The 56,554-nt window shown below is 67.8% G+C and carries 51 protein-coding genes, 1 tRNA gene and 3 pseudogenes (1 of these 55 cut by a window edge); 34 read left to right on the plus strand and 21 right to left on the minus strand.

Translation table 11 applies throughout. From position 1 onward, the window contains the following. A pseudogene (locus ACLQ3J_RS07725) lies at positions 1-1,011 on the minus strand (glucose-6-phosphate isomerase); the annotation flags it as partial. A gap of 78 nt (positions 1,012-1,089) precedes the next feature. Between ACLQ3J_RS07725 and ACLQ3J_RS07730 the strand changes: the two are divergent. Further along, positions 1,090-2,541 carry an NAD-dependent succinate-semialdehyde dehydrogenase gene (locus tag ACLQ3J_RS07730; RefSeq protein WP_169621430.1) on the plus strand — a complete coding sequence of 484 codons (1,452 nt, stop codon included), beginning with the start codon at positions 1,090-1,092 and terminating at the stop codon, positions 2,539-2,541. Between the two features lie 81 nt (positions 2,542-2,622). On the opposite strand, the gene ACLQ3J_RS07735 is transcribed toward ACLQ3J_RS07730, so the two are convergent. Further along, entirely contained in the window at positions 2,623-2,925 is a 303-nt protein-coding gene (locus ACLQ3J_RS07735; protein WP_169621431.1) for a chorismate mutase, read from the minus strand. A gap of 134 nt (positions 2,926-3,059) precedes the next feature. Between ACLQ3J_RS07735 and pcrA the strand changes: the two genes are divergently transcribed. Beyond that, positions 3,060-5,423, plus strand: a complete 2,364-nt coding sequence (pcrA, locus tag ACLQ3J_RS07740) for a DNA helicase PcrA (RefSeq protein ID WP_296549576.1) — start codon at positions 3,060-3,062, stop codon at positions 5,421-5,423. A gap of 81 nt (positions 5,424-5,504) precedes the next feature. Here pcrA and ACLQ3J_RS07745 read toward each other — a convergent pair whose 3' ends face one another. Continuing rightward, positions 5,505-6,467 carry a M23 family metallopeptidase gene (locus tag ACLQ3J_RS07745; protein WP_169621433.1) on the minus strand — a complete coding sequence of 321 codons (963 nt, stop codon included), beginning with the start codon at positions 6,465-6,467 and terminating at the stop codon, positions 5,505-5,507. 464 nt (positions 6,468-6,931) lie between these two features. Between ACLQ3J_RS07745 and sucC the strand changes: the two genes are divergently transcribed. Together sucC and sucD are read left to right on the plus strand one after the other, a co-directional pair. Then, a complete protein-coding gene (sucC, locus tag ACLQ3J_RS07750) occupies positions 6,932-8,101 on the plus strand; it encodes an ADP-forming succinate--CoA ligase subunit beta (RefSeq protein ID WP_296549575.1) in 1,170 nt (389 codons plus the stop codon). A 16-nt stretch (positions 8,102-8,117) separates the two neighbouring features. Then, positions 8,118-9,020, plus strand: a complete 903-nt coding sequence (sucD, locus tag ACLQ3J_RS07755; protein ID WP_169621435.1) for a succinate--CoA ligase subunit alpha — start codon at positions 8,118-8,120, stop codon at positions 9,018-9,020. Positions 9,021-9,107: 87 nt separating this feature from the next. Here the strand turns inward: sucD and ACLQ3J_RS07760 are convergent, their stop codons facing one another. Then, complete coding sequence (locus ACLQ3J_RS07760; RefSeq protein ID WP_425902768.1) at positions 9,108-9,731, minus strand: IMPACT family protein; 624 nt, start codon at positions 9,729-9,731, stop codon at positions 9,108-9,110. Positions 9,732-9,807: 76 nt separating this feature from the next. Between ACLQ3J_RS07760 and ACLQ3J_RS07765 the strand changes: the two genes are divergently transcribed. The 4 genes from ACLQ3J_RS07765 to purH are packed head-to-tail and all read left to right on the plus strand — an operon-like array spanning position 9,808 to position 14,882. Further along, positions 9,808-11,070, plus strand: a complete 1,263-nt coding sequence (locus ACLQ3J_RS07765) for a DUF5336 domain-containing protein (protein ID WP_169621437.1) — start codon at positions 9,808-9,810, stop codon at positions 11,068-11,070. Between the two features lie 49 nt (positions 11,071-11,119). Beyond that, complete coding sequence (locus ACLQ3J_RS07770; protein ID WP_425902770.1) at positions 11,120-12,634, plus strand: DUF6350 family protein; 1,515 nt, start codon at positions 11,120-11,122, stop codon at positions 12,632-12,634. Between the two features lie 54 nt (positions 12,635-12,688). Then, on the plus strand, positions 12,689-13,336 hold the full coding sequence (purN, locus tag ACLQ3J_RS07775; protein ID WP_425903144.1) for a phosphoribosylglycinamide formyltransferase: 648 nt from the start codon (positions 12,689-12,691) through the stop codon (positions 13,334-13,336). Beyond that, complete coding sequence (purH, locus tag ACLQ3J_RS07780; protein WP_169621440.1) at positions 13,323-14,882, plus strand: bifunctional phosphoribosylaminoimidazolecarboxamide formyltransferase/IMP cyclohydrolase; 1,560 nt, start codon at positions 13,323-13,325, stop codon at positions 14,880-14,882. The genes purN and purH overlap by 14 nt, the downstream gene beginning before the upstream one ends. 42 nt (positions 14,883-14,924) lie before the next feature. Here the strand turns inward: purH and ACLQ3J_RS07785 are convergent, their stop codons facing one another. From ACLQ3J_RS07785 to ACLQ3J_RS07800, 4 genes are all read right to left on the minus strand, one after another. Beyond that, the gene (locus ACLQ3J_RS07785) at positions 14,925-15,164 is read right to left on the minus strand and encodes a hypothetical protein (protein ID WP_169652566.1); all 240 of its coding nucleotides are present in this window, start codon (positions 15,162-15,164) and stop codon (positions 14,925-14,927) included. 280 nt (positions 15,165-15,444) lie between these two features. Further along, positions 15,445-16,407 carry an alpha/beta hydrolase gene (locus tag ACLQ3J_RS07790; RefSeq protein ID WP_296549574.1) on the minus strand — a complete coding sequence of 321 codons (963 nt, stop codon included), beginning with the start codon at positions 16,405-16,407 and terminating at the stop codon, positions 15,445-15,447. Positions 16,408-16,508: 101 nt separating this feature from the next. Continuing rightward, positions 16,509-16,895, minus strand: a complete 387-nt coding sequence (locus ACLQ3J_RS07795; protein ID WP_425902772.1) for a hypothetical protein — start codon at positions 16,893-16,895, stop codon at positions 16,509-16,511. Then, positions 16,879-17,265 carry an ANTAR domain-containing protein gene (locus tag ACLQ3J_RS07800; protein ID WP_425902774.1) on the minus strand — a complete coding sequence of 129 codons (387 nt, stop codon included), beginning with the start codon at positions 17,263-17,265 and terminating at the stop codon, positions 16,879-16,881. The genes ACLQ3J_RS07795 and ACLQ3J_RS07800 overlap by 17 nt, the downstream gene beginning before the upstream one ends. Before the next feature lie 588 nt (positions 17,266-17,853). On the opposite strand from ACLQ3J_RS07800, the gene ACLQ3J_RS07805 reads away from it, so the two are divergent. Both ACLQ3J_RS07805 and ACLQ3J_RS07810 read left to right on the plus strand, forming a co-directional pair. Beyond that, positions 17,854-19,239 carry an ATP-binding protein gene (locus tag ACLQ3J_RS07805; protein WP_425902775.1) on the plus strand — a complete coding sequence of 462 codons (1,386 nt, stop codon included), beginning with the start codon at positions 17,854-17,856 and terminating at the stop codon, positions 19,237-19,239. Continuing rightward, positions 19,239-21,173 carry a vWA domain-containing protein gene (locus ACLQ3J_RS07810; protein ID WP_169652564.1) on the plus strand — a complete coding sequence of 645 codons (1,935 nt, stop codon included), beginning with the start codon at positions 19,239-19,241 and terminating at the stop codon, positions 21,171-21,173. The genes ACLQ3J_RS07805 and ACLQ3J_RS07810 overlap by 1 nt, the downstream gene beginning before the upstream one ends. A 13-nt stretch (positions 21,174-21,186) precedes the next feature. On the opposite strand, the gene ACLQ3J_RS07815 is transcribed toward ACLQ3J_RS07810, so the two are convergent. Both ACLQ3J_RS07815 and ACLQ3J_RS07820 read right to left on the minus strand, forming a co-directional pair. Continuing rightward, positions 21,187-22,374: an MFS transporter gene (locus tag ACLQ3J_RS07815; protein ID WP_425902777.1), complete on the minus strand. Its 1,188-nt coding sequence runs from the start codon at positions 22,372-22,374 to the stop codon at positions 21,187-21,189. 158 nt (positions 22,375-22,532) lie between these two features. After that, positions 22,533-22,934 (minus strand): hypothetical protein, encoded by a 402-nt coding sequence (locus tag ACLQ3J_RS07820; protein ID WP_425902778.1) that lies wholly within the window; start codon positions 22,932-22,934, stop codon positions 22,533-22,535. Between the two features lie 61 nt (positions 22,935-22,995). Between ACLQ3J_RS07820 and ACLQ3J_RS07825 the strand changes: the two genes are divergently transcribed. Beyond that, positions 22,996-24,720, plus strand: coding sequence for an ABC transporter transmembrane domain-containing protein (locus tag ACLQ3J_RS07825; RefSeq protein WP_169652562.1), 1,725 nt, complete (start codon positions 22,996-22,998; stop codon positions 24,718-24,720). Continuing rightward, positions 24,717-26,501, plus strand: coding sequence for an ABC transporter ATP-binding protein (locus ACLQ3J_RS07830; RefSeq protein ID WP_425902780.1), 1,785 nt, complete (start codon positions 24,717-24,719; stop codon positions 26,499-26,501). Before ACLQ3J_RS07825 ends, ACLQ3J_RS07830 begins: the two co-directional genes overlap by 4 nt. Positions 26,502-26,511: 10 nt before the next feature. On the opposite strand, the gene ACLQ3J_RS07835 is transcribed toward ACLQ3J_RS07830, so the two are convergent. The 3 genes and pseudogenes from ACLQ3J_RS07835 to ACLQ3J_RS07845 form a co-directional block, all read right to left on the minus strand. Beyond that, on the minus strand, positions 26,512-27,438 hold the full coding sequence (locus ACLQ3J_RS07835; RefSeq protein ID WP_169621698.1) for an AEC family transporter: 927 nt from the start codon (positions 27,436-27,438) through the stop codon (positions 26,512-26,514). A 544-nt stretch (positions 27,439-27,982) separates the two neighbouring features. Further along, positions 27,983-28,240: a 30S ribosomal protein S18 gene (gene rpsR / locus ACLQ3J_RS07840; RefSeq protein ID WP_072699716.1), complete on the minus strand. Its 258-nt coding sequence runs from the start codon at positions 28,238-28,240 to the stop codon at positions 27,983-27,985. Further along, positions 28,198-28,405 (minus strand): annotated as a pseudogene (locus ACLQ3J_RS07845) (hypothetical protein); the annotation flags it as partial. The gene rpsR and the pseudogene ACLQ3J_RS07845, both read right to left, overlap by 43 nt. 72 nt (positions 28,406-28,477) lie before the next feature. Between ACLQ3J_RS07845 and ACLQ3J_RS07850 the strand changes: the two are divergent. The 7 genes from ACLQ3J_RS07850 (at position 28,478) to ACLQ3J_RS07880 (ending at position 34,872) form a co-directional block, all read left to right on the plus strand. Beyond that, on the plus strand, positions 28,478-29,167 hold the full coding sequence (locus tag ACLQ3J_RS07850; RefSeq protein WP_169621450.1) for a response regulator transcription factor: 690 nt from the start codon (positions 28,478-28,480) through the stop codon (positions 29,165-29,167). A gap of 8 nt (positions 29,168-29,175) precedes the next feature. Further along, the gene (locus ACLQ3J_RS07855) at positions 29,176-30,576 is read left to right on the plus strand and encodes a HAMP domain-containing sensor histidine kinase (RefSeq protein ID WP_296549578.1); all 1,401 of its coding nucleotides are present in this window, start codon (positions 29,176-29,178) and stop codon (positions 30,574-30,576) included. A gap of 159 nt (positions 30,577-30,735) precedes the next feature. Further along, positions 30,736-32,007, plus strand: coding sequence for a trypsin-like peptidase domain-containing protein (locus tag ACLQ3J_RS07860; protein WP_296549577.1), 1,272 nt, complete (start codon positions 30,736-30,738; stop codon positions 32,005-32,007). A gap of 85 nt (positions 32,008-32,092) precedes the next feature. After that, positions 32,093-32,590, plus strand: a complete 498-nt coding sequence (locus ACLQ3J_RS07865; protein WP_206037042.1) for a MogA/MoaB family molybdenum cofactor biosynthesis protein — start codon at positions 32,093-32,095, stop codon at positions 32,588-32,590. A 4-nt stretch (positions 32,591-32,594) separates the two neighbouring features. Further along, entirely contained in the window at positions 32,595-32,828 is a 234-nt protein-coding gene (locus ACLQ3J_RS07870; RefSeq protein ID WP_346765158.1) for a hypothetical protein, read from the plus strand. 578 nt (positions 32,829-33,406) lie between these two features. Then, the gene (locus tag ACLQ3J_RS07875; protein ID WP_425903146.1) at positions 33,407-34,180 is read left to right on the plus strand and encodes an MspA family porin; all 774 of its coding nucleotides are present in this window, start codon (positions 33,407-33,409) and stop codon (positions 34,178-34,180) included. 53 nt (positions 34,181-34,233) lie between these two features. Further along, on the plus strand, positions 34,234-34,872 hold the full coding sequence (locus tag ACLQ3J_RS07880) for an MspA family porin (RefSeq protein ID WP_169652559.1): 639 nt from the start codon (positions 34,234-34,236) through the stop codon (positions 34,870-34,872). An 86-nt stretch (positions 34,873-34,958) separates the two neighbouring features. On the opposite strand, the gene mscL (ACLQ3J_RS07885) is transcribed toward ACLQ3J_RS07880, so the two are convergent. From mscL (ACLQ3J_RS07885) to ACLQ3J_RS07900, 4 genes are all read right to left on the minus strand, one after another. Further along, entirely contained in the window at positions 34,959-35,393 is a 435-nt protein-coding gene (mscL, locus tag ACLQ3J_RS07885; protein ID WP_296549568.1) for a large conductance mechanosensitive channel protein MscL, read from the minus strand. A 165-nt stretch (positions 35,394-35,558) separates the two neighbouring features. Next, the gene (locus ACLQ3J_RS07890; protein WP_425902781.1) at positions 35,559-36,281 is read right to left on the minus strand and encodes an SAF domain-containing protein; all 723 of its coding nucleotides are present in this window, start codon (positions 36,279-36,281) and stop codon (positions 35,559-35,561) included. A gap of 95 nt (positions 36,282-36,376) precedes the next feature. Next, on the minus strand, positions 36,377-36,697 hold the full coding sequence (locus tag ACLQ3J_RS07895; protein WP_169652556.1) for an FmdB family zinc ribbon protein: 321 nt from the start codon (positions 36,695-36,697) through the stop codon (positions 36,377-36,379). An 84-nt stretch (positions 36,698-36,781) separates the two neighbouring features. Further along, positions 36,782-37,384 (minus strand): 5-formyltetrahydrofolate cyclo-ligase, encoded by a 603-nt coding sequence (locus ACLQ3J_RS07900; protein ID WP_169652555.1) that lies wholly within the window; start codon positions 37,382-37,384, stop codon positions 36,782-36,784. A 60-nt stretch (positions 37,385-37,444) separates the two neighbouring features. Here ACLQ3J_RS07900 and ACLQ3J_RS07905 point away from each other — a divergent pair, with 60 nt between their 5' ends. The 5 genes from ACLQ3J_RS07905 (at position 37,445) to ACLQ3J_RS07925 (ending at position 41,629) form a co-directional block, all read left to right on the plus strand. Then, on the plus strand, positions 37,445-38,356 hold the full coding sequence (locus tag ACLQ3J_RS07905) for a UTP--glucose-1-phosphate uridylyltransferase (protein WP_169621459.1): 912 nt from the start codon (positions 37,445-37,447) through the stop codon (positions 38,354-38,356). Between the two features lie 33 nt (positions 38,357-38,389). After that, on the plus strand, positions 38,390-39,655 hold the full coding sequence (glp, locus tag ACLQ3J_RS07910; RefSeq protein WP_169652554.1) for a molybdotransferase-like divisome protein Glp: 1,266 nt from the start codon (positions 38,390-38,392) through the stop codon (positions 39,653-39,655). After that, positions 39,655-40,290, plus strand: coding sequence for a GNAT family N-acetyltransferase (locus ACLQ3J_RS07915; RefSeq protein ID WP_169621461.1), 636 nt, complete (start codon positions 39,655-39,657; stop codon positions 40,288-40,290). The genes glp and ACLQ3J_RS07915 overlap by 1 nt, the downstream gene beginning before the upstream one ends. A 235-nt stretch (positions 40,291-40,525) precedes the next feature. After that, positions 40,526-41,398: a divisome protein SepX/GlpR gene (glpR, locus tag ACLQ3J_RS07920; protein WP_169652553.1), complete on the plus strand. Its 873-nt coding sequence runs from the start codon at positions 40,526-40,528 to the stop codon at positions 41,396-41,398. Between the two features lie 155 nt (positions 41,399-41,553). Continuing rightward, positions 41,554-41,629, plus strand: a tRNA-Ala gene (locus ACLQ3J_RS07925). Positions 41,630-41,733: 104 nt separating this feature from the next. Here the strand turns inward: ACLQ3J_RS07925 and ACLQ3J_RS07930 are convergent. Then, positions 41,734-42,126: pseudogene (locus ACLQ3J_RS07930) on the minus strand (dihydrofolate reductase family protein); the annotation flags it as partial. Positions 42,127-42,276: 150 nt separating this feature from the next. On the opposite strand from ACLQ3J_RS07930, the gene ACLQ3J_RS07935 reads away from it, so the two are divergent. Continuing rightward, positions 42,277-42,420, plus strand: coding sequence for a hypothetical protein (locus ACLQ3J_RS07935; protein ID WP_169621429.1), 144 nt, complete (start codon positions 42,277-42,279; stop codon positions 42,418-42,420). A 46-nt stretch (positions 42,421-42,466) separates the two neighbouring features. Continuing rightward, a complete protein-coding gene (locus ACLQ3J_RS07940) occupies positions 42,467-43,342 on the plus strand; it encodes an SDR family oxidoreductase (protein ID WP_169621463.1) in 876 nt (291 codons plus the stop codon). On the opposite strand, the gene ACLQ3J_RS07945 is transcribed toward ACLQ3J_RS07940, so the two are convergent. Then, entirely contained in the window at positions 43,302-43,787 is a 486-nt protein-coding gene (locus ACLQ3J_RS07945) for an FABP family protein (RefSeq protein WP_169621464.1), read from the minus strand. The genes ACLQ3J_RS07940 and ACLQ3J_RS07945 overlap by 41 nt on opposite strands. Before the next feature lie 86 nt (positions 43,788-43,873). On the opposite strand from ACLQ3J_RS07945, the gene arcA reads away from it, so the two are divergent. Continuing rightward, entirely contained in the window at positions 43,874-45,088 is a 1,215-nt protein-coding gene (gene arcA / locus ACLQ3J_RS07950) for an arginine deiminase (protein WP_425902783.1), read from the plus strand. Positions 45,089-45,115: 27 nt separating this feature from the next. Here the strand turns inward: arcA and arsC are convergent, their stop codons facing one another. After that, the gene (gene arsC / locus ACLQ3J_RS07955; protein WP_169621466.1) at positions 45,116-45,463 is read right to left on the minus strand and encodes an arsenate reductase (glutaredoxin); all 348 of its coding nucleotides are present in this window, start codon (positions 45,461-45,463) and stop codon (positions 45,116-45,118) included. A gap of 123 nt (positions 45,464-45,586) precedes the next feature. Here arsC and mscL (ACLQ3J_RS07960) point away from each other — a divergent pair, with 123 nt between their 5' ends. The 4 genes from mscL (ACLQ3J_RS07960) to ACLQ3J_RS07975 all read left to right on the plus strand — a co-directional run bounded on the left by mscL (ACLQ3J_RS07960) (position 45,587) and on the right by ACLQ3J_RS07975 (position 49,154). Continuing rightward, positions 45,587-46,054 (plus strand): large conductance mechanosensitive channel protein MscL, encoded by a 468-nt coding sequence (mscL, locus tag ACLQ3J_RS07960; RefSeq protein WP_169621467.1) that lies wholly within the window; start codon positions 45,587-45,589, stop codon positions 46,052-46,054. A 48-nt stretch (positions 46,055-46,102) separates the two neighbouring features. Then, positions 46,103-46,465, plus strand: coding sequence for a GntR family transcriptional regulator (locus ACLQ3J_RS07965; protein WP_169621468.1), 363 nt, complete (start codon positions 46,103-46,105; stop codon positions 46,463-46,465). Positions 46,466-46,595: 130 nt separating this feature from the next. Beyond that, complete coding sequence (locus ACLQ3J_RS07970) at positions 46,596-48,200, plus strand: BCCT family transporter (protein WP_169621469.1); 1,605 nt, start codon at positions 46,596-46,598, stop codon at positions 48,198-48,200. Between the two features lie 144 nt (positions 48,201-48,344). After that, a complete protein-coding gene (locus tag ACLQ3J_RS07975; protein WP_206037043.1) occupies positions 48,345-49,154 on the plus strand; it encodes a T3SS (YopN, CesT) and YbjN peptide-binding chaperone 1 in 810 nt (269 codons plus the stop codon). A gap of 6 nt (positions 49,155-49,160) precedes the next feature. Here the strand turns inward: ACLQ3J_RS07975 and ACLQ3J_RS07980 are convergent, their stop codons facing one another. Next, positions 49,161-50,714, minus strand: coding sequence for a dolichyl-phosphate-mannose--protein mannosyltransferase (locus tag ACLQ3J_RS07980; protein WP_296550996.1), 1,554 nt, complete (start codon positions 50,712-50,714; stop codon positions 49,161-49,163). Between the two features lie 23 nt (positions 50,715-50,737). On the opposite strand from ACLQ3J_RS07980, the gene rsmI reads away from it, so the two are divergent. The 3 genes from rsmI to ACLQ3J_RS07995 all read left to right on the plus strand — a co-directional run. Further along, positions 50,738-51,604, plus strand: a complete 867-nt coding sequence (gene rsmI, locus ACLQ3J_RS07985; protein WP_296550997.1) for a 16S rRNA (cytidine(1402)-2'-O)-methyltransferase — start codon at positions 50,738-50,740, stop codon at positions 51,602-51,604. Positions 51,605-51,667: 63 nt separating this feature from the next. After that, positions 51,668-53,068, plus strand: coding sequence for an alanine/glycine:cation symporter family protein (locus tag ACLQ3J_RS07990; protein WP_169621472.1), 1,401 nt, complete (start codon positions 51,668-51,670; stop codon positions 53,066-53,068). A 262-nt stretch (positions 53,069-53,330) separates the two neighbouring features. After that, positions 53,331-56,554, plus strand: partial view of a WD40 repeat domain-containing protein gene (locus tag ACLQ3J_RS07995; protein WP_296550998.1) — the 5' portion only. The gene runs 748 nt beyond the window's last position; only the first 3,224 of its 3,972 coding nucleotides appear in the window; it begins with the start codon at positions 53,331-53,333; its stop codon lies off the right edge, out of view.

The following is a 56,554-nucleotide window of genomic DNA, read 5'->3' on the forward strand; positions in this document are numbered from 1 at the left end:
ATCATTCGCATACGGCAACACCACCCGCGACTGCGCCCCCAGCACCGACGTGTACCACACCCCCAACAACCCCAACAACACCGGAACATTGCGCTCGAGCGGCACCGACCGGAAATGCTCATCGATCACCCGAAACCCCGCCAGCAACTCCCCGAACCGCTCCCGCCCGACCGCACACATCACCGCCAACCCGATCGCCGAATCCACCGAATACCGGCCCCCCACCCACTCCCAGAACCCGAACATGTTCACCGGATCGATCCCGAACTCCGCCACCCGCTCCGCATGCGTCGACACCGCCACGAAATGCGCCGCCACCGCCTCCTCACCCAGCGCCGCCACCACCCACCGCCGCGCCGCCGTCGCATTACACAACGTCTCGAGCGTGGAGAACGTCTTCGACGCCACCACGAACAACGTCGACGCCGGATCCAGCCCCGCCAGCACCCCGGTCAGATCCGCCGGATCCACATTCGACACGAACCGCACCTGCGGACCGTCGTGATAGTGCCGCAACGCCCGCGTCACCATCACCGGCCCCAGATCCGACCCCCCGATCCCGATGTTGACCACCGTGGTGATCTTCTCCCCGGTCGCCCCCCGCCACCGGCCGTAACGCACCCGATCGGTGAACTCCCCCATCGCGTCGAGCACCTCGTGGACATCGGCGACGACCTCACGCCCGTCGACAACCAACCGCGCCGACCGCGGCAACCGCAACGCGGTGTGCAGCACCGCCCGGTCCTCGGTGACATTGACGTGCTCGCCGGTGAACATCGCCTCGCGGGCCGCCTCGAGCCCGACCGCCCGGGCCAGATCGAGCAGCAACTCGATGGTGCGGGCGGTGACCCGGTGTTTGCTGTAGTCGACCACCAGATCCCCGGCGGCAGCGGTCATCGCGTCGGCGCGGCCGGGATCGGCGGCAAACATCTCCCGCAGATGCATCCCCTCGACCTCCGCGCGATGATCGACCAACTTCTGCCACGGGGTGGATCGGGTCACGTCGCTCATGCGATCGACAGTAGTGTCCACCTCCCCGAACCGCCGGGTTTGCACCCTCCGCGGCGCGGGACGCGCATGATGGGATTCATGGACACATCAGAACTGATCCGGTCCGTGCCCACCGACCTCTTTCTCGGTGGCGAGTGGGTGCCTGCCGGAAATCGAGCGACCTTTCCCGTCCACAACCCCGCCACGGGTGACGTTCTGGCCGAGGTGGCCGACGCCACTCCCGACGACGCCATGCGCGCCCTGGATGCTGCGGTGACCGCAGGCCGCGACTGGGCCGCGACGCCTCCGCGTGAGCGAGCAGAACTTCTTCGCGCGGTGTGGGCGAAGATCAGCGAACGCGCCGACGACGTCGCGCTGCTCATGACCCTCGAAATGGGTAAAGCATTGCCCGAGAGCAGGTCCGAAGTCGCGTACGGCACCGAGTTCCTGCGATGGTTCTCCGAGGAAGCAGTGCGGATCGCCGGCCGCTACACCCCCGCCCCGGCGGGCAACGGCCGCATTCTCGTCACGAAGCAACCGGTCGGCCCGTGCCTTGCGATCACGCCGTGGAACTTCCCTCTCGCGATGGGTACCCGCAAGATCGCCCCCGCGCTGGCCGCGGGGTGCACGATGCTCGTCAAGCCTGCGTCGGAGACGCCGCTGACCCTGCTGATGCTTGCCCAGTTCTTCGCCGAAGCCGGTCTGCCCGCAGGCGTGTTGTCGGTGCTGCCGACGTCCCACGCCGGGGATGTGACCGGCCCCCTGCTCGAGGATCCGCGGCTGCGCAAACTCACCTTCACCGGATCGACGGCGGTAGGACGGTCGCTCGCGCAGACCGCCGGCCGGTCGCTCCTGCGCACCTCCCTGGAACTCGGCGGAAACGCACCGTTCGTCGTGTTCGACGACGCCGACCTCGACGAAGCGGTCGAGGGTGCGGTTGCGGCCAAACTGCGGAACGGCGGTGAGGCGTGCACGGCCGCGAACAGGTTCCACGTCGCGAACTCCGTCCGGGAGGAATTCGTCACCAAGCTCACCGAACGCATGGCGTCGTACAAGCAAGGGCCGGGGACCGATCCCGACACGACCCTCGGGCCGCTGATCAACGAGAACCAGAAGAAGACGGTGATCGAACTGGTCGAAGACGCGGTTGCGGGAGGCGCGACGGTGCGACTCGGCGGGGAGACCCCGGAGGGCCCGGGCTGGTTCTATCCGGCCACGGTGCTCGACGACGTGCCGCGTACTGCTCGCATCCTGCGGGAAGAGGTCTTCGGGCCGGTCGCCGCCGTCACCGGTTTCGACACGGAGGACGAGGCCGTCGCCGCAGCCAACGACACCGAGTACGGGCTGGCGGCGTACATCTTCACGCACGATCTGGATCGGGCGCTCCGGGTGTCGGATGCACTGGAATCGGGCATCGTCGGCGTCAACCGGGGAGTGGTGTCGGATGTCGCCGCACCGTTCGGCGGGATCAAGGCGTCCGGCATCGGCCGCGAAGGCGGGACCGAAGGTATCGAGGAATACCTCGAGACGAAATACATCGCGCTCCGGTAACGGGAGGGAGCCCCGGCCGCTACGCCCACGGGCCGGCAGTGTTCAGGCCGGCGCAGTGTTCAGGCCGGCACTGCCCGTGGGCTAGTGGCCGAGGCGACCGCGGCCGAGGCGCAGCAGCAGCATCGCGAGGGTGTGGCCTTCCTGGCCCAGTTCGCTGAAACGCTCGAGCACCTTCATCTCGCGGCTGTGCACGAGCCTCGTGCCGCCGGACGCCATCCGGGTCCGGCCGATGATGCGCGAGACCTCGGTGCGGCGCTTGACGGCCGCGAGGATCTCGGCGTCGAGGCGATCGATCTCCTTGCGGAGTTCGTCGATCTCGGCCTCGGTGGTGGGCACTGCGTCGGCGGTTTCGCCGGAAAGAGCAGCGTCGGTGTTGGCGTTCAATGTCATCTCCTCGCGTCAGCGCTGGCCGTCCGACCGGTGAAGGGCGCATGACATAACGTCCAGTTTGCCACCGTGTCAATCCGCGGCCAAGTCGGGGATTCGCTGTCGTACGCGTCCGGTAGTTTGGTAGAACGATGAACACTCCCGTTGCTCCCGCCCACACGACCCCCGATTCGGACGCTCTCCTCGAGGGACTCAATCCACAACAGCGGGAAGCGGTCACGCACGAAGGTGGGCCGCTGCTCATCGTGGCGGGTGCGGGCTCGGGCAAGACGGCAGTGCTCACGCGGCGGATCGCCTACCTGCTGGGCGAGCGAGGCGTCGCACCCGGTCAGGTGCTCGCCATCACGTTCACCAACAAAGCAGCCGCAGAGATGCGCGAGCGCGTAGCCGCTCTGGTCGGGCCACGTGCCCTGTCGATGTGGGTGTCGACCTTCCACTCGAGCTGCGTCCGGATTCTGCGGGCCCAGGCGAGCCTCCTGCCCGGCATGAACTCCAACTTCACGATCTACGACGCCGACGATTCGCGCCGGCTGCTGACGATGATCGCGAAAGACCTCGAACTAGACATCAAGAAGTACTCTCCGCGGCTGCTCTCCACCCAGATCTCGAATCTGAAGAACGAGCTGATCGGCCCGGAAGAGGCGGCGGCCGCCGTCGGTGCCGACGCCAGCGATCTGGAACGGATCGTCGCGCGGGTGTACGCGCTGTATCAGCAGCGCCTCCGTGCCGCGAACGCTTTCGACTTCGACGACCTGATCGGCGAGACCGTCGCGTTGCTGCAGGCTCACCCGGACATCGCCGAGTACTACCGCCGGCGCTTCCGGCACGTGCTGGTCGACGAGTACCAGGACACGAACCACGCCCAGTACGTGCTGGTCCGCACCCTGGTGGGCGACCCCGACGACGACTCCACCGTCGAGCCGAGCGAACTGTGCGTGGTCGGCGACGCCGACCAGTCGATCTACGCCTTCCGCGGCGCGACCATCCGCAACATCGAGGAGTTCGAGCGCGACTATCCCCAGGCGCGCACGATCCTGCTCGAGCAGAACTACCGGTCCACCCAGAACATCTTGTCCGCGGCGAACGCGGTGATCTCCCGCAACACCGGTCGTCGCGAGAAGCGGTTGTGGACCGATTCCGGGGAGGGCGATCTCGTGGTCGGGTACGTGGCCGACAACGAGCACGACGAGGCGCGGTTCGTCGCGGCGGAGATCGACCGTCTCGTCGACGAGGGCATCAAGTTCTCCGATATCGCGGTGTTCTACCGCACCAACAACGCGTCCAGGGCCTTCGAGGACGTGTTCATCCGTCACGGCGTGCCGTACAAGGTCGTCGGCGGGGTCCGGTTCTACGAGCGCAAGGAAGTGCGCGACATCGTCGCGTACCTCAAGGTCCTCGAGAACCCCGAGGACACCGTGAGCCTGCGCCGGATCCTCAACACGCCTCGACGCGGCATCGGCGACCGGGCCGAGGCCTGCGTGGCGGTGCATGCCGAGCGTCTCGGCATCGGGTTCGGTCAGGCGCTGCGGGATGCGGCCGAGGGCAAAGTTGCCCTGCTGAACACTCGTGCGCAGAAGGCGATCGCCGGATTCGTGGGGATTCTCGACGAACTGCGGGCGATGCTGGTGGTCTCCGACGCCGACGGCAACGACACGGTCGACATCGGCGACGTGGTCGAGGCGATTCTCGAACGCACCGGGTACAGCGCCGAACTCGCCGCCAGCGACGATCCGCAGGACGGCGCCCGGCTCGACAACCTCAACGAACTCGTCAGTGTCGCACGGGAATTCAGCGCCGACGTGCGCAATGCCGCGGGTATCGAAGATGTGGGACGTGAAGACGGCGACCCGGATCCCGGTTCGCTGGCGGCGTTCCTGGAGAAGGTCTCACTCGTCGCCGACGCCGACCAGATCCCCGAAAACCAGGACGGTGTCGTCACGTTGATGACGCTGCACACCGCCAAGGGACTCGAGTTCCCCGTCGTGTTCGTGACGGGCTGGGAAGACGGGCAGTTCCCGCACATGCGTGCGCTCGGTGATCCTGCCGAGTTGTCCGAAGAGCGGCGTCTGGCTTACGTCGGCATCACGCGAGCGCGCCGTCGTCTGTACGTCAGCCGCGCAGTGCTGCGCTCGTCGTGGGGACAACCCGTCACGAATCCGGAATCTCGTTTCCTGCAGGAGATTCCGCAGCACCTCGTCGAATGGAAGCGGACAGATCCGGGGCCGGGGCGCGGACATGCCATCGGCTCGGGCACGGGATCGCGGTTCGGTGCGAGGGAGGAGCGTTCGTCCTCGCCGAGTTTCGGGGCGCCGCGCGGGCGAAACAATCACCTCGTGCTCGCCGTCGGCGACCGCGTCAGCCACGACAAGTACGGGCTGGGCACGGTTCTGGAGACGAAGGGCAGTGGGCCTACCGCGACGGTCGTCATCGACTTCGGAAGTGCCGGTAAGGTCCGGCTGATGCTGGTCGGCGGCGTGCCGATGATCAAGCTCTAGGCGCCCGCACCGCGGTTGCCCGCGCGGGCTGTCGCGAGGCGACCGGTATCGCGGCGGAAGGGCGCGCGATGTGGGAGTTCGTCAGACGCGGTTGCTGCCGGGGGCGATGCCCCGGGTGGCGAGCCACGGCACCGGGTCGATCTTGTCGACGCCGTTGAGGTGCACCTCGAAGTGGAGGTGCGGACCGGTGGAGAATCCGCGGTTACCCATGGTGGCGATCTGGTCGCCGGCCAGGACCTGCTGTCCCACGCTGACCATGGACTGATCGATGTGCCCGTACACGGTGACCGTGCCGTCGGCATGGAGCAACCGGATCCACATACCGAAACCCGACGCGGGACCGGAATCGATGACTTCACCGTCGGCGACCGCGAGGATCGGGGTGCCGATCGGGCCGGCGATGTCGATGCCGGCATGGAGAGTGCCCCAGCGAGCACCGAAGTTCGAGGTGAACGCGCCCGCAGCGGGAAGGACGAACAGGGGCCGTCGGGCCGCTGCCTCGCGTGCCGCTCGCTCCTCGCTGAAGCGTTCGCCCTTGGCGAGGAGGTTGGAGAACTGCGACAGGTCGTTGGGGTCGGCGATGTTGAGCACCTGGGGCGCCTGCGAGGGTGCCGCACCGGTGCTGTCGGAAGTGAACTGCGCTGCCTGCGGCACCGCGGTGGCCGTGATGACCGAGGAGTCGCTGGTGTCTGCGGCGAGTGCGACCTGGCTGTGGTCGGCGTTCTGGCCGGGGCCACCGTTGGTCGCTGCCTGACCCGCTGCGACGACTGCGCCGGCGGCGACGGCGAACACCGCGGCACGGCCCTTGAGCGCGGTCGGGGGAGTGGGCACCCGGTGCGCTCCGCTGCGGCGAACAGGAGAGACGGTGTCGGAAGATTCGGCGGAATCCGAGGTGGGAGCGTCGACGTAGTAGGTCGGCTCGGAGGCGAGGCCCGTCGTGCGGAAATCTATGGTCGCTGTGGTCCAAGCGTTCCAGTCGTCCGGTGCCGTTTCGGGCCGGCGGGCGTGGCTTTCGGCAATCGGGCTGCCTGGGCGCATCGCCATCCTCCGTTTCGTGACCTCATCGTTACTTGACCAGAGCGACGGTAACGAAACGATCGCAAGCAGGGCAACCTATAACGCAAACCAAAGCGCTTATGTGAGCGGCATCACAGTTATGTGCTGGGAAAAGCGGGGAATGGGCCGAATGTCACGCAATGAAACATCCAATGACTTTTGCATTGCGAAACAGTCTCGGAGCAATCGGGCCCGACTGCCGGGTGGCCTCGGGGGAGCCGGTCGCGGCCCCGTGAGCGGCGCCTGTCATCCTGGGGATGGTGGTCCTCTTGGTTGCGGCGTTCTCACATTCCGGGAGGAAACCCGTGAGCTAACCCTCGGCGTCCAGGATCCGTGACATGCGCCACATGACCGGAGCGCGGACGTTTCGCAGGGCGTCCATGTAACTAGAGTCCGAACCGGCCCGCTCAATACCCCCGAGCGGGCGTGAACGCAGACGAGACGGTGAGCAGATGGATCTCTTCGAATACCAGGCGAAGGAACTTTTCGCCAAGCATGACGTGCCGACGTCGGCTGGACGTGTTACAGACACGGTCGCCGGAGCCCGCGAGATCGCCGAGGAAATCGGCAAGCCCGTGATGGTCAAGGCACAGGTCAAGGTCGGCGGCCGTGGCAAGGCCGGCGGCGTGAAGTACTCCGCCGACGTCGACGCCGCCGTGGCCAACGCCGAGGCCATCCTGGGCCTCGACATCAAGGGCCACGTCGTGAAGAAGCTGCTGGTCGCAGAGGCGAGTGACATCGCCGAGGAGTACTACATCTCCTTCCTGCTGGACCGCACCAACCGCACCTACCTGGCGATGTGCTCCGTGGAGGGTGGCGTCGAGATCGAGGTCACCGCCGAGGAGAACCCGGACGCCCTCGCGAAGATCCCGGTGGACGCAGTCAAGGGCGTCGACCTGGCCTTCGCCCGCGAGATCGCCGAGGCCGGCAAGCTGCCCGCAGAGGTGCTCGATGCCGCCGCCAACACCATCCAGAAGCTGTGGGAGGTGTTCATCAAGGAGGACGCGCTCCTCGTCGAGGTGAACCCCCTCGTCCGCACCCCGGACGACCAGATTCTGGCTCTCGACGGCAAGGTGACGCTGGACGAGAACGCCGCGTTCCGTCAGCCCGGCCACGAGGCATTCGAGGATCGGGACGCCACCGATCCGCTCGAGCTCAAGGCCAAGGAGAACGACCTCAACTACGTCAAGCTCGACGGCGAGGTCGGCATCATCGGTAACGGCGCAGGACTCGTGATGTCCACTCTCGACGTCGTCGCCTACGCAGGTGAGAAGCACGGCGGAGTCAAGCCCGCCAACTTCCTCGATATCGGTGGCGGCGCTTCGGCTGCCGTCATGGCCGCCGGCCTGGACGTGATCCTCAACGACGAGCAGGTCAAGAGCGTGTTCGTCAACGTCTTCGGTGGCATCACCGCATGTGACGCCGTGGCAAACGGCATCGTCGGCGCGCTCGAGACGCTGGGCGACGAGGCCAACAAGCCGCTGGTCGTCCGCCTCGACGGCAACAACGTCGAGGAGGGTCGCCGCATCCTCTCCGAGGCCAACCACCCGCTGGTCACGGTCGTCGCCACCATGGACGAGGCTGCCGACAAGGCTGCCGAGCTCGCCTTCGCAGCGAAGTAAAGGGACACACAGAACAATGGCAATCTTCCTTACCAAGGATTCCAAGGTCATCGTCCAGGGCATCACCGGCGGCGAGGGCACCAAGCACACCGCCCTCATGCTCAAGGCCGGCACCCAGGTTGTCGGCGGCGTCAACGCCCGCAAGGCCGGCACCACGGTCTCGCACACCGACAAGGACGGCAACGCTGTCGAACTGCCGGTCTACGGCACCGTCGCCGAGGCCATGAAGGAGACCGGCGCGGACGTCTCCATCGCGTTCGTTCCGCCGGCCTTCGCGAAGGACGCCATCGTCGAGGCCATCGACGCCGAGATCCCGCTGCTGGTCGTCATCACCGAGGGCATCCCGGTGCAGGACTCCGCGTACGCGTGGGCCTACAACGTCGACAAGGGCGAGAAGACCCGGATCATCGGCCCCAACTGCCCCGGCATCATCACCCCCGGCGAGGCGCTGGTCGGCATCACCCCGGCGAATATCGCCGGCAAGGGCCCGGTCGGTCTCGTGTCGAAGTCGGGCACCCTGACCTACCAGATGATGTTCGAACTCCGTGAGTACGGTTTCTCGACCGCCATCGGCATCGGCGGCGACCCGGTCATCGGCACCACCCACATCGATGCGATCGCTGCGTTCGAGAAGGATCCCGAGACCAAGGTCATCGTGATGATCGGCGAGATCGGCGGCGACGCCGAGGAGCGCGCAGCCGATTACATCAAGGCCAATGTGACCAAGCCGGTCGTCGGCTACGTCGCGGGCTTCACCGCACCCGAGGGCAAGACCATGGGCCACGCCGGCGCCATCGTCTCCGGTTCCTCGGGCACCGCCCAGGCCAAGAAGGACGCCCTCGAGGCTGCCGGCGTCAAGGTCGGCAAGACGCCGTCCGAGACCGCCGCTCTCGCGCGCGAAATCCTGCAGTCGCTGTAATTTCGCACCGTTCGACCTCTGCCCGTGTGTGTTCCCGACGGAACACACACGGGCAGTGCATTTTCGGGGGCAGTGTGTTTTCGGTGCCTATTCGTCGATCCACTGGTGTCCCACCGGCGTCAGGTCACCCGAACCGGACGTGACCGACGCGACCGTCGCCGTGAGAACGGCCGGGTCGGATGTCGCGACGGTCAGCACCGCACGCTCGCCGTACGCGACGCCGAGCACGCTGACTCCGCGCTGCCTCAGCTCGGCTTCCACGCGACCCGCGTCGGCATGGTCGACCCCGAGTTCGAACAACTCCCGGCGGACCCGCGTGACCACGCGCGCCGAGTCGAGCGCGGTCGTGACCGCTCCCGAGTACGCGCGCACGAGTCCGCCCGCACCCAGCTTGATGCCGCCGAACCACCGCGTCACCACCACGGCGACGTTCACGAGATCGCGGTGATGCAGGACCTGCAACATCGGGATGCCCGCGGTTCCGCCCGGTTCGCCGTCGTCGCTCGACCGCTCGGCCCGCGTCGCATGCTCGTCGCCGACGACGAAGGCCCAGCAGTGGTGGCGTGCATCGGGATACAGTCGCCGCTGTTCCTCGACGAAGGCCAGCGCCGACTCCGGCGATTCGACACGCCGGAGCGCGGCGAGAAACCGCGAACGTTTGACCTCGGTTTCCACGACGACATCCGGGCCCGGGGCAAAAGTGTGCGGCATGGCCCCATTCTCGCGGGTCGTGCCTAGGCTGGTACGCAGGAGACGGACGACAGCCGAACCGACAGCAGGAGGACCGATGAATTTCCCCGCAGGGCAATCCACCCCGAGCAAGGTGGTGCCGCTGCTGCTGCCACTTGTGGTCGCCGCGCTCGGTGTCGTGAACTTTCTACTCGGTCTCGCGCCGTATGTGAGCATCACGTTCGGTTCCCGCGTCGCACTGTCGTCGTTCGATTTCGGATTCGCCGTCGTGCCCCTCGCTTTCCTGTTGCTCGGTGGCGTCAGCGCAGCGCTCTCGTTGCTGCCCGGCCAGGACCTGCGGGCAGTGGCAGTGGTCGCGTCGGGAGTCGGCTTCGTGACCTCGCTCTTCCAGTTGTTCCATCTGCCGGAAGACACGGGAATCGCCTGGGGCGGAGTCACGATCCTCGTCTTCGGCTTCGTGCAGGCCGCGCTCGCCGTCGTCACTCTGCTGTTCGGACTGGGCATTCTGGTGCCCGGACGCTCGGCACGGCAGAGCGGTGGCGCACAAGGCTATCCGCAGGGTTCGCCGCAGCAGGGTTCGGCGCAGCAGGGTGTCGGACAGTTCGGTGCCCAGCAGTACCCGGGACAGCAGTTCGGTGCCCAGCAGTACGGCGGGCAGCAGTACACAGGCCAGCAGCAGTACGGCGGCCAGTACGGCGGCCAGCAGCAGTACGGCGGGCAGGCCGCCGGAGCTCAGCAGTATCCCGGTCAGCAGTTCGGTGCTCAGCAGTTCCCGGGTCAGCAGTTCGATGCCCAGCAGTACGGGGGCCAGCAGTACGGCGGTCAGTACGGGGGCCAGCAGTACGGTGGGGCGCAGCAGTACCCGGGCCAGCCCGCCTCCGGCCGGCAGTCCGAGCAGTCCGGTAGCCAGCACTCCGGTAGCCAGCAGTACCCCGGTGGGTCGTCTTCCTCCGCGTCGCCGTCGCCGGAGTCGCAGTACCCCGCCGGACAGCAGCCGGGCGACCAGCCTTTTGCGGGCGCACAGCAGCACGGTGGGCAGTTCGGCCAGCAGCACTCGGGCGAACACGGGGGCACCGACCAGGAACGCACACAGCGCTTCACTCCCGCTCAGTACGGCGGGCCCGACCAGGCCACCCAGTCGCATTCCGGGGTGAACACCGGCGGCGAGTACGACCGGTCCGAGTCGGAGCACACGGACGCGCAGCAGTCGCCGGGCCGCCCGGAGCAGGAGGATGCGTCGTCGGCGCCCGAGTCCGATGCCGAGCGCGCCGTCGTGAACCGCGCCGAAGACAACGAGGGTTCCGCTCCCGGCGAGCCCGCCCCCACCCAGGCGTTCCGCTCACCGGGTGACCAACGGTGATCGGCGCGCCTGACACCCTCCGCGACACGTCGGTGACACCCTCGACTCGATGACTTCCACGCTCGGCCGGTCGACCCGGCACACTCCACCCGAGGACGGCCACCTCGATCCGGAGCGGTTCCGAATCCTGGTCGGTACCGCGGCACGTCTTCCCGCGGTGACGCTCGCGGTGGTCGCCACGATCGTGGTGACCACCATGGTGCTCGCGAACAGCGACCTGGCGGGGATCTACGCCGCCATCGCGGGTACCTGGCTCGCGCTGCACCAGGTGACCCTCACGATCGACGGCACCTCGCTCGGTGTGCTTCCCCTGTTGCCCACAGCGGTCCTGGTGTGGTTGTCGGCGCGAGGGGCCGCCTCGGCGGCAGACGCCGTCATGGACTACACCGGGTACCAACTCGAAGGCCCCGACGCCGCACGCATCACCGCGGCAACACTGGCCGGCCCGCTGACCGTCACGGTCGTCGCGCTCGTCGTGATGCAGGACGCGGCGGGTGTTCTTCCTGTCGCGTCGCCGAACCCCGCTGCGGCTCTGGCGTGGGTGACGGGCCTGTACCTGCTCGCCGCGTTGCTCGGAATCGGCTCACGTCTGTGGCGGCCGCTGGTCCTCCGGTACGCGGTGCCGGAATGGCTCGTGCTGTCGGTCCGCCCCGCGGCGAGGGCGGTGCTCGGCATGTTCGCGGTCGGCGGCGTCCTCGTCGTCGCGGGACTGCTGTGGTCGTGGACCACACTGGGCGACCTGCTGGCACGCGGTGAAACCTGGACGGGCGTCCTCGGTCTCACCGTCCTGTCGATCCTGTACCTGCCGAATCTGGTGATCGGTGCGTCCGCGGTGCTGGCCGGGAGCACCGCACAGTTCGGGCAGGTGCGGTTGAGCTTGTTCGAGGCGTCGGGGGGCGATCTGCCTGCTCTCCCGATCCTCGCGGCGATCCCGGCGGGACCGGCGCACGCACTGTGGCCGGTACTGCTTGCTGTGCCGGCCACAGTCGGTGCTCTGCTCGGCCGGTTTGCCGCGCAGCGCACGCTCCAGGCGCAGGCCGACGGGGCGCCGGTGGGAAGCCTCGACGCTGCTCGGACGGTTCTGGCCGCGGCAGGGTTCGCCGGGCTGGTCACCGCAGGCATCACCTGGGCGGCAGGTGGCCCACTGGGAATCTTCGGGGTCGTCGGGGCCAGATGGTGGCTCGCCGGCGTGCTCCTGTTCGCGTGGGCAGGACTGCTCGGGCTCATAGTCGCCCAGTTGCTCATGTGGCGCGAGGGTCGCCTGGCCGCCGCAGTCCTGCGCGAGGACTACCACGAGCAGACAGACGACGAGCAGTTGGACGATGACCCGATCGACGACGAGCTGAGGGAGGATGACGAGGCAGCGGAGCGCAGCGACGCGGCCGAGGATTCCGATCACGACGCGGACCCGGACTCCGACTCCCGCACCGACGAGACGTCGGAGGGCGTGTCTGCGGAGGACGAGTCCGGGGAGGACGAAAGCCGAGAAGCCGTGGCGGACGCCGAGTCGGAGGCGGAGTCGGACACGGAGGGCAAGGGCAAGGGCAAGAAGGGCGCCGACTAGGCTTTGACACGGCCGGTTCGTCGGCCGACCCCCTCGAGTTCCAGGAGTAGTGCCCTGACTGCCTCGCGTGACCAGTTGCCGCCCACCGCACCGGCGCGGCTCGTCGTACTCGCGTCCGGGACGGGAAGCCTGTTGGCATCACTGCTCGAGCAGGCGCGTGACGACGACTACCCCGCACGCATCGTCGCTGTCGGTATCGACCGCGAGTGCCCGGCCGAAGAGCACTCGGCGGCAGCCGGTATCCCCGTGTTCCGGGTGTCCCTGCGCGAGCATCCGGACAGGGCTGCCTGGGATCGCGCACTCACCGAGGCCGTCGCCGAATTCGAGCCCGATCTCGTGGTCACCGCCGGATTCATGAAGATCCTGGGACCGGCGTTCCTCGACCGTTTCGGTGGACGCATCATCAATACCCACCCGGCATTGCTGCCGTCGTTCCCCGGCGCACACGCAGTGCCCGATGCGCTCGCGTACGGCGTGAAGGTCACCGGTTCGACGGTGCACCTCGTCGACGGCGGAGTCGACACCGGCCCGGTGCTCGCGCAGGAGGCGGTGCCCGTCCTCGAGGACGACGACGTGGCGAGCCTGCACGAACGAATCAAAGTTGTGGAGCGACGGCTGTTGGCAGAGGTGGTCGCCGCCGTCGCGACCCGTGGAGTTGTTTCCGATGGACGAAAGGCCGTGATCCCCGGTGACCGAACGTAAGACTGTGCGCCGCGCGCTGGTCAGCGTGTACGACAAGAGCGGACTCGTCGAACTGGCGACAGGACTCCACGACGCGGGGGTCGAGCTGGTCTCGACCGGCTCCACCGCGGCGACGATCGCCGGAGCGGGCCTGCCCGTGACGAAGGTGGAGGAACTCACCGGCTTCCCGGAGTGCCTCGAGGGTCGCGTGAAGACGCTGCACCCGCGTGTCCACGCCGGCATCCTCGCGGACACCCGCAAGCAGGACCACCTCGACCAGATCGCCGATCTGGGCATCGAGGCATTCGAACTGGTCGTGGTCAACCTCTACCCGTTCACGGAGACGGTTGCCTCCGGCGCCGGCCCCGACGAGTGCGTCGAGCAGATCGACATCGGCGGACCGTCCATGGTGCGCGCCGCTGCGAAGAACCACCCGTCGGTGGCTGTGGTCGTGGATCCCGCCGCATACGGCGATGTCCTCGAATCCGTTGCGGCCGGTGGTTTCACCCTCGAGCAGCGCAAGCGCCTTGCCGCGCAAGCGTTCCAGCACACCGCGGCCTACGACGTCGCGGTGGCGACCTGGATGAACAGTGGCTACGCGGCTCCGGACGACGATGCGAAGTTCCCCGCCTGGACCGGCGCCACGTGGACCCGTGCGAATGTGCTGCGCTACGGCGAGAACCCGCACCAGGCGGCTGCCCTCTACGTGGACGGGTCGGGCGAGCCGGGACTCGCTCAGGCCGAGCAGTTCCACGGCAAGGAAATGTCCTACAACAACTATCAGGACGCCGACGCCGCATGGCGCGCCGCGCACGATCATCGCGAGCCGTGCGTCGCGATCATCAAGCACGCCAACCCCTGTGGGATCGCGATCGCCGATGACATCGCGACCGCTCACCGCAATGCCCACGAATGCGACCCGGTGTCGGCATTCGGTGGTGTGATCGCCGCGAACCGTGAGGTGAGCGTGAAGATGGCCGAGCAGGTCGCCGAGATCTTCACCGAGGTCGTCATCGCGCCGTCGTATGCGGACGGTGCGGTAGAGGTGCTCTCCCGCAAGAAGAACATCCGCATCCTGCGGGCCGACTCGCCGTCGTCCTCGCAGATCGAGATGCGCCAGATTTCCGGCGGGCTCCTGCTTCAGGAACGCGACGCGCTCGATGCCGAGGGCGATGCACCGGCCAACTGGCAGCTCGCGTGCGGCGAGGCCGCCGACGAAGCCACCCTGCGCGATCTCGAGTTCGCGTGGCGGACGGTGCGCGCCGTCAAGTCCAATGCGATTCTCCTGGTCTCGGGTGGCGCGACCGTCGGAGTCGGCATGGGGCAGGTCAACCGCGTCGATTCGTCACGTCTGGCTGTGGCACGCGCGGGCGACCGGGTCGTCGGTTCCGTCGCCGCCTCGGACGCGTTCTTCCCGTTCGCGGACGGCCTCCAAGTGCTCACCGAGGCCGGAGTGAAGGCCGTCGTTCAGCCCGGCGGATCGGTGCGCGACAACGAGGTCATCGAGGCAGCGCGTGAAGCCGGGATCACCCTGTACCTGACGGGTGCCCGCCACTTCGCCCACTGACAGATACCGGACGGCGCCGTCCACGGCGCACGTGCCTGCAGGTCAGGCAGCGTGCGAGTGGGCGGCGTCGTCGTGTGCGGACTCGGTTCCGCGCGATCCGCGGCCCTCGGAGATGACGAGGCGCGCGGCACCCCGGTCGAGCAGTTCACGGATCAGATCTGCTGCGGCGGCGCCGCTTTCGGTGCCACCGACGCGGCTGAGATCGATCGTGATGGCGTGGCCGGTCAGGTCGCCGGGCAGGTCCGACGGGACGGATCCGCCGGGTTCGATGCGAAGTTTCATGATGTTGTTTCTCCTGTCGGGGAATGAAGCTGTGGGGATAAGAAAGGGCACCCGGGGCGATGTGCCCGGGTGCCCGAGAAGGGAGTCGTCGTGTGACTTCTATTCTCGGGGTGGCCTTGCGGCGAAGTGGGAATGAAGGTGCGCAAAAGGTACGGAACAGCCGATGACGTGCATGTGCTTGAATCGCATCGAACCGTACCTTTCTCGGGCGTACCAGCGGGTTAACGGGAAACCATACACCAATAACGTGAAAGCGACATTTGTTATTTCGCGGACCCGGTCACAGACTCTTCAGCCACGCCTCGAAACCGGACGTGAACTCCTCCGAGAAGGGCAGGTCGGCGATGTAGTCGGCGCCCGTGGACTGCTGGTCCCCGATGTCCTTGAGGACGTGGTTGGTGCGGGTCATGCGCAGCGATGTCAGGCGGGTGTGGACGAGCGCGTCGTCGAGAGCGTCCACGTCCTCGATACGCACCTGGATGTCCTTGGTCGATGCGCTCGAGAGCACCGGCAGGTCGCCGTCGACCTGGGCGGCGAGCATCCGAGGATCGAGCGCGTCCTCCTCCGCGAGAGCCTTGGCGTTCGCGGGAACGAGCCCGGCGTTGCGGAGGGGTTCGGGCAGGTGGTCGCTGAGGGTACCGTCGGCCCGCAGCGATTCGACCGCTCCGGTCAGCGCCAGCCGGAGTTCGTCGGCAATCTGCACGGGGAGCTTCTGGGCGACGACCACCGCGTCGAGCTGGGCGTCGATCTGGGCGGTCAGCAGGTCGAGCAGGCGTACCGCGAGGGGTTCGACCAGACCGATACCCCTGATCCGCGGGTTGTCCTGCGCCAGCGCCAGGGCGATCAGCGCACCTTCGCTGTGTCCGACGACGTAGAGACGGTTCGCGTCGACACCGCGCCGGCCTGCGAGGAAATCGAGACCTGCGGACGCGGCGTCGATGAACGTGGAGAACCCGAGATCGGCGACGTCCTCGACGTCGTACGGTCCGAGGCCGGTCACGCCGCTGCCGAGCTTGTCGTAGCGCAGGCTGGCGAAGCCGTGCCGTTCGAGGACGTCGGCGAGGTGGCGCAGCGTGCCGATCGGCCCCGGAAGCAGGGCGCTGTCACCGTTGCGGTCGGTAGGACCGCTGCCGGCGAGCAGAAGCACTCCGGGCACCACACCCCTCCTCATCGACACGGGTACCCGGACGCTGCCGTGCAGGGTCACGTCGCCGCTGGAAAAGGTGATCTCGGTGTCCGACATACACCGTGTCTATCAGAAGAGCCCCCGACGTTCCGTATTCAGGCACCTCATGGGTGCGTACCTGCGGAGTGCCGCCGAACGGAGGTCTCGCCCCGGCTGCGTCAGGGTGCGTCGTCGTCGACGTCCGGCCCCCTGCTGTCACCGTCCTCGGCATCGGCCGCCGTGCCGTCGATACGGCCGGATGCTGTGTCGTTGTCCGCGGACTCCGGGGCGGGCAGTTCCTCCGCGTAGGGCGCGCGCGGTGGAGCGATCTCCGCGAGACGCTCGTTGACGGCATGCGCGAGCAGGTCGTGCTGCAGAACCGACAACGGCACCATTCCGTCGAGGTATGCCTCGATCTCGACCTTGCCGGCATCCCCGCCGAGCGCGAAGTAGCGCAACCACAACTCGTCGAGAGTCAGCCCGGTCGCGGCGAGCGCCTCGAGGAACCGGCGATGGGCCTCGCCGGACGGAAACAGACGCATCACCTGCTCACCCCGCTTCGTCACCGGCCGCCTCGACGAGCGTCTCTGCCAGGGTTGCCAGGGTGGTTCCCGACAGGCTGGACTGCTCGATCAGCCACCGCATGGCCTGATCGGGGTCCAGTTGTTCGCGCAGCATCACGATGCCCTTGGCCGTGGCGATCAGATCCCGGGTGTGCAGCGCGCGCTTGAGGTTGTCGCTGAGCCGTTCGGCACTGCGGAAGGTGTGCACGTTGGCGACCAGAATGGCGGCCTGGGCCGCGAACCGCCGCAGCAGGCCGACCTCGGTCTCGTCGTAGGCCCCGGCGCGGTCGGAATACACCTTGATCGCCCCCCACGACCGGTCCGCGGTGACCAGCGGCGCGCTGAGCACCGACCGGATACCGGTCGAGTCCACCCGTGCCGACCACAGCGGCCACCGGGGATCGGCGCCGACATCGTGCGACGCGCACGATCACCCCGTCGTGCCATGCGGTGAGACACGGTCCCTGGCCGAGTTCGTATTGCAACGCGTCGGCGCGTTCGACCATCCGATCGGTCGCGGCGGAGGTGACCTCGTCCCCGTTGATACCGCGGACACTGACCCCGGATCCGATCGATCCGGGCAGGGTGTCCACGGCCAGGGAGGTGATCAATTGCAGTGCTGTGGCGACGGTCTGTTCGGACAGCAGCACTCCGGACATCCGGGCGTACACAGCCGTCAGCTCGTCCGGTGTCGAGTCCGGAAACGCATCCACGCGGCCCCCTTTCGTCTGTGGGATTACCCATCATCGCGGAGACGAACCGAGGTGTCAGGCCTGCCCCGGTGGCGATGCCTTTTCGCCAGCCTAGACCGCGGCCACCGCGGGCGAATCGGCCTTCCGGCGACGCACAGCGGGCACGTTTCTCGACGATCCACCGGATCCGGCGGCCCAGGTCGTCCGGGAAGAAGAGGTTCCTCGGCTTGCAGGTGCCGAAACCGCCGCACGGTCGTACCTTGGATGAGGTGACGTCTCCCACACCGCGCCCGTCCACCCTCGGAGAGCTGCGCGCCTCCGGCCACGTACATCGTCCCGTCAAGGACGAGATGAGGCAGAACCTCGTCGCCGCGCTGCGCGACGGCACCGATCCCTGGCCCGGCATCGTCGGATTCGACGAGACCGTGGTCCCCCAACTCGAGCGGGCACTGCTCGCCGGTCACGATGTCGTCCTTCTCGGCGAACGAGGCCAGGGCAAGACGCGCCTGCTGCGTACCCTCGCGTTGCTGCTCGACGAGTGGACCCCTGTGATCGCGGGATCCGAACTCGGTGAGCACCCCTACGAACCCATTACGCCCGTCTCGCTCCGCCGCGCGGCCGAACTCGGCGACGATCTGCCGGTCGCGTGGCGACACCGCAGCGAGCGCTACGCCGAGAAGCTGGCAACTCCCGATACCTCCGTCGCCGACCTCGTCGGGGACGTGGACCCGGTGAAGGTGGCGGAAGGACGCAGCCTCGGTGATCCCGAGACGATCCACTTCGGGCTGGTCCCACGCGCCCACCGCGGAATCGTCGCGATCAACGAGCTTCCCGATCTCGCCGAGCGCATCCAGGTGTCGTTGCTCAACGTCATGGAGGAGCGCGACATCCAGGTGCGTGGCTACACACTCCGGCTCCCGCTCGACGTGCTGCTCGTCGCGAGCGCGAACCCGGAGGACTACACCAACCGCGGCCGGATCATCACTCCGCTCAAGGACCGGTTCGGTGCCGAGATCCGCACCCATTACCCCATGGAACTCGACGACGAGGTCGCGGTGATCGAGCAGGAAGCCGACCTGCAGGCCCGCGTTCCCGACTTCCTCGTCGAGATTCTCGCGCGCTTCACGCGGTTGCTGCGCGAGTCGACGTCGGTCGACCAGCGCTCCGGTGTCTCCGCGCGCTTCGCCGTGGCCGGCGCCGAAACCGTCGCGGCCGCTGCCGTGCACCGCGGCGCGGTGCTCGGTGAGGACGACCCCGTGGCGCGGCCCGTCGACCTGGCCACTGTCGTCGAGGTACTGCGCGGGAAGGTGGAGTTCGAATCAGGGGAGGAAGGACGGGAATTCGAGATCCTCGACCACCTGCTGCGTCGTGCGACCGCGGACACGGCGCGCACGCGGCTGGCCGGGATCGATCTCGCCCCACTCGTCGCCGCGGTCGAGCAGGGTGAGCCGGTGATCACCGGCGAGCGCGTCACTGCGAAATCGTTGCTCGACGCGCTGCCCGAACTGCCGGTCCTCGACACGGTCGCCGAACGACTCGGCGCTTCCGACAGCGGCTCTCGCGCCGCCGCAATCGAACTCGCACTCGAGGGCCTGTATCTGGCGCGGCGCATCGCAAAGGACGCCGGCCCGCGCGGCGCGGCGGTGTACTCCTGATGGACCGTTCCGCGAGGTACGGCCCGTACCACGGGGGCGACCCGCTCGCGCCACCCGTGGATCTGCGCGACGCGCTCTCCGCGATCGGCGACGACGTCCTCGGCGGGGCGTCGCCGCAACGCGCCCTGCGCGAACTGCTGCGGCGCGGCAGCAGCAGCATGCGCGGACTCGACAAGCTTGCCGCGCAGGCCAACCGGCGCAAGAGGGAACTGCTCGACCGCACCGATCTCGACGGCACTCTGAGAGAGGTGCGCGAACTCCTCGACCGGGCGGTGCTCGAGGAACGGAAGGAACTCGCGCGCGCCCTCGACGACGACGCCCGGTTCGCCGAGATGCGGATCGAGGAACTGCCGGCGTCGACAGCGCAGGCCGTTCAGGAACTCGCCGACTACGACTGGCGCAGCGACAAGGCGCGGCAGGACTACGAGAAGATCCGGGATCTGCTGGGCCGGGAAATGCTCGACCAGCGGTTCGCCGGAATGAAGCAGGCACTGGAAGGTGCCACCGAGGAAGACCGGCAGCGCATTTCCGAGATGCTCGAGGACCTCAACAACCTCCTCGACAAGCATGCGCGCGGGGAGGACACCCCCGAGGATTTCGAACAGTTCATGGCCGAGCACGGCGAGTTCTTTCCCGACGATCCCCAGAACGTGGAGGAACTGCTCGATTCGCTCGCGCAGCGGGCAGCCGCCGCGCAGCGGCTACGGAACTCGCTGACGCCGGAACAGCGGGAGGAACTCGACGCACTCGCGCAGCAGGCGTTCGGGTCGCCGTCGTTGACGAATCAGCTCGACCGGCTCGACGGACATCTCCGTGCCGCGCGGCCCGGTGAGGACTGGGCGGGATCCGAACGTACGCGTGGCGACGAGGGGATGGGACTCGGTGAGGCGACCTCGGCGCTCCAGGAGATCGCGGAACTCGACCGGCTCGCGGAGCAGTTGTCCCAGCAGTACGCCGGGGCTTCTCTCGACGACATCGATCTCGACGAACTCGAGCGCCACCTCGGTCCGCAGGCCGTGGCCGACGCTCGCACACTCGCCGATCTCGAGAAGGAACTGCAGAAAGAGGGATTCTTCGACCGCGGCGCGGACGGCAAGTGGCGGCTCTCGCCCAAGGCGATGCGTCAGCTCGGGCAGACCGCGCTGCGGGACGTGATGAACCGGATATCGTCCCGCACGGGTCAGCGTGAATCGCGCCGCGCCGGGGCGATGGGGGAGCCCACCGGTGCGACGAAGGCCTGGGAGTTCGGCGACACCGAGCCGTGGGACGTCGTGCGCACCCTCACCAACGCGACGCTGCGCAGCCCCGGCGTGCCGGTCCGGATGTCGGTGAGCGACGTCGAGGTGGTCGATACCGAGCAGCGGGCACAGGCGGCGGTCGCATTGCTCGTGGACACGTCGTTCTCGATGGTTATGGACGGACGCTGGGTGCCGATGAAGCGCACCGCTCTGGCACTGAACCACCTGGTGTCCACACGGTTCCGGGGCGACGCGCTGCAGTTGATCGCGTTCGGGCGGCATGCGCGCGTGGTCACCGCACCGGAACTGGCGGGCCTCGACGGTGTGTACGAGCAGGGGACCAATCTTCATCACGCGCTGATGCTCGCGGGCCGGCACCTGCGTCGTCATCCGAACGCGCAGCCCGTCGTGCTGGTCGTGACCGACGGCGAGCCCACCGCCCACCTCGAACCCGAGGGGTACGCGGCGTTCGATTATCCGCCGAGCGCCAGGACTCTGGGCCTGACCGTGCGCGAACTCGACCATCTCGGCAAGATCGGCGCCCAGGTGACGATCTTCCGGCTCGGCGACGATCCCGGGCTGGCCCGGATCGTCGACCGGATGGCCCGCCGGGTGGGGGGACGGGTCGTGGCACCCGACCTCGACGGCCTCGGCGCCGCGGTGGTGGGCGACTACGTGCGGATGCGCCGCCGCTGACGTGGCCGGCGGGTCAGGTTCGCAGGGCCCGCCACGTCGAGGTGGCCGCGGCGGACAGCAGTGCTGCGGTCACCCAGAAGACCGACGCCACCCCTGCGATTCCGGCTATCCCGCCGGCGGCGACGGGGACGAGCACTTGGCCGAGGCGGTTGCCGGTGAGCCGGACCGCCAGCGCGGAGGCTCGGTCGGAGGGGGCGACCAGTTCGACGACCCAGGTCATCGTGAGTGGTTGACCGACTCCCCAGAACGCGCCGCAGACCGCGAGCATCGCGGCGATGAGCCACGGGTTCGGCAGGAACGGTATGAGCGCGACCGGCACGACGGTGCCCGCAGTGGCGGAGATGAGCAACCGGCGCCGGCCGACGTGCCGCAACGCCCACGGCAACAGCGCGCGGGACAGGATCGACGTGAGCGTCCTCGCGGTGAGCAGCGCCGACACGAGCAGCACCCCGAACCCGAACTGCTCCCCGAGCAGCGGCAGGTACACCACCACGAGGTCGACGGCGGCGAGGACGATCAGACTCGACAGCATCGCCGGTTTCATGCCGAGAGTGGAGAGCATCGAGAGCACCGACTGGGGTGCACCGTCGTCGGCGGTGCGCCCCGAACCGGGCGGCTCCCGCAGGCCGAGCACGAACGGCAATGCCACCGCGCAGATCGCCGTCATCACCAGTAGCGCGCCCGTGGTCTCCACATAGCCGTCGTCCGCGCTGTGGCCGGCGGCGATGATTCCCGCGACCGGCACACCCACGGCCTGGCCGACGGAGACTCCGAGTGTGATGCCGGCGAATCCTCGGTCGAGCCGGTCGGGCGGCGACAGGATCGAGACGAATGCCTGGCCGGACACCGTGACGAGCAACTGCCCCAAGCCGAGGACGATGTTGCCCGCGCCGAGCACCAGCAGACCCGAACTCGCCGCGATGAGCCCGACACCGAGCGTGGACACCACGATCCCGACCCGCAGAATCATCGTGGCGTGACCGCGGTCGACGGCACGACCCATCCGGACCGCCGCGATCAACGGCACGATCGCGTAGAGGGCGGTGACCAGGCCGATCGTCGTCGCGTCGCCGCCGAGCGCGAGGATGCGGTACGAGACGAGCACACGAACCGACTGGAAGGCCGCGTGCAACAGCGCGGTCGCGGTGCACAGGTACAGCAGCCAATGGCGAGGTACGCCGATCCGGGAAGCGTGGGACATCGGTCAGATGCCTGCCGCCGCGGGAGACGGGGTGAGCGACATCGCCATGCCGCTACGGTATGCGGCCCGGCACCGCGCCTCGTATACGGCTCGGGCCGGCTGAGGCCGGCGTGCGGAAGGTGTTCGGGAAGTGTGCATCACGTCGTCGGGATACGTGGTCAGTGCGGCTCACCCGCCGTGACGACTCGCTCTCCGAGCGGCGACTCCAGCGGAACCTCGAGCGTCCCGAACACGGCGATCATGATGCACATGCGGTCCTGAGCCTCGGGCAGGGTGCCGCCGAGCACCGTGACACCCACTGCGTCGGTGGTCTCCGTGATCGTGGCGTGCACGCCGTAGCATTCCGGCGTTCCCGTCTCGAAGTGCAGGGCGATGCGGTCGTCTCCGGCACGTGACCATCCCTGGACCTGCACCGGATGCGGGTCGACGATGTCGGGTCGCGCGGTGAACTCCGTCGCCCCTTGCGGCACAGCAATTTCCGGCAGTGGTTCAATGTCATGGCTGCCGGATCCGCAGGCGACGGCGAGAACGCTACAAGCGAGCAGGACGATCAGACGCATGCGGTCACCCTAAGCCCGCACCCGTGGCGGGTCCTCGCCGCGACCGACTCCCCGGAGGACCATGAGGCTGCCAGTCCTGTTCGACCCGCCGGCGCAGGCCATGCCCACGCCCGAGATCCGGGTGGACGCGCAGACCACGCCCCGGCAGTTCACGGTGCGGACGATCTTCGCCGCCCGGAAATGGACCGTCCCGGCCGCGGTCCTCGTCTCGGTGCATCAGATCTGCGAGACCCTCGTGCCCGTCGTGATGGGGCAGGCCATCGACCGCGCCGTTGCCACCCGCGACGCCGGCGCTCTGGTCGCGTGGCTGCTCGTGCTCGCGGCAGTGTTCGTGGTCCTGTCGTTCTCCGCCCGCTTCGGCGGCAGGATCGGGCAGGCCGGAATGCTCGCGGTCCAGCACCGCCTGCGGACCCGGGTCACCGATCGCATCCTCGATGTCCGCGGTGTGGGCGGGCCGCCGCAGGCGCCCGGCGTGACGCTCAACATCGCGACGTCCGACGTCGAGCAACTCGCCCGCGGGATCGCCGTCGCGGTGTATCCCGTGGGTCACCTCGCCGCGGTCCTCTTCGGTGGGGTCGTCCTGCTCAGCACCTCCTGGATGCTGGGCGTCGCGATCCTGACCGGGGCACCGCTGATCCTCTGGTTGCTCGACAAGGGTTCCGGTCCGCTGCGCCGGCGCAGCCTCGAAGAACAGAAGGTCGCGGGTACGGCAGCGGGGACGGCCACCGACCTGGTCTCCGGTATCCGCGTGGTCAAAGGAATCGGAGCCGACGGCGAGGCGTCCCGCCGCTACCTGTCGGCCAGCAGGCGCGCGCTCGACGGTGTGCTGCGCTCGGCACGGGCCGAAGGGGCCTATGTCGCGACCATGGAACTCGTCTCCGGGATGCTCGTCGCCGGGGTCGCGATCGCGGCCGGTGCGATGGCTGTCACCGGTTCGCTGACCGTCGGCCAGCTCATCACCGTCGTCGGTGTCACCCAGGTGATCATGGGTCCACTCGCGGCGCTCGGCACCAGCATGGGCGCCGCGTGGGCATCGGCGGTCGCATCGGCCGAGCGTGTGCTCGGCATCCTCCAGGCTCCGGCCGCCGTCGTTGTGGGTGATCGCGACACCGACGGCCGCGCCACCGTCGAATTCGACTGCCTCACCGCCGGACACGTGCGCGCCCTGACCGCCACGGTCCCGGAAGGAGCATTCGTGGTGGTCCGGGCCGATGCCGACGCCACCGCGGACCTCGTCGCCGTGCTGTCGCGAGTGCACCTCCCCGAACAGGGCCGGGTGCTGGTCGGGGGTGTGGACCTGGCCGAACTCGGAGCAGGCGCCGCGCGGCGCAGCCTGCGTGTCGTGCCCCACGCGTCGCACCTGTTCGAAGGCACAATCCTCGAGAACATCGCCGCGGGGATCCCGCCGGACGCGGCCGATGCCGATGCACGCGTGACCCGGGCGGTGTTCGCCGCGGCGTGTGACGACGTCGCGCGGGTGCTGCCCGCGGGTCTCGACACTCCGGTCGGGGAGGCCGGCAGGCTGCTCTCCGGCGGGCAGCGACAGCGGGTCGCCCTGGCACGGGCGCTCGCGTCCCCGGTCGACGTGCTGGTGCTCGTCGATCCGACGACTGCCGTCGACTCCGTCACCGAGGCGACGATCGCCGAACGCCTGCCGGAAGCGCGGCGCGGTCACACCACGATCGTGTTCACCCGATCACCGGCGTTCACCGCCGTCGCCGACGAGATCCTGAGCCTGCCGGCCCGGTCCGCGATGCCGTCGGTTCCGAAGCAGGAGCAGCCATGACCGCAACCACCTCCCGCGCCGGCGAACGTTTCCGCACGTCCGACGCCCGTGGCACGGTACGCATCGCCCGCGCGTCGTTCGCCGGGAAAGGCCGCGAGACCTGTGCTGTCCTCGTGGTTCTGGTCCTCGGGGCGGCGGCCGGGCTCGTCACCCCGTGGGCGATGGGACGTTCGGTCGACGTGGTGCTCGAGGGCGGCGACCTCGGCGACATCGCGTGGCTCGCAGCCGCCATGGTCGCGGGGACCGTCGCCGCCGCGGCTCTCGGCGGATTCGGACTCGTCCTGACCTCCCGGTTGTTCGAAACCGGGCTGGCCCGGTTGCGGGAACGCATGCTCACCGCTGCGATGCGCTTGCCGCTCTCACGCATCGAGTCGGCGGGCAGCGGCGACCTGGTCTCGCGTGCCACGGACGACGTCTCCCAGGTCGGCTCGGCCATCCGTACCGCCGCACCTGCCATCTCGGGTGCGCTGTTCACCGTGGTGCTGACAATGTTCGGCCTCGCCGCACTCGACTGGCGGTTCCTCCTCGTTCTGATCGTCGTGCTGCCCGTCCACTACATCGGTGCCCGGATGTACACGCGCGACGCGCCACCGGTGTACCGGGAGTCGCGGGTGGCCATGGGGGAGCGTGCGCACCACGTGCTCGGCGGCATCCGTGGGCTGGCGACCGTGCACGCGTTCGACCTCGGGCCTCGTCTCGCGGGACCGATCGACGAGCACTCGTGGTGGGTCGCGCGCTGGGAGTTGCGCGCGCGGATCGTGGTCAACCGCCTGTTCGGCCGCATCAATCTTGCCGAGTTCCTCGGGATGGCGTCCATCCTGCTGGTTGGTTTCGTGCTCGTCGACCGGGATGCTGTGACCGTCGGCGTCACCACCACCGCGATGTTGTTCTTCCTGCGGCTGTTCGGTCCCATGGGGCAGTTGCTCCTCGTCATGGACGACCTGCAGAGCGGCCTCGCGTCGCTCTCGCGCATCGCGGGGCTCATCGAGGAGTGCGAAGCGTACGAGAAGACCGGCACCACGGGACAGGAGCTGCCGCAGCCTACGGGCCGCGAAGTCGTCGCCCGCGGAGTGCGATTCGGCTACGAGTCCGGACCGGAAATACTGCACGGCGTCGACCTGACCATCGCCGACGGCGAGCACGTCGCTCTCGTCGGCGCATCCGGAGCAGGAAAGACGACGTTCGCGTCGGTCGTTGCCGGGGTGCATCCCCCGACTGCCGGGAGCGTCACCTTCGGCGGTGTCCCGATCGACCGGCTCGGTGACGACCGGCGCACCCGCGAGATCGCTCTCCTGACGCAGGAGGTCCACGTGTTCTCCGGCTCGGTGCGTGACGACCTGCGGATGGCTGCGCCGGAGGCATCGGACGAGCGACTCTCCGCGGTGCTCGAACGGATCGGCGCGGCGGGCTGGGTGTCGCGGCTTCCGGACGCCCTCGATACCGAAGTCGGGTCGGGCGGGCACGTCCTCACCCCTATGCAGGAACAACAGCTCGCACTCGCGCGAGTGATCCTGCTCGATCCGGCCCTCGTCATTCTCGACGAGGCCACGGCCGACGCCGGATCGGCGGGAGCCGACGAACTGGAGCGGTCGGCGGAGGAAGCGCTGCGGGGGCGTTCGGCGCTGATCGTCGCGCACCGGCTCAGCCACGCCGCCACAGCGGACCGGATCGTGATCATGGACGACGGACGCATCGTCGAGGAGGGCAGCCACGACGAGTTGGTGCGCCGCGGCGGTCGGTACGCCCGGTTGTGGGAGGCGTGGTCGCGCGGGCGTTCCTGACGGCCGCTACTCAGGTCAGCAGGCTCGCGACGATGCCGATCGCGGGTATCGAGGCGAGGGTGGTGACGAGCGCCGCGTCGCGCGAGAGGACCATTCCGCGCCCGTACGCGCTCGCGTAGACGAAGACGTTCTGGGCGGTGGGGAGGGCCGCGACCACGACGACGGCGAACAGCGCGTGCCCGTCGAGTCCGAGCAGGTAGCGGCCCATCGCGTACGCGAGCAGCGGTTGCACGACGATCTTGAGCACCGACGCCAGTGCGACGTCCCGTCGCGGGCTCGTACCCTTCTCGAGCACTCGCACGCCCTGCAGCGACAGTCCGAACGCGAGCAGCGCGCCGGGCACCGAGGCTCCCCCGAGCAGGTGGAACGGTTGCAGGATCGCCGCGGGCACCGTCCAGCCGCTGACCGCGACGGCGAGTCCGGCGGCACCCGCGAGAACGATGGGGTTCTTGAACGGGGCCGTGAGTGTGTCGAGTCTGGACGCTCCGGCACGCATCGTCGACAGATCCAGCATCGTCAGGGCGATAGGGGAGAGCACCACGATCTGGAAGAGCAGCAGGGGCGCGACGAACGAGGCGTCGCCGAGAACGAACACCGCGATGGGGATTCCGAGGTTCGCGGAATTGACGTACCCGGCGCAGAGTGCGCCGATGGTGAGTTCGGGTACGGAACGTTTCAGCCACAGGGCTGCGATGACGAAGTACGCGATGGCGACGACGAACGCGGTGGCCGCGGCGACGTACAGGTTCGGGGAGAAGATGACCGCCAGGTCGGACGTGGCGAGCGCGTCGAACAGGAGGGCGGGAGTGGCCACGAAGAATACGAGCCGGCTGAGTACGGTCTGCGCTTCGGCGCCCAGCGTTCCCCGGCGTCCCAGCACGAATCCGATCGCGATGATGACGAAGATGACGGTGAACCCCGCGACCACGCCCGACACCGATTCACCCACTCGTACGAAGCTCTCCACCGGGCGCGTCACGCCCGGCGAAAAAGGTTACCACCGGTAACGGTTCGGTCCGGTTCTGCTGCCGCAACTCCGGGGCAGGGGGCGCGAGCACGTGAAGCCGCCGACGGCGGGCGTGAGCCCGCCGTCGGCGGGGTGTCCCCGACAGCCTGCCCCCAGTGGGGCAGCGGACGGGGTGAATGCCCCCGGTCGTCATGCGCGGGAAGGCTCGGTGTCGGTGGGGACTGGTGAGCCGTCGCGCTATAGGGGGCACTCCGCTGAAACGATCCTCTGTCCTCCCCGGCAGTGCGATTCGTTCCAGCGAACAAAAACCTATCCGGGAATCGGGCCAGGTGCCAACAGGAGTTCCCGAAATTTGGGCGAAATGCAGGCGGTTCACCCGTGTGGCGATGATAATGCCCAGTTTGCCCGATTCACCGCTCGGACGTGGGGTCGGCGCCGAGCACCGTCCGCGCATACGACGACCGCCCCTCCCGTGACTACGGAAGGGGCGGTCGTCGGAATCTGCGGCGTGCGCCTACTTGCTGCTGATGTAGGGGAGGAGAGCCATCTCGCGCGCGTTCTTCACCGCGATGGCCACCTGGCGCTGCTGCTGCGGGGTCAGGCCGGTCACGCGACGGCTGCGGATCTTGCCGCGGTCGGAGATGAACGTGCGGAGCAGGTTCACATCCTTGTAGTCGACGTAATCGATCTTTGCCGCGAAGAGGGGATTCTTCTTGGGCTTGCGTCCCTCTACGGCACGCGACTTCTTGGACGGTCCTCGCTTGACTGCCATATCTCGCTCCTCACCAGCTCGACTTTGTGGACGCCGGGTATTTCCCCGCGGTGGGCGACTTCACGTACGCCCTCGTGAGAGCCCGAACTTCCGCAGGTGGCCGCGCGGGCGGCCGTCCGCAGCGTCTCGATTGAGCAATCTTACCGGACGCGACGAGCAGGGCAGACCGCAGTACGATTCCGGCCGCACGGCACGCCCCTCAGTCAATTCTCAGCGGTCCGGTCCACACTGAGAACCATGCGCATCTTGGTGGTCGACGACGACCGGGCAGTGCGGGAATCGCTGCGCCGCTCTCTCAGCTTCAACGGATACACCGTCGACCTCGCGTCGGACGGACAGGAGGCGCTCGAACACGTCGTGGCGTCACGGCCCGACGCCATGGTGCTGGACGTGATGATGCCGCGCGTCGACGGCCTGGAGGTGTGCAGGCGGCTGCGCAGCACCGGCGACGACCTGCCGATCCTCGTCCTCACCGCCCGCGATTCCGTCTCCGAACGGGTGGCGGGACTCGACGCCGGAGCAGACGACTACCTTCCCAAGCCGTTCGCACTCGAGGAACTGCTCGCCCGCCTGCGGGCACTGCTCCGCCGCGCCACCCCGGACCCCGACGCGTCCGCCGAAGAAACGATGCGGTTCGAGGACCTCACACTCAACGCTGCGACCCGCGAGGTCACCCGGGGCGACCGCCGGATCAGTCTCACCCGCACGGAGTTCGCCCTGATGGAAATGCTGATGGCGAACCCGCGACGAGTGTTGTCGCGCAGCCGGATTCTCGAGGAGGTGTGGGGATACGACTTCCCCACCTCGGGTAACGCCCTCGAGGTCTACGTCGGATACCTGCGCCGGAAAACGGAGGCCGGGGGTGAACCCCGCCTGATCCACACCGTGCGCGGTGTCGGGTACGTGTTGCGCGAGACCGCACCGTGAAGTCGAAGATGCGGCCGCCGATGCTGCTGACGCGGTCGGTGCCCCTGCGCACCCGCGTCACACTGCTCGCGGCCGGCGCTGTCGCCCTCGCCGTGGCGGTCACCTCCATCGCCGCATATGCCGTCGTCGCCCGCGCGCTGTATTCCGACGTCGATCAGCAGCTACGTGCCCGCGCCGAGGCGCTGGTCGAGTCGAGCACGCTCATCACCTACGACCCGCGATACATCGGTGGCGCCCAGCTCTACAGTTCCGACATCAGCGTCGCGTTGATCTACAGCGACCTGAGCCGGTACGTCCCGCCCGGATCGTCGGTACCGATCGGCGAACCGGAGCTGGCCGTGGCGGAGGGCGAGCGCGAGTCGTCGTTACGGACGGTCGACCAGCAACGCGTCCTCGCCCAGCGCATGCCCGGCGGCAGCACGGTGGTCATCGCACAACGGCTGCGGCCCACCGTGGAAGTGCTGAACCGGATGGCGAGCGTGCTCTTCGTCGTCGGTGGATGTGGCGTCGTGCTGGCCGCGGCCGTGGGAGCGACCGTGGGCCGGACGGGCCTGAGACCGGTCGCGCGGCTGACGGCCGCCGCCGAGCGGGTCGCGCGCACCGACGACCTGAGGCCGATCCGGGTGAGCGGACACGACGAGCTGGCGAGGCTCACCGAGAGTTTCAACATGATGTTGCGGGCGCTCGCCGAGTCGCGCGAACGACAGAGCAGGCTGGTCGCGGATGCGGGGCACGAGCTGAAAACGCCGCTGACCTCGCTACGTACCAACATGGAACTGCTCATCGCGGCCAGTAGACCCGGTGCGCCGAGTCTGCCCCCCGAGGACATGGCGGAGCTTCGCGAAGACGTCGTCGGGCAGATCGAAGAACTGTCCACGCTGGTCGGCGACCTGGTGGATCTTGCGCGCGAGGACGCGCCGGAGGCGGTGTTCGAGGCCGTGGACATCGCGGAAGTGGTCGATCGGAGTCTCGAGCGAGCACGACGACGGCGGACCGACGTGGTCTTCACCGCGGTCACCGAGCCGTGGTACGTGTTCAGCGACCACGCCGCACTCACCCGAGCGATGGTCAACGTCCTCGACAACGCGGCGAAATGGAGTCCCGCCGGAGCAGAGGTGTTCGTGCGGATGCGGCAGATCGGCCCCGGCCTGATGGAAATCACTGTGGACGACGCCGGCCCAGGCATCCCGGAAGAAGAACGCGAACTGGTTTTCGAGCGTTTCTACCGCGCGACGAGCGCTCGCTCGATGCCGGGCTCCGGCCTCGGCCTGGCCATCGTCCGGCAGATCGTCATGAAGCACGGCGGCACCATCGCCGTCGACCGTTCGGAGCGAGGTGGGGCGCTGATCCGCATCGTGCTGCCGGGAACCCCCGATCTCGGCGACGACACCGGCACCGACCGGGCGTAGCGGACCGGGGCCGGAGCGGACTGACAGGGATTTAGGAGCCGAATATTAAGCCGGTTCTCAGATGAGCAGTCCATCCTGGGAAGCGGACGCCGAAGCGCCACCGCGCTTCGGGCGACCGGACGCTCGTCCTGGTGCTCGAATCGGATGAAGGCGATGACCATGAACGATGACCCCACCCGCGGCGCAGGTTCGCCGCAACCGCACCCCTATGGGCAAGGGCAGCCCACCGGTCCGTACGGGCCGGCGCAACCGACGGGCGCTACCGGCCCGGGCCAGTCGCCGGGGCCGTACGGCCCGGGTCAGCCCACCGGCCCGTATCCACAGGGGCCGTACCCACAGCAGACCCGGGGCACGGGGCGTATGCCCGGCCGTTCGGCGCTGGCGGTCGGCGCGATCGCACTCGCGATCGTCAGTGGCGGCATCGGTGGGGCAGTAGGCGCGTGGGCGGTCAAGGATTCCGGTGGCGGTACCGCGGTGGTCAACTCGCTCGATACGCCCGCGGAGGAGAACGTCACGGTCGTCGAGGCACCGGAGGGCAGCGTCCAGGCGGTCGCCCAGAAAGTGGTGCCGAGTGTGGTGCGGATCGAGGTGATGGGTCGCAACAGCAGCGGTGAAGGCTCGGGCGTCGTTCTCTCCTCGGATGGGTTGATCCTCACGAACAACCACGTCGTCGAGGGTGCGGGCGGCGGAGGACAGCTCACGGTGTACTTCTCCGACGGCACCTCGGCTCCCGCGACGATCGAAGGGGCCGATGCCGTCTCCGATATCGCCGTGATCCGGACCGAGGGCCGCAACGATCTCACCCCGATCGAACTGGGCAACTCCGACAACATCCAGGTGGGACAGGAAGTCGTCGCCGTCGGTTCACCGCTCGGGCTGGAGAGCACGGTCACCGCGGGCATCGTCTCCGCACTCGAACGGCCGGTGTCCACCAGTGGGCAGACGGGTAACCAGAGTTCGGTCATCGACGCGATCCAGACCGACGCCGCGATCAACCCGGGGAACTCGGGCGGCGCGCTCGTCGACATGGAGGGGCGTCTCGTCGGGATCAACACCGCGATCGCCACGGCCGGGTCGCAGTCCGGATCGATCGGGCTGGGCTTCGCCATCCCCGTCAACCAGGCTCGTCGTATCGCCGATCAGCTGATCGATACCGGTACGGCTCAGCACGCCGTCATCGGCGTCCAGGTGCCGTCCCAGAACCAGGACAACGGCGCGCGTGTCGCCGAAGTGGTCGCGGGCGGGCCTGCCGAGCGCGCGGGAATTCCCGCCGGCTCCCTCATCGTCAAGGTCGACGATCGGGTCATCACCGACGGTGATGCGCTGATCGCGGCGATCCGTTCGCATGCTCCTGGCGAGACGGTGAAGATCACCTACCAGGATGCGAACGGGAACCAGAACACCGTCGATGTCGAAACGACGTCGGGGTAGAGCGGCGAGGAGCCGAAAAATGGACATAGCTCACAATTCCGCGCATGCAGCGCGTCCGCCGCAGCCGCGAACTACCGTGGGTGTCATGGAACTCGAAGACCTGAGAATCGGCCGCGCCCTGGTCGTCATCGTCGACGACCGGGTCTCCCACGGGGACAGCCCCGACGCGGCCGGTCCGCTCGTCACCGAGCTGCTGGTGGAAGCCGGATACGCGGTGGACGGTGTGGTTACGGTCGCGGCAGACGAGGTCGAGATCCGCAATGCACTCAATACCGCCGTGATCGGCGGTGTCGATCTGGTGATCTCGGTGGGCGGCACCGGTGTCATGCCCCGCGATGTGACTCCCGACGCCACGGCCGACGTGCTCGATCACGAGATCCGCGGCATCACCGAGGCGCTACGTGCGTCCGGTCTGGCGTCCGGCAATGTGCATGCCGGATTGTCGCGCGGGCTCGTGGGGGTGTCCGGCTCGACGCTGGTCGCCAACCTGCCGTCGTCGCGCGCCGCGATCAGGGACGGCATGGCGACGTTGCTGCCGCTGGCGGCACATGTGATTCAGGAATTCTCGCGAGTGGAGGAGTAGGACCATTTCGAACGACGAGTCGTGCGGGACCCCCGCCGACAACGCAGCCGATCGGCCTGCGTCACCGTCCCCGAGCCGCGCCCGGATCGACCGGGCGCGGCTCGCGCGCATCTTCGGCGACGTGCTTCCCGAGACCACCCGTGACGAACGGGGCGGAGGGGAGGAGAGGCGAGAAGGTGGGCGCGATTCCGACGAATGGCTGCGTCAGCAAGTGCCTCCACACCACGGACATGTGTGATCTACCTCACGTTGGTGAGGCTCACCTTACTCTGAGATGAACCCGTTATAGGCGGCAACGAAACGTTCCCGAAACATTCCGTTCGGTTCGCGTCCTCGTTCACCACCAGGCAGATCCTGTGCCCCCCGACACAATCCCGAGAGGTTTCTACGTCGCCTGCCCGGGGAATCCCCACTCTCACCTGCTGAAACGCATTCTCACCCGGACTCGTCTGTCCGGCAGGCACGAGAACGCCGTCACATTCGCCCGTTGTGGGCGCGAGTACAGACAGCCTCGTGGAGCGACGGGCTCACAGCCCCGAATGTCCGGCTCGCGTGAATCTCTAGCCGTTGCCCCGCGAAAGGTCACGGTCTAATCTCCCTCTCAGGTTCGATCAGGTCGCGGAGAGGTCTCACACACCGGCTCTTCGATCTCGAATCGGTAACGCAAAACCGTGTGGACGATTGACGCACCGAACGCACCGGCGGGCACTCCGGCGGTGCGTTCGCTGTGGAGAACGCCTTCGCGGGCGACGAGGGCGACCAGCAGTGCCGGACGCGGGTGCGCCACCCGGCACTCAGAGAACGGATGAGGCATTCATGAAGATTCAGACGCGACGCGGTTTCAGAGCCGCCCGCAACGCCACGGTGGCGGCGGCCGCCGTGGCCGGTCTGGTTCTCGGATCGACCGGCGCCGCGAGCGCAGAGGTCAACGACCAGAACCGGATCGTCTCCGACGGCAACGAAGTCATCGTCACTCAGGAGGACACCTTCATTCAGGGTGTGCCCCCGATCGGTGGCAGCCCCCTGAGCCGTGAGTGGTTCCACAACGGGCGTGGTCTCGCGAACATCGTCGGCCCCGACGCTGCCGATTTCGAGGGCACGACCTTCCAGTTCGGCTACCAGGTCGCATGGTCGGCGTCGGTAGACGGTGCGATCGGGTTCAACTGGGCGAGCCCTGACCCGACTCTGACGCTGAAGTCTACTGAAACCACCACGGTCGAGCCGGTCTACGAGGTCGATGGCGAAGGCGCCCCGAAGCTCGACGCGGATGGCCAGCCGATTCAAGCAACAGATCCGGAGGGCAACAAGCTCTTCAAGGAGACCGTCACTGACACCGATACCGTGACCGCCAAGGTGAGCAGCATTCTTCCTCAGCTGTCGGCTGGCGTCGAATTGTCGCAGGCGCCCGGCATCGCAGAAGTTGTGGTCGCCGAAGGCGAGTTCGACGGCGACTTCAAGGAAGTTCAGATCGCCAACGTTCACGGTGCCGCCACGGGCGTCATCGGCCCGGTTTCGGTTCGTCCGTTCGTGCGCGCCATCACCGCGAACGGCGACAACGTCACGACCTACGGCCAGGTCTGGACCCTCTGAGTCCTGCACTGCCCATCCCACCAGTAGTACCCACCACCAAAAACGGAGTAATCATGGGAATCAAGTCGCGTGGCTTCAAGGCCGCCCGTAACGCCACTGTGGCCGGTGCCGCCGTTCTCGGTCTGGTCCTCGGTGCCTCCGGTGCCGCTTCGGCCGAGGTCAACGATCAGAACCGCATCGTCTCCGACGGCCTCGAGGTCGTCGTGACGCAGGAAGACACCTTCATCCAGGGCGTTCCGGCCCTCGGCGGAAGCCCGTTCAACCGCGAGTTCTTCCACAACGGCCGCGGCACCGCCAACATCCTCGGTGAGGGTGCAGCCGACGCGGAGGGCACCACCTTCCAGTTCGGTTACCAGTTCGCATGGGCCGGCAGCATCGACGGCGCCATCGGCGTCACCTACTCCACTCCCGGCCTCGAGCTCGGCCTCGATCCGACCACTGTGGTCGACGCTACGGTCACCGACATCCTCCCGCAGGCATACGCCGAGCTCGAGCTGACCCCGGCTCCGGGCATCGAGGAGCTCGTCGTCGCCGAGGGCGAGTTCGACGGTGACTTCAAGACCGTTCAGTTTGCCAACGTCCACGGCACCGCTTCCGGCGTCCTCGGCGCTGTCCAGGTGCGTCCGTTCGTCCGCGCGATCACCGCGAACGGCGACAACGTCACCACCTACGGTCAGGTCTGGACCGTCTAAGTAGACGTCCGGCAGCTGCCGAACCGCACCACAGGCTGGGCCCACTCGGAAATCCGAGTGGGCCCAGCCTTTTTCGTGCGGAAGGTCTACGACAGATCCGGCGTGGACCGGGTGTGCCCGCCGCCCTGGCCCGGCGTGCCGGCCTGCGCTTCGAGGATGTCGCGGATCTGGATGAGCAAATCTTCGGCACTCGCCTCTTTGTCCGCCTCCTCGGTGACGAACTTCTTCTTCGCCGCGTTGGCGGGAAGGATGAGCACGAAGTACACGACCGCGGCGATGATGATGAAGTTGATCGCGGCCGTGATCACCGCACCCACGTTGATGAACGTGGCCGGATTGTCGGCGAGGATCTGGAAGCCCCAACCCAATTCGTTGTCGCCGCCCAGCGCGGCGATCAGCGGCTCGATGACGTATGTCGTGAAGGCGGTGACGATCGCGGTGAACGCTGTTCCGACCACCACCGCGACGGCGAGGTCGAGGACGTTACCCCGGAGGAGGAAGTCCTTGAAGCCTTTAAGCATGGTGCTCTCCTTCGTGCAAGGGTTCCGGCGACGAGCGCGGGCACGTGCGGTGGATCACATCCACAGGCTGACGATAAACCGGCCGGGCGTTCGGTATGGCCGTCTCAGGCAGTTCGGTGCCGACCGCACTCGGGTGCGCCGACAGTCCGGGACCGGCCCGCGGGCTCAGTGCAGCGTCACCGTCAAGGCACTGACCAGCGACGCGGCGGCGACGGCCGTGGCCTGATCCGGTTCGAGCGCAACCAGAATCACGCGCTCGTTCCGGTCGCCCGCCGAGTCGGCGCGCTGGGCCAGCACGACGATCGCACCCCTCGCGAGGACGTGCGCGTCGGGCACGGCGGCGTCCGTCGCACCCGCGACGGTCACGACGTCGACGAGGTCGCCTTCGCGGAGAAGTTCGCCCACCCCGGCGTCCGCGAGGCGGATCGGGACCACACGCGCGTCCTGGACGCCGGTGGCCGCCGACGCGAGGCGTGGCCCCACCAGACGGGCGTCGACGAGGGTTTCCCCGGCGGGCACGGGGCCGGCGAGCGTGTGGCCCACGGCATTCGCGAGGTCGGTGAGTGAACCTGCGGCGAGACCGGAGGCGTCGCGTTCGGAGAGGGTGAGGTCGTCGGCGGTGAGTGCTCGCCCCGGGCTCAGGTCCCGTGCGGCGACGAGGACGGGCACGCGTTCGGTATCCGGATCACCGCGCAGCGCAAGGACTGTCGCGAGAACGGCGAGAACTCCTGCGCCCACCTTCCGGGCGGTACCCGCACGTGCCCAGCCCGGCCGGAATCGTTCGGCAATCCGGTCGGGAAGGGTCGGCTGGAGCGAGGAAGGGCCGGACGGACGGCCGCGCCCGGGTGGAGTGAACCGGGGCGGAAACGACAACGGACCGACGGGCATGTGCCGACGCTATGCGTTCGGATCTGCCCGCCGGTCTCGCGAAGAGGTGTGCCCGGCGTCCTGGGGATGTGCAGGGCGCCTGGGGAGAACCCCGATCAGCTCGCTGCGGCGGCCGGGGTCGAGGACGTGCTCGCCGACGACGTGCTCGTCGAGGAAGAGCTCGACGAGGAGGCAGCCGGGGCCGACTCGGAGGTGCTCGACTTCGAGTCGCTCTTCGCGCTCTCGCTTGCAGTGCTGCCGCTGCGGGAGTCGGTGCGGTAGAAGCCGCTGCCCTTGAACACGATCCCGACCGAGTTGAACAGCTTGCGCAGCTTGCCGCTGCACTCCGGGCACTCGGTCAGGGAAGCGTCGCTGAACGACTGCACAATGTCGAACTTGTTGTCGCACGCCGTGCAGGCATATGAGTAGGTGGGCACCGCTTGATCCTCCGCCAGTTCGTCGTACCGCGGTATTCGTCAGACCGCAGCTTTGGCACTCTATCGCCGACAGTGCCAACAACGCTAGCGGGTGTGTTGTTCCGCACGGTTGCCCGCACCGAGGCGTACCAGCCCTTTCTCCGGGGTGAGTGCCCAGCCCATGCGGATGTCGTGAGGATCCTCGGGCAACTCTGTGACGAGTTCGTCGTCGCGTACGACGGCGACGATCCTCGCATCAGGCGAGGCCAGGTGGAGAGTCCGGTCGTAGAAGCCCGCGCCCCGGCCCAGTCGCACGCCCCGGACGTCGACAGCGAGTGCGGGTACGAGCACCGTGTGCGCGTCGCCGACCGTCTCCGGCGGAAGCACGTCGCCGGCGGGTTCCCGTAGCCCGAAACTCGCTGCGACCAGCGAAGACTCGCCGCGATACTCCGCCCACGAGAGCGCCGACCCCTCACGGGTCACCGGCACGAGGACGGTGACACCGGCGGCGACCAGCGCGTCGAGAAGCGCTGTCGAACCGGGCTCCGAACCCACGGGAACGTACGCGCAGACCGTCGAGCCTGCGGGGGCCAGGGATGCGGCCGTGCGCGCGAGTGCTTCGTCTTCGACGTGGCGAAGATCGCTTTCTACGCGGTGTCGCGCGGAGATAATCCGGGTACGCCAGAGTGCTTTGGAAGTGCGGGCCATGCGGGTCGCCTTAAGATCACGGGGCCACCGATCGGTTGGCCGAAGTTAGGGTGGGAGTCTATGACGAACAAAACGGACGGCGCGGCGTGGCGCTTCAAGACCGCGGTTGTCCCGGCGGCGGGCATGGGTACGCGGTTCCTCCCCGCAACGAAGACGGTCCCCAAGGAGCTACTCCCTGTGGTCGACACCCCGGGCATCGAGCTCGTGGCGGGCGAAGCGGCCGAATCCGGCGCGGAGCGCCTGCTGATCGTGACCGCGCCCGGTAAGGACGGTGTCGTCGCGCATTTCGTCGAAGACCTCGTTCTCGAGTCGAAGCTCGAAGAAAAGGGCAAGTACGAACTGCTCGCGAAGGTGCGCAAGGCGCAGGGCCTGCTCGAAGTCGAGTCGGTGATCCAGGAGAAGCCGCTCGGTCTGGGCCACGCGGTGGCGTGCGCGGAAGCAGCGCTCGACGACGACGAAGAAGCCATCGCCGTGCTGCTGCCCGACGATCTCGTGCTGCCCGTCGGTGTCCTCGAGATCATGCAGCGTGTGCGTGCCAAGCGCGGCGGTTCGGTGCTGTGCGCGATCGACGTGCCGAAGGAGCAGGTGAGCGCGTACGGCGTCTTCGACGTCGAGATCGTTCCCGATGCCGTCAACCCCGACGTGCTCAAGGTCCTCGGCATGGTCGAGAAGCCGGATGTCGCAGACGCCCCCTCCACCTTCGCCGCTGCCGGCCGTTATCTGCTCGACCGGGCGATCTTCGACGCACTGCGTCGCATCGAGCCCGGCGCAGGCGGAGAACTCCAGCTCACGGACGCCATTGCCCTGCTGATCGCCGAGGGTCACCCCGTCCATGTGGTCGTGCATCGCGGCACCCGACACGACCTCGGAAATCCCGGCGGGTACCTTCGCGCTGCGGTTGACTCTGCGTTGAACACGGACGAGTACGGTCCCTCGCTCCGCGAGTGGCTGATCGAGCGCCTGGAACAGTGACAGGCGGCACCTGGCTGGAGGTCGAGAAGCGGTATGCGGTCGGTTGAGGATCAACAGGCCAGGGTGACGGCGGCAGCAGTCGCACCCCGGCCGGTCCGAGTGGCCATTTCGGAAGCGCAGGGTTTGCTGTGCGCAGAAGAAGTGGTCACAGAGCGGCCGCTACCCGGCTTCGACCAGGCCGCGATCGACGGTTACGCCGTGCGGAGTGTCGATGTGCGGCTCGCGGAGGGCCGGTCCCCGGAGTCGGGAGACGACGACGGACCCGACGACGTGGTGTTGCCCGTCGTCGGCGAAGTTCGCGCAGGGTCGCGGCAGCCCATCCGGTTGCAGCCCCGCCAGGCCGTCCGCGTGGACACCGGTGCTCCGCTGCCGACACTGGCCGACGCGGTCCTGCCGCTCGACTACACCGACCAGGGGACCGCCCGCATCAAGGTGCTCAAAACGGTGCGCTCGGGCGACTACGTCCGCCGCACCGGCGACGACGTGCAGCCCGGTGACGTCGCGGTGCGCGCCGGCACGATCATCGGTGCCGCGCAGGTGGGATTGCTCGCCGCGGTCGGCCGCGACAAAGTGCTCGTCCATCCCCGGCCCCGGCTCTCGGTGATCTCCGTCGGCGGAGAACTCGTCGACGTCGAGCGCACCCCCGGCCCCGGGCAGGTATACGACGTGAACTCGTATGCGCTGGCGGCCGCGGCACGCGACGCCGGGGCGGACGTGAACCGGGTCGGCATCGCGAGTACCGACCCCAAGCGACTCCGCGAAGTGGTCGAAGGTCAGCTGATCCGTGCCGAGATCGTGGTGATCGCCGGAGCGGTGGGCGGCGGTGCCCTCGAAGACGTCAGGGAGGCCCTGTCCGATCTCGGTGACCTCGAAGTGGAACGGGTTGCGATGCACCCCGGGTCGGTCCAGGGCTTCGGCAGACTCGGCCGCGACGAGGTCCCGACGTTCCTGTTGCCGGCGAACCCCGTCAGTGCGCTCGTCGTCTTCGAGGTGATGGTGCGGCCGCTCATTCGTATCGCGCTCGGACGGCGACAGCCGATGCGCCGCATCGTGGCGGCACGCACCGTCGCCCCCATCACCTCCATCCCCGGCCGGAAGGGGTACCTCCGCGGGCAACTGCTGCGCGACGAGGCGACCGGGGAGTATCTCGTTCAGGCACTCGGGGGTGCTGCGGGCGCGTCGTCGCATCTCCTCGCGACGCTCGCCGAGGCGAACTGCCTGGTGATCGTGGAACCCGAAACCTCCGAGGTGCGCGCCGGCGACCGGGTGGACGTGGCGTTCCTCGGGCAGCGCGGTTGATGTCGCGACATCCCGGGTGGCCGGCCCGGCTGGGGCCGTTGCGGGTGGCGGGCGGTCTCGTCACCGTGCGCTCGCTCAAACTGCGCGATGCGGCAGCGTGGAGTCGGTTGAGGATGCGAGACCGCGAGCACCTCGAACCGTGGGAGCCCACCGGAGAGTCCCCGTGGGACATGCGGCACCACATCTCGGTGTGGCCCGGCCTGTACCGGAGTCTGCGAGCCGAAGCGCACCGGGGACACATGATCCCGATGGCCATCGAACTCGACGGGCGCTTCTGCGGACAGATCACGGTCGGCAACATCGTGCGCGGGGCGCTGCGCTCTGCGTGGATCGGCTACTGGGTGGAGAAGGACGTCAACGGTCTCGGTGTCGCCACCGCGGCCGTTGCGCTGGGGCTGGATCACTGCTTCGGACCCGTGGGTCTGCACAGGGTCGAGGCGACCGTCCGTCCGGAGAACCTTGCCAGTCGCGCCGTACTCCAGAACGTCGGATTTCGCGAAGAAGGCCTGCTCCAGCGGTATCTCGACGTGCACGGCCGATTCCGTGACCACATGCTGGTTGCGATGACCGTCGAAGAGGTTCCCGGTTCGGTGTCCGACCGCCTGGTTCGGGGTGGCCGCGCGACGTGGTCTTGAAACCTCCGACCGGTGTAACAAATGTAACTCCGAACCTGAGTGATAATCCTCAGGCTTCCGGTGATTTCTGTGACTAGAGTGAACAATGTGTCCTGTGGGAGTGCGTGACTCGAGTGGCAGCAGTAGTCGCCTGAGTCGGCGTTTCTCTACGGGTAATCGTGTACATGCCGCTAGCCTGAGTTAGGTCGGTGGCGCCGACGGACTAGCAGGTGACGACTGGGAGGAGGGCCGCCGGATGCCGAATTCACTCCTGTGGATAGGGCTTGTTGCCGTGTGGTTGTTCGTTCTGGTGCCCATGCTGGTCACCAAGCGTCCACGGATCCGGCAGACGACCGACGCCGCGCTTGCGACACGGGTTCTGCATCGCGGTGACGACGAGCCGATCGCCCCCCGTGGGCCGGCTGCCGGGCATCGCAGCGACCCGAACTGGCGTCCGAGTCGTGATCACGCGCACGGACACCCAGCGGAGGACCGCATGGACACAGACCTCGAGGACAGGCCCGGAACAGACACCGACGAAGACTTCTCTTCGGACGACGATTTCGCACGTACCCGCCGTCCCGGACGGGCGCCCGCACGCGACTTCGTGCCGCAGCGCCGCGGCCGGGGCGGATTCGACCCGCACGCCGATGCCGTGGCCAGTGCGCAACGCTACGACGCGCGTCAGCGCACGGTCCTTGCCTTGCTGATCGCCGCGATCCTCAGCGCAGCGCTGGCGCTCACCGTGTCGTCGGTGATGTGGTGGATCTGCGGCGCTGGGACCGCGGCGCTCGTCGGCTACCTCTTCTACCTCCGCCGCCAAGTACAGCTCGAGCAGGAGATCCGCCGTCGCCGGCTGGCGCGTCTGCACCGGTCACGGCTCGGCGTCGAGTCGCGCACCGACGAAGAACTCCGGCTGGTCCCCGAGCGTCTGCGCCGGCGGGGGGCCGTGGTCCTCGAAATCGACGACGAAGACCCGGATTTCGACCACCTCGGCTACTACGTGGACGACTCGGGTCACATCGACCCGGGCTACGAGGAGCCCCGTTACGCCGAGCACGGTTATGACGAGCACGGTTACGACGAACGTCCCCGCGACTACTTCGTCCCGCGTGCAGCGGGGCAGTAACCCGAACGCACAGAAGGCCCGCACCGCGTCGGTGCGGGCCTTCTGCTGTGTGCCTGTTGCGCAAGAAAAGACGCCCTACCTGTGCCGATGGCGCGATTTCGTTTTGGGTGGGGAGGTTTGCTAAGGTTTCCGAGTCGGTTCCGTCAGGAACCTACGGGGCTGTGGCGCAGTTGGTAGCGCGCTTCGTTCGCATCGAAGAGGTCAGGGGTTCGATTCCCCTCAGCTCCACCATCTGGTCGAAGTTCCAACCCTGCTCCCGTGATCGGTGGGCAGGGTTTTTTCGTATCCCCGTGCCCCGGTCCGCAGGGGACTCGTCGCGTACTCGCTCGGATCGATCAGCGGCGCACCCGATAGCGCACGTGGAGCACCCCGTTGCCCCGGATCACCACGTCAGGATCTTCCAGAAGGCGCTGCGCGTCGACCGACCCGAAGTAGCGCTTGCCGGTCCCGAACACGACGGGGACGACGTCCATGCGCACCTCGTCGACCAGGCCCGCGGCAAACACCTGGCCACCGACCTCGCCGGCGGCAACCTCGACCACGCGGTCACCCGCAAGTTCCTGCGCCTCGGCCACAGCGGCCTCGATGCCCTCGACGAAGCGAAACGGCGCCGCGGGGTCCCAACCCTCGGGCGCCGCCCGATGGGTCACGAAGACCACGTGGTCGACACCGCTCGGAGGCACCCCGTCCCAGCCGTCCGTCATGTCGAAGACGTGCCGGCCGACGATCTCCTCTGCTCGGGTCCCCGAATCTAGTGTGTCGCGAGCCGCCTTCTCGTACGAATTCACTCCGGCTCGTCCGAACACCCGGCGAATCGCAACACCCGACCGCTGGCGTGGTGGTGCCCCAACGTTCAGACTGGATCCATGGACCAGAGGATGAGTGATGACGAGCTTCGCCGCGCCATCCGCGTGCTGCGTGAACGCGCAGACCTCGCGCGCAGCGAAGGTCGCACCGACGACTGCACGACTATCGAACGGACCATCCAGCAGTACCAGGAGGAAATGGCACAGCGCCTCTGATCATCGACTCGGCACCGAATGCCGCCATGGCCGTTAGGGTGTCGCCATGGCGATCAAGGACCTGCGCGGCACCAAGTTTCTGGTAACCGGCGCAGCGAGCGGAATCGGGCGCGCCCTGGCACTCCACGCCGCCGGTGAGGGAGCCGAACTCGTCCTCACCGACGTGGCCGCGGACGGCCTCGAAGCAGTGGTCCGGCAGGTCAGGGACGACGGAGGCGTCGTACTTCATTCGGCTGCGCTCGACATCGCGGATTACGACGCGGTGGCCGCTTTCGCGGACGACGTCCACTCGCGGTGCGGAGCGCTCGACATCGTCGCCAACGTGGCGGGGGTGTCCGTGTGGGGGACCGTCGACCGGCTCGAGCACAAGCACTGGAAATTGATGGTGGACGTCAATCTCATGGGTCCCATCCACGTGATCGAGAGCTTCGTGCCGCCGATGATGGAAGCCGGACGGGGCGGGCATCTCGTCAACGTCTCCTCCGCCGCCGGACTGCTCGCGCTGCCGTGGCATTCCGCGTACAGCGCGAGCAAATTCGGGCTGCGCGGGGTGTCGGAGGTGCTGCGGTTCGACCTCAAGCGCAACGGGATCGGGGTGTCTCTCGTGGTCCCGGGCGCGGTGCGCACACCTCTGGTCGACAGCGTCCAGATCGTGGGTGTCGATCGCGACCGTCCCGAGGTCCGGAAGATCACGCAACGCTTCGTCAAGCACGCGGCCTCGCCCGAGAAGGTGGCCGCGTGCATCGTCACCGGTATCAAGAAGAACCGGTTCCTCGTCTACACCTCGTTCGACACGCGATTCGGATACTGGTGGGCCCGTAAGTTCGCGGCCCCCTACAACCTGGTCATGCAGGCGGCCAACGACTACTTCCGGCGGGTCGTCACCCCTCGCGCCGCAGCTCGGCGCGCAGATGGTGGGTGAGGGGAGTGTCGGCGTGTGCCATCCAGAGGTCGTACCGCAGCGTGTCTCCGTCGAGTACGAACCTCCGCCTGAGCTCTCGGACGGGTTTCGCATCCGGTGACCGCTCGAACACCACCGGTGTGAAGTCGAGCACCCCGTGTGACAGCTGAGAACGCTGGATTTCGACGAAGCCTGTGGGCTGCGAGACGAGAAACTCGATGTCGCCGCCCGACCGCCGGAGGTAGCCGTTTTCGGTGTGCAGCGGACGTCCGTCGTCGCGATGTTTCGTGCGGCTGACATACATCAGAAAAGGCTTGCCGGGCAACGGATTCAGCTCGATCGTCTCCACGTAGGCGAAGTCGTCGACGGTGGGGTAGTGGCCTTCCCCCGCACCGGTCCACCGACCGGCGAACGGTGCCAGTTCACCCAGCGGATCGGGGGAGTCTGGGGACGCGGACTCTGACACGGGCTGGCCTCCTGCTTGCGACGACACGTTCGTGTGATCCTCTCACCGGCCGAGCCGAACCCGCCCGCACTCGCTAGATTCGGAGCATGAATGCTCCGTGGGGTGTCGATTCCGAAGTCGGTGCGCTCCGGGCGGTGATGTTGCACCGGCCCGGCGCGGAACTCGAGCGGCTCACACCTCGGAACAACGACCAGTTGTTGTTCGATGCCCTGCCGTGGGTGGCACGTGCGCAGGAAGAACACGACGCATTCGCCGAACTGTTGCGTAGTCGCGGTGTCGAGGTCCTGCTGCTGGCCGACCTCCTCACCGAGACCCTCGAGGTGAGCGGGGCCGCGCGGGTCCAAAGTATTTCCAGTGCCGTCGACCCGCGTCGTCTCGGGCACCCACTGGCGGAAGAACTCGCGGGGCATCTACGAGGGGTGCCGGCCCCGGACCTCGCCCGGATACTCATCGCCGGCATGACGTTCGACGAGCTTCCCGCCGAAGGCATGGACGTCGCGCCGTCGCTGGTGCGGATGATGCATCACGGCGCCGACTTCGCGATCGAGCCGCTGCCCAACCTGCTCTTCACGCGCGATTCCTCGTTCTGGATCGGCCCGCGCGTCGCAATCCCGTCGCTCGCGCTGCCCGCGAGGCGCCGGGAAACGAATCTCACCGATCTCATCTACGCGTTCCATCCGAAATTCCTCGGTGTGCGCCGCGCCTACGAATCGCACACCGCTCCGGTCGAGGGTGGGGACGTGCTGTTACCGGCACCCGGTGTCATCGCCGTGGGCGTGGGGGAACGCACCAGCCCTGCGGGGGCGGAAGCTCTCGCGCGCAGTGCCTTCGAAGACGGACTTGCGCACACTGTGCTCGCGGTGCCGATCGCGCAGCAGCGCGCGTCGATGCACCTCGACACCGTGTGCACGATGGTCGATGTCGACGCGGTGGTCATGTATCCGGCGATTCGGGAATCTCTGCAGGCATTCACGATTCGCAGCACAGGCGACGGTGGAGTCCGGATATCGGGCGCCCGGCCGTTCCTCGAGGCTGCGGCCGACGCGATGGGGATCGAGAAGATCCGGGTGATCGACACCGGTCTGGACGCCGTGGTGGCCGAGCGCGAGCAGTGGGACGACGGGAACAACACCCTCGCCGTGGCGCCGGGAGTGGTCGTCGCCTACGAACGCAATGTCGAGACGAACACCCGGCTCGAGGATTCCGGCATCGAAGTGCTGCGGATCGCCGGGTCGGAGCTGGGATCCGGCCGCGGCGGCCCGCGATGCATGTCGTGCCCGCTGTCGCGAGCACCCGTGTAGCTCCCGGGCCGGCCGTCGGCCGTCTCGTCAGATGATGTCGCGTACCCGGTCCACCGGGCGGGCCAGAACGGTGCCCTTGTCGGTGACCACCAGCGGCCGCTCGATGAGGATCGGATTCTCCACCATCGCCGTGAGCAGGTCGTCCTCGCTCGCGCCGGCGAGGCCGAGTTCCTTGTACAGCGTTTCCTTGGACCGGATCGCTTCGCTGGGCTTCAGTCCGGCGTCGGCGAGCAGCGTCGTCAGTTCCTCGCGTGAGGGCGGAGTGTCCAGGTACTTCACCACAGTGGGTTCGATGCCCGATTCCTGCAACAGCTTCAAGGTGTTCCGGGACGTGCTGCACCGGGGATTGTGATAGATCGTCGCGTGGGTTGCCATGGCTCGATTCTGCACTGTCGCCCGTCCCCGGGAGCTGCCGGTTTGGGCGCCGTCGCCGCGGCGCTCTACGATTCCGCGGTCACTCCCGTCCACACGGGATCATCGGAAAGGCGTGCGGGACACATGCTCAAAGGCTTCAAGGACTTTCTGCTGCGCGGAAACGTCATCGAACTCGCCGTCGCGGTGGTGGTGGGCGCCGCGTTCACCGCGATCGTGACCGCATTCACCTCGAACATCATCAACCCGCTCATCGCAGCGGTCGGTGGCGACAACGAGATGGGTTTCGGGTTCCGGGTCATCGCGTCGAACGACGCCACCTTCATCGACATCGGTGCGGTGATCGCGGCGGGGATCAACTTCTTCATCATCGCCGCGGTCGTGTACTTCGTCCTGATTCTTCCGGTCAACCTTGCCAAGGCCCGCTTCGCGCCGGACAAGGAACCCGAGGACGAACCCCTGAGCGAGACGGATCTGCTGATCCAGATCCGCGACCTGCTCGAGACGGGCACGTACAGGCAGGGTGGTGACGATTCGCTCGAGCAGGACGGCAACACGTCGCCGAGGGGCGCTACGAGGGTGAACGCCGGTTAGCTTTCCGTTGTGGCCGTGACGGCAGGGAAGCGCTGCTAACCTGCCAAGATGCTCGATATCGTCATCGACCACGACTCGGCGGTCCCGCCCTTCGAGCAACTGCGCCGACAGATCGTCGAGCTCGTTCACCGCGGCGACCTCATCTCCGGCACGAAATTGCCCACCGTTCGCGGCTTCGCAGAGACCCTCGGGATCGCGCCCAATACGGTGGCGAAGACCTACCGTGAACTCGAGCAATCCGGCGTACTGGAGACGAAGGGCCGGGGCGGCACATTCGTCGCGGCGAACGGCGACCCCACGCGTATCGGAGCCCAGCGCGCGACGAGTGAATACGTGGCCACCGTCCGTGCGCTCGGGGTGTCCGACGAAGAAGTCCTGGCGCTGGTACACGCAGCGCTCCGCGCCGGCTGACGTTTCTTTCGTGATGTCGGGTTGGTAAACCCCGGCAGAAGTGCCTGGTCAGCGTGTTTCGAGTGTTGCGGTACCGAACAGTTCTTCGAAAGAGGCCTCGTAACCCGGCGGACATTGCAAGGTTTGACGAATGAGTCTGCGTCACGACCGGCGCGTGTCCGAAGAATCCCCGGACCCGGGCGTCGGTACTTCCTCTGCCGAGGTCCGAGATCGGCCGCGAACCGACCGCGTCATATTCGGAGTCGCCGCCGGCCTGGTAGTGGCCATTGTGCTGTGGGGGTTGCTGGACACCGAGAGCTTCGACACGATCACCGGCAACACCCTCGACTGGATCGTCGTCGAGCTGGGCTGGCTGTTCGTGCTCGCGGCGAGCGGGTTCGTGTTCTTCGTCCTGTGGCTCGCGCTCAGCAAGTACGGCCGGATTCCCCTCGGCAAAGACGGGGAGACGCCCGAGTTCCGCACCGTCAGCTGGATCGCCATGATGTTCAGTGCGGGCATGGGCATCGGCTTGATGTTCTTCGGCGTCGGTGAGCCACTGAGCCACTACATCGACGAGCCACCGGGCACCGTCGGTGGCACCGGCACCGCAATGGCGACCTCGATGTTCCACTGGGGCCTGCACCCGTGGGCGATCTATGCGGTGGTCGGGCTGGCCATCGCATACGGAACGTTCCGGAGAGGTCGCAAGCAGCTGATCAGTGCTGCGTTCATTCCTCTTCTGGGTCATCGCGCGGAAGGTCCGCTCGGGAAATTCATCGACATCCTCGCCCTGTACGCGACCCTTTTCGGTACCGCGGCGTCGCTCGGTCTCGGCGCGTTGCAGATCGGGTCGGGGTTCGAGGTCACCGGCTGGCTCGAGACGGCCGGCGTTGCCCTGCTCGTCGGGATCGTCGCGATCCTGACCCTGGCCTTCATCGCCTCGGCGGTATCCGGAGTCGCCAAGGGCATCCAGTGGTTGTCGAACATCAACATGGTCCTCGCGGTCGTCCTCGCGCTGTTCGTCTTCGTGTTCGGGCCGACCGTGTTCATCCTCAATCTGATCCCGACGACCCTCGGGGCGTATGCGGCAGACTTCGCCCAGATGTCGGCCCGGACCGCCGCATCCAACGGTCCGGCCGGGGAGTGGCTGTCGAGCTGGACGATCTTCTATTGGGCGTGGTGGGTGTCGTGGGCGCCCTTCGTCGGGATGTTCCTCGCCCGCATCAGCCGCGGCCGGACCATCCGCGAATTCGTGGTCGGCGTGATGCTCGTCCCGAGCGTCGTGAGTCTGCTGTGGTTCGCGGTCTTCGGAGGCGCGGCGATCAGTCAGCAGGAGGACGGACTCGACGTCGCGGGAGCGGAGAACGTGGAAGGACAGTTGTTCGGCATGCTCGGCAACCTTCCGCTGGTAGGTGTCTCCACCGTCGTCGTCATGGTGCTCGTGTCCATCTTCTTCGTCTCCGGCGCGGACGCGGCATCGATGGTGATGGGCAGTCTCACCCAACGCGGCACCTTGCGGCCGAGTCCCTGGATAGTCGCCTTCTGGGGTGCACTCACCGGTGGCGTCGCGGCGCTGCTGCTGTGGACCGGAGGCGCCGATGCTCTCAACGCGCTCCAGACGATGACCATCATCGCGGCGGTGCCGTTCGTGGTGGTCATGATCGGTCTGTGCGTGTGCCTGTATCGCGACCTGTCCACCGATCCGCTCATCGTGGGTGAACGGGCGCGACGGCACACGTTGCGCCAGATCGACTGACTGCTCCGCCCCGAACTACGACTGCCGTCCCGCGCACCGGACGGCAGTAACGAGTTGCAAGATCATCCGCGCGCCTGCACGGGCATGTCCGCGACCCGCAGTACCGTGACCGCTGCCCGCCTTTGCTCTTCGAGAGGAGTGCGCGTGACCGAGAACGACCGTTTCGATGAGGTCCTGGACCGGGACTGGAACCGGTTCGGTGAGAACCTGGCCGACCGCATAGTTGCTCTGGCCGGCACCGGGTCCATCGGAATCAGCATGGACACCGCGCACGGACCGGCGACCTACGCGCGGATCCAGCCGATGCCCGACGGTCGTGTGCAGGTCGCTGTCGCCGGTGCCGATACCGTCACTCGTTCGGTGGCACACGCCGACGAACTCGCTCGTCACGTCGTGTCCGTGCTGCGAGGCCACCGCAACGTGGTGCATCCGATCTTCCTGCACACCGACGACGCGCTCGCCGACGGCGCCCTGCGCGACCGGGTGAAGGACACGCTGTCCCGTCGTCTGGGCCGCCCGGCGCCGGTGGACGCCGACGGTGACTTCGTGCTCGTCCTCGACTCGCACGCCGTGTTCGTCGTCGTCGACCGTCCCGCGCACCGCGTCCAGTTGTGGGCGCCGCTGCTGCACGGTATCGCCGAACGGTCCGGTGCGGCCGACGCCCTCGTCGATCTCAACCGGGACTGGCCTCACATCAAGGTGGTGCTGGTGGAGGATCGGCTGGTCGCGACGGTCGACATGCTCGGCGATCCGTTCGTTCCCCGCCACTTGAACGACCTTCTCGAAATGCTGAAGGTCTTCCTCGGCACCGTGGATGCGCGGTTCGCGCGCCGATTCGACGGGATGCGTTACATCGGCGAGGTCGACTCGGACCTCATGGATCCCGACCTCATGGACCCCGATGTCATCGATCCCGACATCGAAGAGACGGTCCTGGACGAACCACCGTCATGATCCCGGTCAGCGCCAGCTGGGCAACCACAGCTGCGAGTTCCATTGCTCGATCGAGATGGGCACGGCCGTGAGGATGGGCCACAACCACACGAAGTTCGCGACCACCAACCCGAGGTAGAGGCACACCGCCAGCAGGCCGAGGGTGCGCCGTTTCGGTGAGGCGTGCCGGCCCCCGAGGATGTCGCCGAGGGTGAGAGCCACCGCCATCGCGAGGAAGGGCGCCATCGGGACCGCGTAGAAGTAGTACATCTGACGGTCGAGCGAGGCGAACCACGGCAGCAGACCGGCGCCGTACCCGGTGAGGACGGCTGCCCAGCGCCAGTCGCGGCGGATGAACATCTGCCACAGTCCCCAGCCGAGAACGGGCAGCGACACCCACCACAACGCCGGGGTACCGATCAGCATCACCGCTTTGACGCACTGCTCGGCACCGCAGCCGGAGACGTTCTCACCGTCGGCGAAGTAGTACAGCATCGGACGCAGGCCCATCGGCCACGTCCACGGCTTCGACTCCCACGGATGCTGGTTGCCCGCCGAATTCGTCAGGCCGGAGTGGAACTGGAGAACGTTGGCGCTGTAGTACCACAGCGACCGCACCGCGTCGGGTACGAACCAGAACGCGCTGTCGTGGCCGATCTGGTTGCCGACCGCGTGCCGGTCGACGCCGGTTTCGCTCGCGAACCACGACCAGTAGGTCGACAGGTACACGAGCAGGGGCACCACCACCAGCGCGTACAGCGCGGGCGGGATGTCGCGCAGCGCCGTCCCGATCCAGGGACGGCGCACCCCGTAGGAACGGCGTGCGGCAAGGTCGAACGCCACGGACATCAGCCCGAAGAACGCGATGAAGTACAGGCCGGACCACTTGGTGCCGATCGCGAGCCCCAGCATCACGCCGGCCCCGAACCGCCACCACCGCACACCGAACCGAGGTCCCCACGCGCTGTCGCCGATCCGGCCCTCCGCCTGCACGCGCCTGATGCGGGCCCGGATGTCGTCGCGATCGACGATCAGGCAACCGAACGCGGCGACGACGAACACCGCCTGGAAGATGTCGAGCATTCCCAGTCGTGACGACACGAACGTGACGCCGTCGACGACCAGGAGCAGCCCCGCGACACCGCCGAGCATCGTCGAGCGGGTCATGCGGCGCACGATGCGCACCACCAGCAGGACGAGCACCACACCGGCCACCGCCGACGAGAAACGCCAGCCCCACCCGTTGTAGCCGAACAGTGCCTCGCCCACCGCGATCAGCTGTTTTCCGACCGGGGGATGCACCACCAGGCCGTAACCGGGGTTGTCTTCGATCCACCCGCCGGTGAGCACCTGCCACCCCTGCGGCGCGTAATGCTTCTCGTCGAAGACGGGTGTCTTCGCGTCGGTCGGGTAGTGGAGCATGGTGAACCGGGTGATCGCCGCGAGCGCGGTGACGAACGCCGTGACTATCCATCCGCGTGCCCGGTCGGTGGGTCCGGGGTCGGGTGGCGGGACGAGCGGCCCGGGGCTGAGGAGGCGACGGTCCGGGGCCGGGGAAGGGCGGTGGTCCGTCACGGTCACGTCCCGATCGTAGGCTGAACCCCATGCAGGCAGTAAATCCGGCGAAGGCCGAGAGCTCCGGACAGGGACGACTCGTGCTGGCAGCCACACCGATGGGCCAGATCGGGGACGCATCGAAACGACTCTGCGACGCCCTCGGTACCGCCGACGTCATCGCGGCCGAGGACACACGCCGCACCCGTTCCCTTGCCGCCGCGCTCGGTGTCACCATCACGGGCCGGGTGGTCAGTTTCTACGACCAGGTCGAGGTGTCGCGACTGCCGGGCCTGGTCGCGGATGTGGAAGCCGGTCTGACGGTGCTTCTGGTCACCGATGCCGGCATGCCGTCGGTCAGCGACCCCGGATACCGGCTCGTGGCGGCCTGCGTCGAAGCAGGCCTGCCGGTGACGTGCCTGCCGGGCCCGTCCGCAGTGACGACAGCGCTCGCACTGTCGGGGTTGCCGGTCGAGCGGTTCTGCTTCGACGGCTTCCCGCCGCGTAAACCAGGACAACGCCGTGCCTGGCTGGCCTCGCTCGCGACCGAGGCCCGTGCCGTGGTCTTCTTCGAGGCGCCGCACCGGCTTGCCGCATGTCTGGCCGACGCGGTCGAGGTGCTGGGCGGGGAACGGCGCGCGGCGGTCTGCCGTGAGCTGACCAAGACGTACGAGGAAGTCCGGCGGGGGACCTTGGCGGAACTGGCCGACTGGGCCGTCGAAGGTGCGCGCGGTGAGATCACGGTCGTGCTCGAAGGCGCCGCGGCCGTGCACACCGACCCCGAGGACCTCGTCGACGAGGTGGAACGCCTCGTCGCGGACGGAATGCGACTGAAGGAAGCCTGCGCCGAAGTGGCGGGGACCAGGGTGTCGAAGCGGGAACTGTACGACGCCGTGCTCGACGCGCGACGCACCTGAGACGAGGCAACCCCGGCGGGTGGGCCTAGACTTTCCCGGTCGAATCGAGGACCAGGGGAGTAGATGAACGCGCTGAACGACTTTTTCGTCAAGACAGCGGAGGTGGTCTGGGGTCCGTTCCTGCTGATTCCGCTTCTGTTGGGCACCGGTCTGGTGCTGACCATCCGCCTGCGCGGTGTGCAGTTCCGGAAGCTGTGGCCCGCGTTGCGGCTGGGACTGATCACCCGGCACGATCCCGGTGCCACGGAAGGCGACATCTCGCAGTACCAGGCCTTGACCACCGCCCTGGCGGCCACGGTCGGCGTCGGCAACATCGCCGGTGTGGCCACCGCGATCTACTTCGGCGGGCCGGGCGCCCTGTTCTGGATGTGGATCACCGGCCTTGTCGGTATGGCCAGCAAGTACTCCGAAGCGTTCCTCGGCGTGAAGTACCGCCGCGTGGACGCCAGGGGTGAACAGAACGGCGGACCGCAGCACTACCTCGCGCGAGCGATTCCGAACCGATTCGGCCTGATCCTCAGTCTGATGTTCGCGGTGTTCGCGGTCCTGGCGAGCTTCGGAATCGGCAACATGACGCAGGCGAACACCGTCGCCACCCAGCTCGACGACACGTTCGGCGTACCCACGTGGACCAGTGGTGTCGTGATGGCGGTGCTCGCGGGTGCGGTGCTGCTCGGCGGCATCAAGTCGATCGGCAAGGTGACCGCCGGTTTCGTGCCGGCGATGATCGTTCTGTACGTCGGCGCCGGCATCCTCGTGCTGGCGATCAACATCGGCGAGCTTCCGTCGGCGTTCGCTCTCGTCTTCTCCGACGCGTTCACCGGCACCGCCGCCACCGGCGGGTTCATCGGCTCGGTGTTCATGGTCGCTCTGCGCTACGGCGTCGCCCGCGGCATCTTCTCGAACGAGTCGGGGATGGGCAGTGCGGCGATCGCGGCCGCCGCAGCCCAGACCACGCATCCCGTGCGCCAGGGTCTCGTGTCCATGACGCAGACCTTCATCGACACGATCGTCGTCGTCACCTTCACCGGCATGGTCATCATCACGACCGGCGCGTGGACCACCGGAGAGCGCGGCTCGACCATGACGTCCACGGCGTTCGAAACCGGCCTCGGCGGGGAGTGGGGCGGCTGGATCGTCGCCGTCTCGGTGGTGTTCTTCGCGTTCTCGACGATTCTCGGTTGGTCGTACTACGGGGAGCGGTGCCTCGAACGTCTCGTGGGTTCGCGGGGCGTGCTGCCGTACCGCGCCGTCTTCGTGGTGGTGGTGTTCATCGGCGCGACCACCGAACTCGAGGTGGTGTGGAACTTCTCCGACGTGATGAACGGGCTCATGGCCCTGCCGAACCTGATCGGACTGCTGGTCCTGTCCGGGATGATCGCGCGGGAGACGAAGGCCTACCTCGACCGCGATCCGTATCTGCTCGGAGAGAACCGAACACTCGAGAAGCCGGACAGCGCGTAACCGGCGTGTCCTCGGGGGGTTTCCTCCGCGCGGACCGGGACTACCCCTCATCAGCCCCTATCAGCGCGGAGGCCCCACCCCACCCGGCAAGGGAGCGACCCCTTGCGTGGCATCCACTTTGCCCGCCTCCCGGCGGGTCGTACAAAGGCCCAACCGCGCGGAACGGGTATCATCCCAGCTCAGCTGCGGTGAGGAATTATTCCGCAGCGGACAGATGGGACCCGATCCGCGAGGAAACGGGAGGTGAAAGGGCGCGGAAAAGATGTCGGAGACCAGCCGAAAACCTGGCGCAGCCCAGCGGCAGTTCTTCGCCGACCAACTCCGCATGCTGTTCGCCGCTGCCGGCCGTCCCGCACTGAAGAAGGTCGTGTCGGAAGCTGCTGCGGTGGCCAGAGCGATGGGCACCGACCGCGTCGTGTCCGTTCAGCGCGTGAGCGACTGGCGGAGCGGGAACCGGTTACCCGCCAGTTTCGAATCGGTCCACCCGGTACTGGTCGTCCTCATCCGCGCGGCTCGCGACCTCAACTCCGAGCCACCCGTCACCGGGTTGTACTCACTGAAACAGTGGGAGTCCTGGTGGACCAACGCCCGGGGACAGTCCGGCGCACCCCGCGCCGAGAAAACGCCGCCGTCGGTGCCGCAGGGCATGCGCCCCTACAAAGGGCTCGCGTCGTATCAGGAGAAGGACGCCCGGCTGTTCTTCGGCCGCACCCAGAGCGTGCGGGCACTCGCCGACGTCGTGACCGCGGCGCACGGTCAGGGCCCGGTCATCGTCACCGGCGCGTCGGGCGTCGGCAAGTCCTCGCTCGTGCGTGCGGGCGTGATCCCGCAGATCTGCGGAGGATCGGACTGCCGATCACTGGTCCTGACCCCGGGCACCCACCCCGTCGCACGGCTGACGGAACTGCTCCCGGGACTCGCCGAGGTCGAGGACCGCACCGACCCCGCCGCCGTGCAAGCGGCGTTGCGCGCCGAACTCGCGCGGATGTCGGCGTCCACGCTGCTCATCGTCGTCGACCAGATCGAAGAGCTGTTCACCCAGTGCACCGACCCTGCCGAGCGCACCGAGTTCCTGCGACTGCTCGAGATCGCCGCGACCGGACACGTCGGTGACGCCCCGGCCATCGTCGTCGCGACGATGCGGTCGGATTTCTACGACAAGGCCGTCACCTGCCCTGTTCTTGCCCGCGCACTCGAACGTCGCACCAAGACCGTGCAGCCTCTCGAACGCTCCGACCTGGTCGAAGTCATCACCGTGCCCGCACGGATGGTGGGCGTGCGACTCGAGGCGGGCCTCGTCGACCTGATCCTGCACGATCTCGGGGGTCTGGCGGACGGCGAGATCAGCGGCAAGGAACTGCCGTTGCTCTCGCACCTGCTCGACACCCTGTGGGACAAACGCTCCGGCGGGGCCCTGACGGTCGCGGCGTATCGCGCGACGGGCGGTGTACGCGGTTCCATCGCCGCGAGTGCGGAACGTGCGTGGGAGAAACTCGACGAAGCCGATCGTGCGCTGGCCCGGGCCATGCTCGTGCACCTCGTGTACGTGACGGCGACGGGCACCGACGTCAAGATCGCCCGCCCGCTGCCCGAACTACTTGCGGTCGCGGGTGGCAACCGCGACGCCGCGGCGCGCGTCGTCGACCATTTCGTGTCTGCTCGCGTGCTGGTCGCGGATGCCGGAAGCGTCGAACTCATCCACGACGCGGTGATCGACGCGTGGCCGCGCCTGAAATCCTGGATCCAGGACGACCGGGCCGATGCCGCGCTGCGGCAGAGGATCGAAGCCGACGCGGTGACCTGGATCGAGAGCGGTCGCAACAAGGGGCTTCTCTATCAGCGCGGGCGTATGGACGTCGTGGCCGAACAGAATCCCAGTCTCGGCGACCCGGGGTCTGCGCCGCGCACGGACGACGTGGTCGCACTCAGTCCGAACGCCGTGGAGTTCCTCGATGCGTCGAGGAGACAGATCGCCTGGCTGGGTAGAAGGCGACGCGCCATCATCGCGGTTCTGGCACTCGCGGCGCTGGTCGCGCTGGTGATGAGCGGGGTCGCCTGGGTGGCGAAGGGGCGCGCGGAGGCAGAACGCAGCACCGCGCAGTTCCAGCAGATCATCGCGTTGTCCGACTCCATGCGTGACGAGGACCCGACCACGTCGTCACACCTCGCGCTGGCGGCCGCTCACCTGCGGCCCGACAGCGACGTGGCGTATTCGCGGCTCATCGCGACCCAGGGGGTTCCCCTCGCCAACACCCTCAGGGGGCATACCGGGCCGGTGTACAGCACCGCCGTCTCCCCGGACGGTTCGGTGCTCGCCTCGGCGAGCGACGACGGTACCGTCCGTCTCTGGTCGCTCGGGGAGGACTCCGGGCCGGCGGTGATCGGCGATCCGCTCCAGCTGTCCTCGAAGTACATGGCGTCGGTGTCCTTCAGTCCGGACGGCCGATACCTCGCCGCGGGCGGCGGCGACGGTGCGGTGTGGATCTTCGATATCTCCGATCACGCCGCACCGAGGCCGGTGCTGGACCAGGAGACCTTCGCCTCGGGCGCCGTCCACAACGTGAGGTACGGACCGTCGGGCCGTGTGCTCGCCGTGCCCTACGACGACGGTACGGTCGCGCTCCTCGACACGTCCGATCCGACGTCGGGGCGTTTTCCGGTGGCGTCGGTCCGCGGCCACGAGGGCGCGGTGCGGACCGTCGCCTTCCGGCCGGACGGGGCCGTGATGGCCACATCCAGCGACGATCGCACCGTGCGGCTCTGGGACGTCACCGACCGGGCAGCACCGGTTCCCCTGGGCGAGCCGCTGCGGGGATTCGAGGACGTCGCGCACTCGGTCGGGTTCAGCGGCGACGGCAGGACCCTCGCGGCCAGCAGCGACGACGGCGTGTTGCGCCTGTTCGACACCAGCGATCCGAGGGCCCCGTATCCCGTCGGGGTTCCTGTGCGCGCCCACACCGGCGGTGTCTGGAGTATCGCGTTCCTTCCGGACGGCCGGACGCTGGCCAGTGCGTCCTGGGACGGCACCGCGAAACTCTGGGACATCGACCCCGAGGAGCGGTACCTCGACGAAATCAGTCCCGCGCTGACCGGTCACGGCGGCGGTGTCGCCACCCTCGCGATCACTCCGGACGGAGACACGGTGATCACCGGAGGTCAGGACGCCAATCTGCGTGTCTGGACGATGCCGCACACACGGATCTCCGTCGTCGATGCGGCATTGACCAAGCCATCCGTCAGCCGCGCCGGGGATCTCGTCGCCACCGGCAGCTACGGCCCGACGGTGTCGTTGTGGCGAGTCGACGATGCCGGAGACTGGGACCGCGCGGGAGGCGTGACCCTGCCCCGCCCGCTCGGCGGTGCCTACGTGTGCGCGTTGTCGCCCTCCGGCACCGTTCTCGCGACGGCACCCACCTCCGGCGGGAGCGTCCAACTCTGGGATGTCCGCGATCCCGCCGACCCGCGACCGTTTGCCGATCCTGTTCC

Source organism: Rhodococcus sp. DT1 (genome assembly GCF_049844875.1).
GTDB lineage: Bacteria > Actinomycetota > Actinomycetes > Mycobacteriales > Mycobacteriaceae > Rhodococcus.

Bases quoted from the DNA above. Each gene is read 5' to 3' on its own strand.
- pcrA (WP_296549576.1), top strand. From the start codon at position 3,060: ATGAACACTCCCGTTGCTCCCGCCCACACGACCCCCGATTCGGACGCT.
- ACLQ3J_RS07970 (WP_169621469.1), top strand. From the start codon at position 46,596: ATGAGTCTGCGTCACGACCGGCGCGTGTCCGAAGAATCCCCGGACCCG.
- ACLQ3J_RS07815 (WP_425902777.1), bottom strand. From the start codon at position 22,374: ATGTCCCACGCTTCCCGGATCGGCGTACCTCGCCATTGGCTGCTGTAC.
- ACLQ3J_RS07765 (WP_169621437.1), top strand. From the start codon at position 9,808: ATGAATTTCCCCGCAGGGCAATCCACCCCGAGCAAGGTGGTGCCGCTG.
- ACLQ3J_RS07770 (WP_425902770.1), top strand. From the start codon at position 11,120: ATGACTTCCACGCTCGGCCGGTCGACCCGGCACACTCCACCCGAGGAC.
- mscL (WP_296549568.1), bottom strand. From the start codon at position 35,393: ATGCTTAAAGGCTTCAAGGACTTCCTCCTCCGGGGTAACGTCCTCGAC.
- mscL (WP_169621467.1), top strand. From the start codon at position 45,587: ATGCTCAAAGGCTTCAAGGACTTTCTGCTGCGCGGAAACGTCATCGAA.
- ACLQ3J_RS07905 (WP_169621459.1), top strand. From the start codon at position 37,445: ATGACGAACAAAACGGACGGCGCGGCGTGGCGCTTCAAGACCGCGGTT.
- ACLQ3J_RS07820 (WP_425902778.1), bottom strand. From the start codon at position 22,934: ATGCGTCTGATCGTCCTGCTCGCTTGTAGCGTTCTCGCCGTCGCCTGC.
- ACLQ3J_RS07825 (WP_169652562.1), top strand. From the start codon at position 22,996: ATGAGGCTGCCAGTCCTGTTCGACCCGCCGGCGCAGGCCATGCCCACG.
- ACLQ3J_RS07760 (WP_425902768.1), bottom strand. From the start codon at position 9,731: ATGCCGCACACTTTTGCCCCGGGCCCGGATGTCGTCGTGGAAACCGAG.
- ACLQ3J_RS07810 (WP_169652564.1), top strand. From the start codon at position 19,239: ATGGACCGTTCCGCGAGGTACGGCCCGTACCACGGGGGCGACCCGCTC.
- sucC (WP_296549575.1), top strand. From the start codon at position 6,932: ATGGATCTCTTCGAATACCAGGCGAAGGAACTTTTCGCCAAGCATGAC.
- ACLQ3J_RS07850 (WP_169621450.1), top strand. From the start codon at position 28,478: ATGCGCATCTTGGTGGTCGACGACGACCGGGCAGTGCGGGAATCGCTG.
- ACLQ3J_RS07865 (WP_206037042.1), top strand. From the start codon at position 32,093: ATGGAACTCGAAGACCTGAGAATCGGCCGCGCCCTGGTCGTCATCGTC.
- ACLQ3J_RS07915 (WP_169621461.1), top strand. From the start codon at position 39,655: ATGTCGCGACATCCCGGGTGGCCGGCCCGGCTGGGGCCGTTGCGGGTG.
- ACLQ3J_RS07990 (WP_169621472.1), top strand. From the start codon at position 51,668: ATGAACGCGCTGAACGACTTTTTCGTCAAGACAGCGGAGGTGGTCTGG.
- ACLQ3J_RS07785 (WP_169652566.1), bottom strand. From the start codon at position 15,164: ATGAAACTTCGCATCGAACCCGGCGGATCCGTCCCGTCGGACCTGCCC.
- ACLQ3J_RS07965 (WP_169621468.1), top strand. From the start codon at position 46,103: ATGCTCGATATCGTCATCGACCACGACTCGGCGGTCCCGCCCTTCGAG.
- ACLQ3J_RS07860 (WP_296549577.1), top strand. From the start codon at position 30,736: ATGAACGATGACCCCACCCGCGGCGCAGGTTCGCCGCAACCGCACCCC.
- glp (WP_169652554.1), top strand. From the start codon at position 38,390: ATGCGGTCGGTTGAGGATCAACAGGCCAGGGTGACGGCGGCAGCAGTC.
- ACLQ3J_RS07935 (WP_169621429.1), top strand. From the start codon at position 42,277: ATGAGTGATGACGAGCTTCGCCGCGCCATCCGCGTGCTGCGTGAACGC.
- ACLQ3J_RS07880 (WP_169652559.1), top strand. From the start codon at position 34,234: ATGGGAATCAAGTCGCGTGGCTTCAAGGCCGCCCGTAACGCCACTGTG.
- ACLQ3J_RS07830 (WP_425902780.1), top strand. From the start codon at position 24,717: ATGACCGCAACCACCTCCCGCGCCGGCGAACGTTTCCGCACGTCCGAC.
- ACLQ3J_RS07900 (WP_169652555.1), bottom strand. From the start codon at position 37,384: ATGGCCCGCACTTCCAAAGCACTCTGGCGTACCCGGATTATCTCCGCG.
- ACLQ3J_RS07790 (WP_296549574.1), bottom strand. From the start codon at position 16,407: ATGTCGGACACCGAGATCACCTTTTCCAGCGGCGACGTGACCCTGCAC.
- ACLQ3J_RS07745 (WP_169621433.1), bottom strand. From the start codon at position 6,467: ATGGCGATGCGCCCAGGCAGCCCGATTGCCGAAAGCCACGCCCGCCGG.
- ACLQ3J_RS07875 (WP_425903146.1), top strand. From the start codon at position 33,407: ATGAAGATTCAGACGCGACGCGGTTTCAGAGCCGCCCGCAACGCCACG.
- ACLQ3J_RS07890 (WP_425902781.1), bottom strand. From the start codon at position 36,281: ATGCCCGTCGGTCCGTTGTCGTTTCCGCCCCGGTTCACTCCACCCGGG.
- ACLQ3J_RS07730 (WP_169621430.1), top strand. From the start codon at position 1,090: ATGGACACATCAGAACTGATCCGGTCCGTGCCCACCGACCTCTTTCTC.
- rpsR (WP_072699716.1), bottom strand. From the start codon at position 28,240: ATGGCAGTCAAGCGAGGACCGTCCAAGAAGTCGCGTGCCGTAGAGGGA.
- arsC (WP_169621466.1), bottom strand. From the start codon at position 45,463: ATGGCAACCCACGCGACGATCTATCACAATCCCCGGTGCAGCACGTCC.
- arcA (WP_425902783.1), top strand. From the start codon at position 43,874: ATGAATGCTCCGTGGGGTGTCGATTCCGAAGTCGGTGCGCTCCGGGCG.
- rsmI (WP_296550997.1), top strand. From the start codon at position 50,738: ATGCAGGCAGTAAATCCGGCGAAGGCCGAGAGCTCCGGACAGGGACGA.
- ACLQ3J_RS07940 (WP_169621463.1), top strand. From the start codon at position 42,467: ATGGCGATCAAGGACCTGCGCGGCACCAAGTTTCTGGTAACCGGCGCA.
- sucD (WP_169621435.1), top strand. From the start codon at position 8,118: ATGGCAATCTTCCTTACCAAGGATTCCAAGGTCATCGTCCAGGGCATC.
- glpR (WP_169652553.1), top strand. From the start codon at position 40,526: ATGCCGAATTCACTCCTGTGGATAGGGCTTGTTGCCGTGTGGTTGTTC.
- ACLQ3J_RS07855 (WP_296549578.1), top strand. From the start codon at position 29,176: ATGCGGCCGCCGATGCTGCTGACGCGGTCGGTGCCCCTGCGCACCCGC.